The sequence below is a fragment of the Bacteroides celer genome (genome assembly GCF_002632415.2).
Classification (GTDB): Bacteria; Bacteroidota; Bacteroidia; order Bacteroidales; family Bacteroidaceae; genus Bacteroides.
This window is the reverse complement of record NZ_CP178209.1, coordinates 1,326,444-1,384,114: the sequence shown is the minus strand read 5'-3', so window position 1 is coordinate 1,384,114 and position 57,671 is coordinate 1,326,444. Positions and strand designations below refer to the sequence as shown.

Genomic DNA, 57,671 nt, shown 5'->3' with positions numbered 1-57,671 from the left:
GCTCCGTTTCCATCAGCCAGTCCGTTGCCAGATAATCGCTGATAGGAGCCAATTCGAACGCAGCATCCAAACGGTTGTAAAGCGTATCCGCAAACTCCAGCAAATCCGCATCCATCGGGTTCTCTACTCCATCAAAATCATCGCCAACCGGAGAATTGATGGCCCACAAAAGGAAAACAACATCTTCACGGTTAATTTCGTCCGGTAAATATTCCTCCGTCAGTTCGTAAAAAGGTAAATAACGTCCATAGTTTTTCCGGTGCCAATGAATAAACTGGCGCCAGTTTCCTCCGTCTGCTACGCAATCTTCCAAATACAAAGTCACCATCAAAGCAATTTGTTGCTGACTTTCCGCTGTTTCCCATTTATACAAATACGATTCAGCCACCAACGGCAATAGCTGATTAGCGAAATCCAGATACCATTCATCGGTATTCACCGCCTTTACACGACCGTGAGCGTCCAGCCATGCTTTCATATATATCTTCTGTTGCTTCATACTACAAACGTTTCAAAGCCAGTTTGATAACCTTTTCTACCGGAGCATCCGGCTCTTCCTTCAAGATAGCCAACACCACCTTCTGTGAAGGCGCAGCAGCAAAGCCTAGCATCGTCAATGCAGACACCGCCTCTTCCTGCACTTCCGCATTGGCAGGTTGTAACAACAAACCTGCGGAAACCCCTCCGGCAGCAGACATACCCATTGTTTTTATCTTATCTTTCAGGTCGACTATCACGCGTTGCGCAGTCTTCAGCCCGATGCCTTTCACCGTTTTCAACATGTTCGCATTTTCGGTACTGATTACGTTCACCAGTTCGGCAGGCGAGAGAGCCGAAAGAATCATACGAGCCGTGTTCCCCCCGATTCCGGAAACGGAAATCAATAATAGGAAAATCTCCCGTTCCTGTTTCTCGGCAAATCCGTAGAGCACATACGCATCTTCACGAATCGCCTCGTAAATATATAGCTTACAACTTTTCTTTCCCTGAATAGCCGAATAGGTATTCAAAGATATATTGGCGGCATATCCCACCCCGTTACAGTCGATCACCGCGGTTGCCGGACTTAGTTCGGCAAGTTCGCCTCTAATATATTCTATCATATCTAATTATATTCTATCATAACAGGGACAAAGATAAAACAATTTCACCACAGAGGACACAGAGGCCACAGAGTTTTTTCAATGTAGCACATCACACCCTGATTTGCTTTCATGCGGACCGATATCACCTGCTAGTGAAAAAAAATAAAATATTAAAGCAGATGAACCAAAGTTAGTAGTAATTTGTTTACTTTTGCAAGCAAAAGAAAGAAATTTGTTCATTAAAACCAAGAAAAGAATGAAAAAAGTAAGAGCTGCCATCGTTGGTTATGGCAACATTGGACATTATGTACTTGAAGCGCTTCAGGCGGCACCTGATTTCGAAATAGCCGGAGTCGTTCGTCGTGCAGGAGCAGAGAACAAACCGGAAGAGTTGGCAAACTACGCAGTAGTGAAGGACATAAAAGAGCTGGGAGAAGTAGACGTAGCTATTCTTTGCACGCCGACCCGCAGCGTAGAGAAATATGCAAAAGAATATCTGGCGATGGGAATTAACACGGTAGACAGTTTCGATATCCACACCGGTATCGTAGACCTGCGCCGTACCCTGAATGCTACCGCCAAAGAACATAAAGCCGTATCGATCATCTCTGCCGGATGGGATCCGGGAAGCGATTCCATCGTACGCACCATGCTGGAAGCAATTGCTCCGAAAGGCATCACCTACACCAACTTCGGTCCCGGTATGAGTATGGGACACACAGTAGCCGTAAAAGCGGTTGACGGAGTGAAAGCTGCCCTTTCCATGACCATTCCGACCGGCACGGGAATCCACCGCCGCATGGTATACATCGAACTGAAAGACGGATATAAATTCGAAGAAGTAGCCGCTGCCATCAAAGCAGATCCTTACTTCGTGAACGATGAAACACACGTAAAACTCGTTCCGAGTGTAGACGCCCTGCTGGACATGGGTCATGGTGTAAATCTGACTCGCAAAGGTGTATCAGGCAAAACACAGAACCAGTTGTTCGAATTTAATATGCGTATCAACAACCCCGCATTGACCGCACAAGTACTGGTATGCGTGGCACGCGCTTCCATGAAGCAACAACCGGGATGCTACACGATGGTAGAAGTTCCCGTTATCGACCTTCTCCCCGGCGACCGCGAAGAATGGATCGGACATTTGGTATAATATATTTTATACATAAAACAAAATTAAAATAGAGAAAGGTGTATCGCCTTTCTCTATTTTTTTTATCTTTGTGAGCATACTACAAAAACACAATTATGAAAAAACTATTTATTCTCTGCGCATTTCTTTTACAATTTCTGTCGCCTGTCCACTCGCAACAAGCCACAACAGCCACCATAGAGCCCAATCTAAAGTACGGAAAACCTTCCAAAGAAGAACTATCTCTCACCTCCTATGCCCCCGACACCACCGCCACGGCTATTTATCTTTTCCATCAGGGACAAAGTGACTTCGTCTACCACGACGGTTTTCAACTGACTACCGAGCATTGGGTACGCATCAAAATCCTGAAACCGCAAGGAGTGTCATACGCCGACGTATCCGTTCCCTACTACTCTCCCACCGATAGGGACGAAGGACAGGAAAGAGCCAGCGACATAGAAGGCTGCTCCTACAATATGGAAAACGGGAAATGTATAAAAACGTCCATGAAGCGGGAATCCATCTCTTTCGAGCGGATCAACAACCTGTATAAAATGCTAAAATTCTCTCTGCCTGCTGTCAAAGAAGGCACTGTCATCGAATATCACTACAAACTCTACTCCGACTATTTTTCACACATCGACAACTGGATGATGCAGGAAGAACTCCCGATGCTCTACAACCAGTATAAGATCACCATCCCGCATGTGTTTATCTATAACATCGAATTGCGGGGAAAGGACTACATACAAGTGAAGCAAAGAGACTCCTCCATCCATGCCACGGAACGTGAGGGGGGTAGTGCGGGAGTCAGCAAAGACTTCATTGTTTCGGCACAGGAAACCACCTTTACCTCACGCAACCTTCCCGCCATCCGTCAGGACGAGCCCTACTGCTGGTGTCCGGAAGACTACAAGGTGCAAGTGAGTTTCGACCTGCAAGGCACGCAATTCACCCCCAACGAATACAAGCCATACAGCCAGAAATGGGAAGATGTAGACAACCAACTGTTGAAACCGGAAAATACACAGTTCGGCAAATACCTTTCCTTCACCAACCCGTTTCGCCCGGAAACGAAACAGGCATACAACAGCGAAATGAGTTTCGAAGAGAAAATTATCTGCGCCTTCCAGATACTCAAAAAGAAAATGGCATGGAACGGACGCTATCAGCTCTACAGCAAGGAACTCGAAAAAGTGATTCCCAAAGGAAACGGTAGCAACGCCGACCTGAATTTCATCCTTATCAGCATCCTGAAAGACTTCAGGCTGGAAGCCTATCCGGTAGTTTTGAGCCGGCGTTCGTCGGGCATGCTGCCTTACAACTTCCCTTCCCTGCAAAAACTGAATACGTTCATTGTCGCCGTCTACGACATAAACAAACAGAAATACGTCTTTTTAGACGGCTCCATGGACGTGCCCGCTCTCAATATACTTCCACTCGAATTGTCTGTAAACAAAGCTCGTATCCTCTCCCCGAAAGAGAAAGAAGAAAAGAAATGGGTGAACGTAATGGCTCTTGCCGACAACAAAAGTTTTATGAAAATCGAAGCCCGCCTGGAAGGAAACCAAGTGAAAGGACATCGCAGCACCATTCTCTACGGACAGGAAGCCGTAGAATATCAGGCTAACGAGAAGCATAAACAGGACAGCATCGTTTCGAATCCCGAAAGCAATGGCAGCCTGAAAAACAAACTCACCGTCACCAACCTGAAAGTGAAAAAGCAAGAAAATGACCAAGCACTGATAGAAGAAGAATTCGACTTCGTCCTGCAAACCGACCGGACGGACGATCACCTTTATATAAATCCGATGCTCTTTCCGCACCTAAAGAGCAACCCGTTTATCCAGACGGAACGAGTGTTTCCTATCGAATTTCCCTATCCGTACAAGTTTACAATGCTGGCTACACTGACTCTCCCCGAAGGATACGAAGTGGAAGAAACGCCCCAACCACAAGTCATCCGGACACAAGGAGACGGCTTGCAGTGCAAATATATGATTCAGAGACAGGGAAATACAATCTCACTTAATTATATTTTCTACCTGAAAGAACCTATATTCCTCACCGAACAATACAAACAACTGCAGGAACTATGGACCAAAGTGATCGAGAAAAACAACGAGATTTTAGTACTCAAGAAAATATAAACTTTACCTATTTATAAAATGATTCGTTCCAGCCACCCCATCCTGAAACAAAGGATATGCCGGGCATTCGGTCTGTCCTGTGCCATTCTTTACCTAAGTCTGCACACGCAGCCGGCATGTGCACAGGATATTCTCAAGGATGCCAATTCCATCATCGTGGAAGCACACACAGAGGTTCTCTGCAAATCCATGACTCAATCCATAGAAAAAGAAAGCCTGACAATCACCATCCTCAATCGCAAAGGATTGGAGGCAGCATATTTCTTCTGCGGATGTGATATGTTCCGTTCTTTGCAGAAATTCTCCGGAGAAATCCTCAATGCCACCGGACAAAGTGTACGTAAGATAAAGAAATCCGAACTACAAAAAAGTGAATACAGCTCTTCGCTTACCACGGACGATTATTTTTATTATTACGAATGTAATTATCCTTCTTTCCCTTTCACAGTGAAATACGAATGGGAAATGAAATGCAACAACGGACTGATCGGTTATCTCCCTTTTGTCCCGCAGGCAGAATTTAACCAGGGAGTGGAGAAAGCGACTTACCGGATCGAGCTGCCCGCAGGACAAGGATGCAGATACCGCGAACTGAACACGCAGGGAAAAGGAATCGAAGTGAAGGAGTCCACCGGAGCCGACGGGCAGCAAGTGATCGAAGCCACCGCTTCCAAGCTCTCTCCCATCATCAAAGAACCTTTCGGTCCGGATTTCGCCGAGCTATTTCCACGTGTCTACTTTGCTCCCTCCGCTTTCAAGTACGACAAGTCGGAAGGCGATATGAGCAGCTGGCAAAAGTACGGAGAATGGCAATACCAACTGCTCGACGGACGCGACCTGCTCACCGAACCTTTCCGCACCAAGCTGCACGAACTGACAGCCAACTGCACTACCGACCGGGACAAGGTGAAAGCAATCTACGACTATCTGGCCAAAACCACCCGTTACGTGAGCATCCAACTAGGCATCGGAGGTTTACAACCCATTGCCGCCGCCGATGTTTGTCGCACGGGGTTCGGCGACTGTAAAGGATTGTCCAATTACACCCGCGCCATGCTGAAAGAGTTGGGAATTGCTTCCACTTATACAGTCATCAGCACCACCAACGAGCGTTTGCTACCGGACTTCTCCAGTGCCAACCAGATGAATCACGTCATCCTGCAAGTTCCGCTTCCCCAAGATACGCTTTGGCTGGAATGTACAAACCCATCGCTTCCCTTCGGCTATGTCCACCAAGACATTGCGGGACACGACGCCTTACTCATCGAACCGACCGGCGGCCAGATGTATCGCCTACCCACCTATCCCGACTCGCTGAACACGCGGCACATCGTTGCCAACATCACCCTCTCCCCCACAGCCGAGGCACGGATAGAGGTGAACGAAATCTCCCGGATTTTCCAATATGAGAATGAAGCAGGCATCGTCTATCTGGAGCCCAACAAACAGAAAGACCGCATCCGTTCAAGCATCAACTTATCCCAAGCCGATATTCAGAACCTGCAAATCAGCGAGTGCAAGGAGGCCAATCCGTCTATCACCTTCGACTACACTGCCACCAGCAATCAATACGGGCATAAAACGGGCAACCGTCTGTTTATCCCCACCAATGTGTTCCGAAAAGAATTCAGTGTTCCTCCTGTGACGAAGCGCACCTATCCCATTTACATCAACTACGGATACACAGATGCCGACAGCATCCGCCTCCAACTGCCGGAAGGATATGTAATCGAAGGACTTCCGAAACCGCTTGACGTGAAAAGCAAGTTCGGCAGTTTCCATTCCGATATTCAGGTGAAAGATAAGGAAATCTACATCACTCACCGATTGTTTATGTGCAAAGGGGTTTACAGTCCGGATGAATATGCGGCATTCATTGATTTCCGCAAGCAAGTGGCAGGACAATATGGAGGAAAAATCATTTTAAAAAAAGAATAAGGAGGGAAACGCTTTTCGGAAAATAAAGTATCTTTGCGACTCAATATTTTTTGCGACTTAACCATTCAATAAAAGGAACATTGAAGAACCAACGATACAATCATATAGAAGAATGGGCAAATACCCTTAGTCACGGAGCAGGTATCCTGCTTGGAATCGTGGCCGGATATTTTCTATTGGAAAAGGCTTCCGAGAATATGGAACCGCAGTGGGCAGTTGCCTGTGTATCCGTCTATCTGGCGGGAATGCTTTCCTCTTATATCAGTTCTACGTGGTATCACGGCAGCCGTCCGGGCAAACTGAAAGAGTTGCTCCGCAAATTCGATCATGGAGCTATCTACCTGCACATCGCGGGCACCTACACTCCTTTCACGCTACTTGTCCTGCGGCATGCCGGAGGATGGGGATGGGGAATTTTCGCTTTCGTCTGGCTGTCGGCTATCGCCGGTTTCGTTCTTAGCTTCAAAAAGCTGAAAGAACACAGCAACCTCGAAACGGCCTGTTATGTGGGTATGGGTGCGTGCATATTAGTGGCCATGAAGCCTTTGCTGGATCATCTGGGAGAAATGGGAGCCACTACCGCTTTCTGGTGGCTGATCGGCGGAGGAGTTTCGTACATCGTGGGAGCTGTCTTTTATTCATTGCGCAAACCGTATATGCATGCCACTTTCCATTTGTTTTGCCTGGGAGGCAGCATCGGACATATCATTGCAATCTGGCTGATTCTGTAAGGAATGGTAGGGACAAAAAAAAGGCTATCTATCCCAGACAGCCAATCTTTGTTAACCTTAAATCTAATACTATGAAAAACACAGTACAAAGATACGGACTTTTCGGTCATCTCCAAATTTTCAGGCCAAAGCAGCCGAACTTATAACACGGTTTAATAAAAAGCAGAGATTCGTTAACGTTTAACGCAACAAAGTTAAAAATTAACGAACCGTTTATTAACTATTTAAACAATCGAATCACCTGAAATTGAAACGAACAGACGAATGAACCAACAGACGAATGAACGAACCAACAGACGAACAAACAAACAGATTCACAAATTCGTTATATAGGAAAGAGGAACTTAAAACGAAAACGATTTAGAACGTAAACTTATGGATTGGGAAAATCACCTGATAAAACACCTGCAATGGTCGGACTCCATCATCAACCGGGAGGCAAAAGAACACGTAGCCCGCGAAATTGCCGCCACGGCAAAAGACGGAGATGTGATAGGAGCCGGCTCCGGCTCTACAGTCTACCTGACTCTGTTCGAACTCTCACGACGAATTCGTGAAGAGCACTTGCATATCGAAGTGATTCCCGCCTCACAAGAAATCTCGATGACCTGCATACAGCTAGGCATCCCCCAAACTACCCTCTGGAACAAACGCCCCGACTGGACATTCGACGGAGCGGACGAAGTAGATCCGCAACAGAACTTGATTAAGGGACGTGGCGGAGCGATGTTCAAAGAGAAACTGCTGATTAGAAGCAGCCGCAAAACGTTCATCATCATCGATCCCAGCAAGCGTGTCAATCAGTTGGGAAGCAAATTTCCCATTCCGGTAGAGGTCTTTCCGGACTCGCTGACTTATGTAGAGCACGAGTTGCAACGACTGGGTGCCTCGGAGATTGTCCTCCGCCCTGCTCATGGCAAAGACGGGCCTATCTTTACAGAAAACGGCAACTTTATCCTCGACACCCGTTTCAACTACATCGACTCTTCGCTCGAAGAACAACTGAAGGCAATCACCGGTGTTATAGAGAGTGGACTTTTCATAGGTTATGACATCGAAGTAATTGTGGCGGAATAAAATAACAGCAATTGAAAATCCCGTTTTTGTAGAAACGTAAATTTGTTTGTTCTAATGCAAATTAAATAGTATGGCTTTACACTTATTTTAGTTAGTAGAACTAGGTTGTCTGACACCCGGGTGTCAGACAACTTATACTTGCAGTGCTTCATATTCTCCTTTACTATCACTTATAATTTCAATCACTATCAGATTATAACGTTTAACTCATGCCTTCAAAACACGAACATTAAAAATGCTTAGATGAAGAAAAACACCGGGAAATTCATTCAAAATTTGGGTAGAATATTAATCCCATCTCAAAAATCAATGAGAAGCAAAGATTACTAAATAAATGAGAATTGATAAAGGAAGTTTCAATAAAAGAAACGGAAGAATAGGTTATTTTTTAAAATCCGAAACAAAAACATTGAAAAACAATAAGATAGGAGAAAAAAAGCACGAGGAAAGGGAGAAAAAAAGATCAATAAGTCTTAGCAGAACTTGGTACATTCGTGATTGTAAACTTACCGTCAATATCAGTGATAGTACCAAGGGTAGTGCCATTCACCAATATTGAAGCACCTACGACAGGTTGCCCATCTTCTTCAGAGGTAACCAAACCGGTAACTCTGGATGTTTGCGCTGTCACCAGACCTATACCTATAAAAAGGAAGGTCATTAAGAACATCAATTTTCTTTTCATAAATTCTCTCTTAAATTTAACCTATAAACAGATTTTTTGTCTCTAACAGGTTGCAAAGATAACACGAATTATGACAAATCGAAAAAAGTGTTACGTATTTAACTAAAAAATATCGTTTTGAAAGCAATAAGTTTCTAAAAACTGATAGGTTAAAACAACTTCTTTTAAATTTAGCATCTTTTAAAAGATAGTTTCTGTCATAAAGATAGCACTAAAATCAGGCTTTTCAAGAAAAAGAGAACATTATTACCTCCAAAACGGTATCTTTTTATCATTTTGCACCTTCAAAAGGGTTAAAGAACTATTAACAATGATAAAGGCAGAAACTTCTACATACCAAGTTCTGCTAAAACTTTGCGCGTTTCTTATGTAGGAATGATTTCGCAAGACGTTTCCATCAAACCGGGAGTGATAAAAGTTGTTTTGAAAAGCGACGCGAAGGCACTGGATGAGGTTGTGGTGACAGCCATGGGTATCTCACGCGAGAAAAAAGCACTGGGCTACGCCGTTCAGGACGTAAAATCAGATCAACTGACGCAAGCTGCCAACTCTAATCTGGCGGGAGCGTTGCAAGGTAAGGTGTCCGGTTTGGACGTGAAGCCTTCAAGTGGTATGCCGGGAGCTTCTTCACAGATCACCATCCGTGGTGCACGTTCTTTCTCGGGTGACAACACTCCGCTTTACGTTATCGACGGAATGCCGGTGACCAGTACTCCTGACGTTAGCACAGATATCCAGAACAATGGTAGTGTGAGCGGAGCGGACTTCGCCAACCGTGCAGTGGATATCGACCCTAATGATATTGAAAGTATCAACATTTTGAAAGGTCAGGCTGCTTCTGCGCTTTATGGTATCCGTGCTTCCAATGGTGTGATTATCATCACGACCAAAAGTGGTAAAGGATTGGAAAAAGGCAAACCGCAGGTTAGCTTCTCTTCTAATGTCAGCTTCGATGTAGTCGGCCGTCTGCCGGAGTTCCAGAAAACATACGCACAAGGTTCGGGTGGAAAATTCAGTCCCACTTCGGGAACCTCTTGGGGACCTAAAATTTCCGAACTTCCCAACGATGCAACGTATGGTGGTAACACGGACAACAAATACACTCAACAGTACGGTAAGCAACAGGGAAAATATTATGTACCCCAACGTGCGTCAGCCGGTCTTGACCCATGGGCCACTCCACAGGCATATGACAATGCCAAAGATTTCTTCGATACAGGAATTACCTGGAGCAACTCACTGAATGTCGCGCAGATGCTCGAAAAAAGTTCCTACTCTATCTCATTGGGAAATACGCACCAGGACGGTATTATCTCAAGCACCGGTATGGATAGATATAATGTAAAGGTTAGTGCCGACACCAAACTGACTAGTAACTGGAGTTCCGGATTTACAGCTAACTACATCACCACTTCCATCGATAAAGCGGTGACTTCCGGTAACGGTCTGTTGAGAACGGTTTACGCAGCCCCTCCCAGTTATGATCTGGCCGGGATTCCAAGCCATGTAGACGGCAACCTGTACGCACAAAATTCTTTCCGTGGCAGTTTTGACAACGCTTACTGGGCGATGGAGAACAACAAATTTACGGAAGATACCAACCGTTTCTTCGGAAACGTATATACAAGCTATCAGACTGATTTCGGCACAACGAACCACAAGTTGAACGCTAAATACATGGTTGGTGTAGATGCTTACACCACTCATTACGTAGATAGCTACGGATACGGTAGTAACACCGGTGGCGGTCGCGGACAGATCGAGAACTACGGCTGGACGAACGCTACATACAACTCTTTACTGACCATCAACTACGACTGGCACATCAATGAAGACTGGGGACTGAATGCGGTAGTGGGTAACGAAATTATCCAAAGCAACAGAAAGAAGTATTATGAATATGGTACGAACTACAACTTCCCGGGATGGAACCACATCAACAACGCCACTACTCAACAGACGGAGGAAGAGACATGGAAAAACCGTACAGTAGGATTCTTCGGTAACATATCGGCTTCTTACAGAAATATGCTTTATCTGACCCTCACCGGACGTCAGGACTACGTATCTAATATGCCACGCAACAACCGCTCGTTCTTCTATCCTTCTATTTCGGCCGGTTTTATCCTGACGGAATTGGATGCATTGAAAAACAATGTCGTTAATCACGCTAAATTGAGAGTATCTTATGCGGAAGTAGGACAGGCAGGAGATTTCCTCGAAAACTACTACTCGACTCCGACATACGGAGGTGGTTTCTATATGCTGACTCCAATCATGTACCCGATGAAAGGCACTACCGCCTATACTCCGTACTACACGATTTTCGACCCGAAACTGAAACCGCAGAACACACGTTCGTATGAAGTGGGTGCTGACGTGAACTTCCTCGATAACTTAATCACATTCAGTTATACGTACTCACGCCAGAATGTAAAAGACCAGATTTTCGAAGTGCCTTTGGCTTCTTCTACCGGTGCTAGCAAACTACTCACCAACGGTGGAAAGATTCATACCAACACGCATGAATTCACTCTCGGCTTCAACCCCATCCGAACGAAGAATATCAATTGGGATTTTGCATTCAACTGGACAAAGATCGACAACTACGTAGATGAACTGGCACCGGGTGTAGAAAATATCTCCCTGGGTGGTTACGTTACTCCACAGGTACGCGCTTCAGCAGGTGAAAAATTCCCTGTAATCTATGGTGTAGGTTTCAAGAGAGATGAAAACGGCAATCGTCTGGTAGACGAAAACGGTCTTCCTATTGCTGGTGAAGCACAGGTAATCGGCAAGGTTTCTCCGGACTTCCTGATGGGCTTCAACACCACATTACGCTTATGGAAGTGTACTATCAGCGCAGTACTCGACTGGAAACAGGGTGGGCAGATGTACAGTAGAACAACCGGACTGGCAGACTACTATGGTGTCAGCAAGAGAACGGAAAATCGTGAAGGTACTATCATCTTCGACGGATATAAAACTGATGGAACTAAAAATGATATCGCCATCACTGGTGCAAACGCACAACAGGTATATTACAGCCGTCTGAACGATATCAACGAATCTTCAGTGTATGACAACTCTTTCATCAAACTGCGTGAAGTAGCTGTCAACTACAAAATTCTTCAAAAACGTTCGATTGAACTTTCTGTGAATGCATTTGCCAGAAACATCTTGATCTGGGCACAATTGCCCGACCTCGATCCGGAAGCCAGTCAGGGTAACAACAACATGGCAGGAGCATTTGAAGATTATTCAATGCCGCAAACAGCTAGTTTCGGCCTTGGTTTCAACATTAAATTTTAATCTGCAAGACAATGAAAAAATATAAATCAATAGGAAAATTGCTAGCAGTTTCTTTCTTGACTGCTGCCATTGCTTCTGCTTGTACGGAAGACGCAATGGATAAAATCAATGAAAACCCTAACAATCCGTTGGATGCGCCCGCTAAGTTCTTAATTACGGACTTAGGCGTAAGTACTGCATTCAGCACTGTAGGAGGGGATTTCTCGCTCTATTCTTCTGTTTACATAGAACATGAAACGGGTATATCCAACCAGCTTTACCGCGCGGAAGTACGCAGCGGAGAGCCCACAACGGCTACTACCTACAACAATGCATGGATCAACGTGTACTCAAATATCAAGAATGCTAAAATCATTATCAAGAAGTGCGAAGAAGATCCTTCGGAAAAAGGAAACGTAGTGACGGAAGCGATTGCTAAAATCCTGCTCGCCTACAATGGAGCTGTGGCAGCCGATGTGTTTGGAAACACACCGTATAGCCAGACAGGTATCCTCAATCCGGACGGTACACCGATGTATATGCAACCTAAAATGGATACACAGGAAAGTATCTATCAGGAAGTAATGCAGAACCTGGATGATGCCATCACTCTACTGAATAACGGTACTGCCAAAGATACGGGCTTATCCGGTGCAGTCGGTTCTAAAGACTTGATCTATGGTTCAAACACCAGTACACAGGCAAGTATGTGGCTTAAAACGGCCTATGCGTTAAAAGCACGTTATACAATGCGTCTGCTCAATAAAAGTGCCAACAAGACTACAGATCTTCAGAATATTCTTACTTATGTGAGCAAATCATTTGCCAACGCAAGTGAAGAATGTAAGTTGGCCGTTTACGATGCTGATTCGCAATTGAATCCGCTTTGGTCCTTCAGCTACAGCCGCAACAGTTTAGCAGCTAGTGCAAGTTTGATTGAAAAGTTCGTTGAGCGCAATGACCCCAGAGCACCGCAAGCATTCCTGGAACCTGATCCTACCGGATATATCACTTATGGATACGGAGCTACGCAAGCTACGGACATCGCAGGCATCAAAGCGGCTCCTAACGGAACTCCGCAAGAGTTGCAGAATAATTATGGTATGTCGATGATATCATGGGCTATGTCGGCTCCTACTCTTTTAATCAGCTATCACGAAGTGAAATTCCTTGAAGCAGAAGCATTGTGCCGTTTGGGAGACAGACTGGACGAAGCTAAGACTGCTTTGAAAAATGCAATCACTGCCGGATTCGAGAATCTGGAAAATTCAATTATAGATGCCGCAGACACTTGGATATATGATGGTGACAGCGATTTGGGTGCAGATGTGGCAGAAGCCTATTTCACGGATAAAGTGGAACCTTTGTTCAATGCTAATCCTCTGCAAGAGACAATGATACAGAAGTATCTTGCTTTCTTCGGCGCATCCGGCGAATCACTGGAAGCCTATAATGACTACCGCCGTCTGAAAGGTGCAGGAGAAAACTTCATTGTACTGAAAAACCCGCAGAACAGCAGTAAATTCCCATTGCGCTTCGGTTATGGAGCAGACGATGTATTGGCAAATCCTGAAGTGAAAGCTGCTTTCGGTGATGGACAGTACGTATATAGCGAGGCCGTATGGTGGGCTGGCGGAAACAAATAATGAACTTAAAATCTCTCAAAGGAGAGACTTTACATAGAGTCGTTTCTGTACTCTAACAAATTAACAAAGACGAACAAAAATAGGCCAACCGTGAGGTTCGCCTATTTTATTTTATCCAAATGCATTAGATGAAGTTAGAGTAATACCATTTTCCTACCCAATCATACTTCTTTTCCATGCTTTTACGTCTTTAACGCTTAAGCACTTTTTTGGTAAATTAAAAAAATCTCGTAAGAATCAATCTTACCACTGCAAATCGGGTAAATATTTACTCAACGTAGTGCGGAGAATACCCAAGGTGATAGGTTTCACCAATACTTCAGTTACTCCTGCATTCATTGCATTTTCCTTATCCGAGCTAAAAGCATAAGCCGTCTGCATGATAATAGGAATTTCTGTGTTAGATTCACGAATTATCTTCGTTGCTTCCAATCCGTTCATCACCGGCATCTTAATATCCATCAGCATTGCTTTGGCTCTTTGCTGGTGTTGCTGAAACAACTCCACCATTTCCTGGCCATTTTTAGCCCACTCGATATCACACTTTTTGCCTATGATAGCCTTGATTAATTTAAAGCTGCTGTCATCGTCTTCAGCTACCAAAATTAAAGGTCTGAATTCATTCATTTGTTCGCTTTCCATATCGCTTATATATTGTTTTTTTATCTGTTTTTTTAGAGCTATCTTCCTTTTCAGCCCGCAAGGTATAAAAAATATTCATATATTTCGCTATCTTTGCGCCTCAATTTAAAAGAATAGTATGATTTCTGTTGACGGACTAGCCGTAGAGTTTGGCGGCACTGCTTTATTTAGTGATATTTCTTTCGTAATTAATGAAAAAGACCGCATCGCTCTGATGGGCAAAAACGGGGCTGGGAAAAGTACGCTGCTGAAGATTTTGGCAGGCGCACGGCAACCGACACGTGGAAAAGTTTCCGCACCCAAAGATTGCGTAGTAGCATACCTGCCTCAACATCTGATGACGGAAGACGGAAGAACAGTGTTTGACGAAACGGCACAGGCTTTTTCACATCTTCATGAGATGGAAGCGCAGATCGAAAAGTTGAACAAGGAGCTTGAAACACGGACGGACTACGAGAGCGACAGTTACATGGCGCTGATCGAGGAAGTGTCCAGTTTGAGCGAGAAGTTTTATTCAATCGATGCTACTAATTATGAAGAGGATGTGGAAAAGGCATTGCTTGGATTAGGATTCGCCCGAGGAGATTTCCAACGCCAGACGAGTGATTTCAGCGGTGGATGGCGAATGCGTATCGAACTCGCCAAATTGCTGTTGCAGAAACCGGATGTGCTCTTGCTCGATGAGCCGACGAATCATCTGGATATCGAATCTATTCAATGGCTGGAGGATTTTCTTATTAATAATGGAAAAGCGGTCATTGTAATTAGTCACGACCGTAAATTCGTGGATAATATTACAACACGCACCATCGAAGTGACGATGGGACGTATCTATGATTACAAGGTAAATTACTCGCAATATTTGCAGCTGCGCAAGGATCGCCGCGAACAGCAACAGAAGGCTTATGACGAGCAGCAGAAGTTTATTGCTGAAACGAAGGAGTTTATCGAACGGTTCAAGGGGACTTATTCAAAGACGTTGCAGGTGCAGAGCCGCGTCAAAATGCTGGAAAAGCTGGAATTGCTCGAAGTGGACGAGGAGGATACTTCTGCATTGCGACTGAAATTCCCGCCTTCGCCCCGTTCGGGCAGTTACCCGGTCATCATGGAGGGTGTTGGAAAGACATACGGAGACAAAGTGGTATTCCGCAATGCAAATCTGACGATTGAGCGTGGTGATAAGGTAGCTTTCGTTGGTAAGAACGGTGAAGGTAAGTCTACGCTCGTGAAGTGTATCATGAAGGAGATTGAGCATGACGGTACATTGACTCTCGGACATAATGTGCAAATCGGATATTTCGCTCAAAATCAGGCTTCGCTGATGGATGAAAACCTGACGGTTTTCCAAACGATTGACGATGTAGCCAAAGGGGATATCCGGAACAAGATTCGTGATTTGCTGGGGGCGTTTATGTTTGGCGGTCCCGAGGAATCGATGAAAAAGGTCAAAGTGCTTTCGGGTGGAGAGCGTACCCGTCTGGCTATGATTAAATTATTGCTGGAACCTGTCAACCTCCTGATTTTGGATGAGCCGACGAATCATCTGGACATGAAAACGAAAGATATTCTGAAACAGGCATTGCTGGATTTTGATGGTACGCTGATCGTCGTTTCACACGACCGTGACTTCCTCGACGGGCTGGTTACCAAGGTGTATGAGTTCGGTAATCAAAAGGTGACGGAACATCTTTGCGGTATCTATGAGTTCCTCGAAAAGAAGAAAATGGATTCGTTGCAAGAACTGGAAAAGAAATAATAAATAATAAAAAGAGGGTATCGGCTACAGGCGAAATAAAAGTATTTGTATATTTGCAACATCATTTAAAACAGGTATTTAGAAAAGAATGGATGAAACAAGGCAGTTGTACATTATAAGTGGATGTAACGGAGCTGGTAAAACTACGGCTTCCTACACTGTACTACCTGAAATTCTATTATGCAAAGAGTTTGTCAATGCGGATGAAATTGCCAAAGGCTTATCACCTTTCAATCCAGAAAGTATGTCTATAGAAGCCGGTCGTCTGATGTTGAAACGTATTGATGAACTATTAGCTTCTAAAGTAAGTTTCTCTATTGAAACGACATTAGCAACCCGTTCATATACCCGGCTCATTCAAAGAGCCCATAATACCGGATATAAAATCAGCTTGATTTATTTTTGGCTGAATTCTCCGGAACTTGCCGTCAACCGTGTATTACAACGGGTCAATGAAGGGGGACATAATGTACCGATGGGCGTCATCTACCGCCGCTATCAGGCAGGTATTAATAATCTGTTTCAGATATATATGCCGCGTGTAGACTACTGGCTGTTAGCCGATAACAGTATTTCTCCTCGAGTGATTGTAGCCGAAGGTTACCAAAACGGCGAGGACCGGATATATGAACTTGAACTTTTTAAATGCATCAAGAATTATGTCAAATAATGAAATGCAAGAATTGAGCGATAAATTACGGCGCGGCCTTCAATTAGCAGAAAAGCGGTTGCTGGAAAAAAATGCTCGCAACGGCACACTCCTTAGTCAGGGGACACCGGATGGAAAAGTTATCTATGTGTCAGCAACCGAATTGCTGGAACGTTTGCAGGAAAAAGAAAAAGAATCGCTAAAAAAATAAATTCTCTAAAAGAAAGGATGAAAGGGAAGAAACGAATTATAGTAACTCTGCTGTTTTTTATCAACATTATTATGTTGGTGGCAGCGGTTATTCCCCATCATCATCACCCCAACGGAATGATTTGCATGAAGCAGGACTTGCCTGTAGAACAGCAATGTCCCACGCATCATCATCACCCGGGAAACGACTCATGTTGCAGCAGCGAATGTATGACTCGTTTCTACTCTCCCACTCCATCCATACATACGGATAGCGGACCGGATTATGTATTCATCGCTACCTTATTCACGGATGTAATCATCGAACATTTATTACGACCGCAAGAGAAACGGATTAAAAACTATTACGTTTACCGAGACTCCCTGCATGGTACGGATACTCATCGTACCACTTCTCTTCGTGCCCCTCCCTACTCTGTTTTTGCGTAAAAGCGTAAATGCAAATTAGTTGCATCTGCGCTACCTTATCTTTGTAGCGTAAAAAGAAAACAGTAAAATTTAGTAGGAAAATATCATTATGAAAAAACTTATTTTCGTGGGAATCCTGGGCTTATTCGTGCTGGGATCCTGTAATAATAGTACCGTCACACACACACACGATGAACACGATCATGCCGCGGAAGGACATAATCACGAGGCAGAAGGACCCGATCATTCCCATGAAGGCGAATGTAACGGAGAACACAATCATGAAGCAGCCGATGAACACAACGAAACTGCCGAAGCCCACAGTGATGAAATCATTCTTCCGAAAGCGAAAGCTGAAGCAGCCGGTGTAAAGGTGAGCGTTATTGAACCTGCACCTTTCCAGCAAGTGATTAAAACCAGCGGACAGGTGCTGGCTGCTCAAGGGGATGAATCGGTTGCCGTAGCTACAGTAGCCGGCGTGGTATCTTTCCGTGGAAAAGTAACGGAAGGAATGAGCGTCGGCAGCGGCACTCCGCTAGTCACTATTTCTTCAAAGAATATCGCCGATGGTGATCCGGTGCAACGTGCCCGCATTGCCTACGAGGTATCCAAGAAGGAATACGAACGTATGAAGGAGCTTGTTAAAAACAAGATCGTATCCGACAAGGATTTTGCACAAGCGGAGCAAAGTTACGAAAACGCCCGTCTTAGTTACGAAGCTCTTTCCAAGAATCATTCGGCTATCGGACAAAGCATTACGGCTCCTATTGCCGGATATGTGAAAAGTATTCTCGTGAAAGAAGGTGACTATGTGACAATCGGACAACCGCTGGTAAGCGTGACGCAGAACCGTCGTCTTTTCCTCCGTGCCGAAGTGTCGGAAAAGTATTACCCGTATCTCCGCACCATCAGTTCCGCCAATTTCCAGACTCCTTATAATAATCAGGTGTACGAGTTGAAAGCATTGAACGGTAAACTTCTCTCTTTCGGAAAAGCTGCCGGAGACAATTCTTTTTATGTGCCTGTCACTTTTGAGTTCGACAATAAAGGGGAAGTGATTCCCGGCTCATTCGTAGAGGTATTCCTGCTTTCTTCAGCAATGGAAAACGTGATTTCTCTTCCGCGCACCGCGCTGACAGAGGAACAAGGCATATTCTTCATATATCTGCAACTGGACGAAGAGGATTATAAAAAACAGGAAGTAACGATAGGAGCCGACAACGGCAAAAGCGTTCAAATCCTGACTGGTGTAAAGGCTGGCGACCGTGTAGTGACCGAGGGTGCTTATCAGGTTCGACTGACAAGCGCAAGCAATGCAATCCCGGCACACAGCCACGAACACTAAAGAGACCAGGCGTTGCAACCGTTTTTTTGTGCGGCGCATCTATCAAGTTATTTATAACTCTCAATTAATGAAATATCATGCTTAATAAAATTATACATTACTCCCTACACAACCGGTTGGTTGTAGTTTGTGCGGCCATCCTCCTGCTTATTGCGGGAACGTACACCGCCATGCATACGGAAGTAGACGTATTCCCCGACCTAAATGCACCTACGGTAGTAATCATGACCGAGGCGAACGGTATGGCTGCGGAAGAAGTTGAACAGCTCGTTACTTTTCCTGTTGAAACTGCCGTAAACGGAGCTACGGGTGTGCGTCGTGTCCGCTCTTCCTCTACTAACGGATTTTCCGTTGTCTGGGTAGAATTTGATTGGGGAACGGATATTTATCTCGCCCGTCAGATTGTTAGTGAGAAATTAGCGGTGGTGAGCGAATCACTGCCGGTCAATGTCGGCAAACCGACTCTTGGACCGCAATCTTCTATCTTGGGCGAAATGCTCATCATCGGTCTGACTGCCGACTCCACCTCCATGCTCGATCTTCGCACGATTGCGGACTGGACCATCCGTCCACGCCTGCTGTCTACCGGAGGAGTGGCACAAGTGGCTGTGCTCGGAGGAGATATCAAAGAATATCAGATTCAGCTAGATCCCGAACGGATGCGTCATTACGGCATCTCGATGGGAGAAGTGATGGCTGTAACACAGGATATGAACCTAAATGCCAATGGAGGTGTGCTCTATGAATTCGGAAATGAATATATTGTACGTGGTGTACTCTCCACTTCGAAAACAGAGCAACTTGGCAAAGCGGTAGTAAAGACAGTGAATAACTTCCCTGTCACGCTGGAAGATATTGCAAACGTAACCATCGGCCCGAAGGCTCCGAAGCTGGGTACTGCTTCAGAACGCGGTAAATCTGCCGTCCTGATGACTGTTACCAAGCAACCGGCTACCAGCACACTGGAACTGACGGACAAACTGGAAGCATCTCTGAAAGACCTCCAGAAAAATCTGCCACCGGACGTAAAAGTTTCAACGGACATATTCCGCCAAAGCCGCTTCATCGAAAGCTCCATCGGCAATGTGAAGAAATCACTCTTTGAAGGAGGTATTTTCGTTGTCATCGTGCTTTTCCTGTTCCTGACAAATGTACGTACTACGCTGATCTCATTGGTGACACTACCACTTTCCCTGCTCGTTTCGATCCTGACTTTACACTACATGGGGCTGACAATCAACACCATGAGTCTTGGAGGTATGGCGATAGCTATCGGTTCATTGGTAGACGACGCCATTGTCGATGTGGAAAACGTATATAAACGACTGCGGGAGAACCGCCTGAAAGCGGAAGCAGAAAGACTAAGTACGCTCGAAGTGGTATTCAATGCGTCGAAAGAGGTGCGCATGCCTATCCTTAATTCAACGTTGATTATCGTAGTCAGCTTTGTTCCGTTATTTTTCTTGAGCGGCATGGAAGGCAGAATGTTGGTTCCACTAGGTGTTGCTTTTATCGTAGCCCTGTTTGCGTCTACGATAGTTGCCCTGACACTGACTCCGGTGCTCTGCTCTTATCTATTAGGAAGCAATAAGACGAACAAGAAACTGAAAGAAGCTCCTGTTGCCCGCTGGATGAAAGGGATTTATGAAAAAGCACTGACTTGGGTACTGGCACATAAACGTGTGACTCTCGGAAGTACAATCGGACTTTTTGTAGTTGCCCTCGGAGTGTTTTTCACACTTGGACGCAGCTTCCTTCCTTCGTTCAATGAAGGATCGTTTACTATCAATATCAGTTCTCTGCCGGGTATTTCGCTGGAAGAAAGCAACAAAATGGGACATCGTGCCGAAGAGTTATTAATGACGATTCCCGAAATACAAACGGTAGCCCGGAAAACGGGACGTGCTGAATTGGATGAACATGCGTTAGGAGTCAATGTTTCTGAAATAGAAGCTCCGTTCGAATTGAAAGACCGCTCGCGCAGTGAACTGGTAGCTGATGTACGTGAAAAATTAGGTACGATCACCGGAGCAAACATAGAAATCGGACAACCGATCAGCCACCGTATCGACGCAATGCTATCGGGTACGAAAGCGAATATCGCTATCAAGTTATTCGGTGACGATCTGAATAAGATGTTTTCACTCGGTAATCAAATCAAAGGAGCGATCAGTGACATTCCCGGTGTTGCCGACCTGAACGTGGAGCAACAGATTGAACGTCCGCAGCTGAAAATACAGCCTAAACGGGAAATGCTGGCTAAGTTCGGTATTACCCTGCCGGAATTTTCGGAATATGTGAATGTAGCTTTGGCTGGAAAAGTGATTTCACAAGTGTATGAACAGGGCAAGAGTTTTGACCTGATCGTAAAAGTGAAGGATGATGCCCGGGATGAGATGGAGAAAATCCGTAACCTGATGGTAGACACGAACGACGGCCGAAAAGTTCCTTTGAGCTATGTAGCGGAAGTGGTATCGGCCATGGGTCCGAATACGATCAACCGCGAGAATGTGAAACGTAAAATTGTCATTTCCGCCAATGTGGCCGATCGTGATTTGCGCAGTGTCGTGAATGATATTCAGAAACGCATCGACACATCGGTACAATTACCCGAAGGTTATCATATCGAGTATGGTGGACAGTTTGAAAGCGAGCAGGCTGCCAGCCGGACGTTGGCGTTGACTTCATTTATCAGTATCGTGGTTATCTTCCTGTTGCTGTACAATGAGTTCCGCAGTGTGAAAGAATCCGGGGTTATTTTGCTGAATCTTCCGCTGGCATTGATCGGTGGTGTCTTTGCCTTGGTGATTACAACAGGGGAAGTCAGCATTCCGGCTATCATCGGTTTCATCTCTTTATTCGGTATTGCAACCCGTAACGGTATGCTGTTAATCAGTCACTACAACCATTTGCAACAGGTAGAGGGTTTGAACGTGTACGACAGTGTAATTCAAGGCTCTCTCGACCGTCTGAATCCGATTTTGATGACAGCATTGTCTTCTGCACTGGCACTGATCCCATTGGCACTTGCCGGTGATTTGCCCGGTAACGAAATCCAGAGTCCGATGGCTAAAGTGATTTTAGGAGGATTATTAACGTCTACTTTCCTGAACGGTTTTATAGTTCCGATTGTTTATCTGATGATGCACCGGAAAAAGGTTCAGGAAAGCTTGTAACAAATAAAGAAAATCAGAATGAAACAAATCATAATCATAAGCACTGCACTTCTGTTCTTAGCCATAGGCAGAGTGCAAGCCCAAAACGGAATTGACCAGGTATTGAAGAATATCGAAACGAACAATAGGGAGCTGCAGGCAAACGAGCAACTGATTACTTCGCAGAAGCTGGAAGCCAAAACGGATAATAACTTGCCTGACCCTACTCTTTCTTACGCGCATCTATGGGGAGCGAAAGATAAAAACGAAACAATCGGTGAACTGGTTGTTTCACAAAGCTTTGATTTCCCCAGTCTATATGCTACACGTAACAAGTTGAACCGCCTGAAGGCAGGAGCTTTTGACAGCCAAGCGGATGTTTTTCGTCAGGAGAAGCTGTTACAGGCAAAAGAACTCTGCCTGGATATTATTATGCTCCGTCAGCAAAAGCATATTTTAGAGGAACGTCTCCGCAATGCGGAAGAGCTTGCTAGAATGTATGCCAAGCGTCTCCAAACAGGAGATGCAAATGCGCTCGAAACCAATAAAATCAACTTGGAACTACTGAATGTCAATACGGAAGCGTCTCTGAACGAGACGGCACTCCGCAATAAACAGCAGGAGTTGAATACACTGAATGGTAATATTCCGGTGGTCTTCGAAGAGAACCAATATCCGGCTATACCGCTCCCGAGCGATTACCAAATGTTGAAATCGGAAGTCATGGCAACGGACCGTACTCTAATGGCACTAGGCAACGAGAGTCTCGTTGCACGTAAACAAATCGCTGTCAATAAATCCCAGTGGCTGCCGAAGTTGGAACTCGGCTACCGTCGGAATACGGAAACAGGTGTGCCTTTCAACGGTGTAGTAGTAGGCTTCTCCTTCCCGCTTTTCGAAAATCGGAATAAGGTGAAAATTGCTAAAGTGCAGGCACTCAACATCGACTTGCAAAAGGATAATGCTACCCTGCAAGTGGAATCTGAATTGGCACAGCTTTACCGGGAAGCAAAAACGCTGCATGCTTCAATGGAAGAATATAGCAAGACTTTCCAGTCGCAACAAGATTTGGCATTGCTGAAACAAGCTTTGACAGGTGGACAAATTAGTATGATCGAGTACTTCGTTGAAGTGTCGGTGATCTATCAAAGTCATCAAAATTATCTGCAATTGGAAAATCAGTACCAAAAGGCAATGGCACGGATTTACAAAAGCAAGCTATAAATAGTACATAAAACCCTTTAGGCATGGATTACGCTGAACATACTAATTTCTATTTTTAAGTTATGTATTCAGTGTAATTCATGCCTAAATATATATTCCATAGATCTCCCCTCCTCTTCTCTCATTTTCTTCAAATTCCGACCGGATATTTCAAAACAATACATTACATTTGCAACGAACATAAAATCTGAATTATGAGACCTAAACATTTCTATTTATTCATGTTATGCGGGGCACTTGCAAAAACCTGTGTTTAGCCAAATATCTTTGAGAGTCTGAATAAGAAGAACTTTACATCTATAACCCCATGTAGTTGTGCTCGAAACTGCTTGATCTTTGAATTAAGAGATTCAGCAGACGCATTGGTAGACCGATTGATGAAGTAGTTGAGAATCTCTCCCTGCCGTTCATAGATGGTTGCTGCAACAGTGTTGAAGTTTTCGTCTCCGAACTCTCCGACTTTTGCATACCATTGGGCGAGGCTTTTCTTCCCGCTTTCCCTTGTGGCGTTTTTGTTATTGAAAATCATGCGCAAAGAGTGCGAGATTGAATATGCGGTCTTCATATCAGGATAGAGTTCAAACAGCAGCCTTGCACGGATTTTCTGAGTCGCTGTCCATTTATCTGCCGATGTCATCAGCAAATAGCGTGAGCGCGTCAGGAGTTCACAGACGGTATCTCCGTTTGACAGCCTCACAGGCTCGTACTTCTCATTCTTGCGGTTAGGCTTCCGTCCTTGTTTTCCTTTCCGTTTGCCTCCATTCTTCTCAAGACGTCTCTTTCGTGCCTCGGCATTCTTCTTGTTACGGAGCTTGTGCTGCTCGCGCGCTTCCACTTCGGTACGTTGGGCCTCGCGCCTGTGCCTGATACGCACTTGCTGCATGGCATCGTAGCAGTCCTTCTGGACATGGAAGCGGTCGATGGTTATCGTGGCATACGGGAAGCACTGCTTTACTATGGAATGCATGCTCTCGGAGAAGTCCATCGTTACCTCCAGCACCTTAGCCCTCTCGTACCAAAGGATGCGCATCAACGCCTTTACGACATCCTCGACCTTTGTCCCCTTGATAATGGCCACGATAGCTCCCTTGCCGCCATGGGCAGCCTTGTTGGAGATTATTGTATAAAGTTCACCGTCAGAGAGCGCTGTCTCGTCAATGCTCAGTTGTGGCCCTATGTTCTTATAGAAGACAAGCCAGTCCTCCGCATGTGACAATTCTTTCCAGGTGCGGTAACCGCTGAGGAAATCCTTGTAGGCACGTTCGAACTCGTCAGCCTTGATGTGATACGGTTTCTGGAGTGATCTGGCTGTAATCGGGGATGTATCCAAGGAATTCTTTTAAAAAAGCGGCAAACTCCTTAGTGTGCCGTGTTCCTTTTGCTGTCAACTCCCAATCTCTGCTATACGTCCTGCCCAAACCGTCCTTCCAACGGCGACGGCATACGTGCAGAACGGTACGGTGCTCGTTGAGAGGAAAGTGGTTGATGCATGATTCCGGGTAGAAACCGTTGGGAGACAGCTCTGTGTGACCATCCGGCTGAAGGTTCTTCTCGTGAAGATACAGATGGAGAATCTTCTCCACGCCACGTTCTTCTTCCTTAACATCGGTAAGGTCAAAATATTCGTTGAACTCCGAAGGGAGTATGTAGCTTAATAGCTTTACTAATGGATTCTCTGACATTGCTATATGATTGCAAAACAAAGGTACTACAAAGATTTTTTATAGCAAAAAATAACAAACGAAAACACAGGTTTTTACACGTGCCCCCAAGTAGCTGCGGAGAAAATATAAAGTTGCTCCGCAGCTACTTGTCTAACTTACCCAACGGAGATGCGAATCTTCTACCCGGTATTTCCGACATTTTTCTGATTAACAACCACGCACGGGATGCTTATTTTTTCAAACAGGGAGAACAGACCGCCTTTTCATCCGGACTTGAATTAATAACCCAAGGAAGTTACAAACTGGAAAAAGAAGAAAGAGACGATGAGAAAGTGACACTAACCCTCACTTTTTCGGAAGATATGGCAACACCTGTTTCCAATCATAAATTCATTATATGGGGAAACTCATACTTATTTCACCGGTTGGATAAAAGCCTAAATCTGAACTGGAACACTCCGCCCATTGGAGAAACGCGGACATCACCTGCACCTCCTCCTTCCTACACGCTGGAAGAAATAGCTGAAGGCACAGAAATCGGAAAAGGCAGACAGCTTAGCTTTAGTCTTTCCCAACAGGAAATGCCTGCGGGAATACTGCCTTAATCAGTAACGTCTTCTGACAAGATGCGTATATTTTCCGGTAAGTATCCACTACGGATGCGCCATTCTTGCGGATAAAGATTATTGGCACGATTACCGATATTCTTCACAAATCCGAGAGGGATATGCCGATAAGTGAGCAAAACATACCCACGAGGGGCTGTTGCCGGTAAGGTAATGGCCTCTTTTCGTAAATAAGTGATAGCCTGTTCATAACTTATTTCTTCCATAGCGAATGCTTCCCGACACAAAAGGGAGGTACACATTGCCAATGCATGGTTAGGGATCAAATCCTTTCCTTTCACCTCGCCTATCTCAATCCCTGCCGACACGATTTTCAGGCTTTGCTTCATCATCGTCAATTCATTAGTGTAGTACTGCGAAAAAGCCCGGATATTTGTTCCTTCCGCCAATAAAAGATACTTGTCCGAATTTTCATCATTCAACCAGCTTTTAGCCATATTCAGATGTTCTTTCGATACAGGAGAAGATGCTGCTGTTCCTTTCTTATCCTTCTTCTTGAAAACTTTCTCTTTCGCGAAAGAAGATACCGGGATCTCTTCTTCCGTCTCCGGCTTACGAAAAGCCACCAGAAAAAAGCCTTCACCTTTCGTCTTATGAGGAAAAAAATGATAGACGGGAATAAAAGATTTAGAATGATCCCCTTTATCTGACAAAAGATCTCCTGTTATATTCCAATTCTCCTGCACCTGTACAGTTAACGGTTCGCCTCCATACTCTTGTTGAATCCAACGTGCATTCTCTTCATCCTCTTTTGTATTAAATGTACACGTACTATATATAAGAATACCTCCGGGCTTCAACGCATCCCAGATATCCGCAATAATCCGTCGCTGGCGCTGCCAACAGATTTCCACATTCTCGGGGCTCCACTCTTCCACAGCTACCGGGTCTTTACGGAACATACCTTCACCGGAACAGGGAACATCTGTAAGAATCACATCAAAGAAAGAGGGTAAAGCCAAAAAATCTGCCGGATCATTATTGGTCACTACCACATCCGGATGTCCCCACTTCGTCAGGTTTTCAGCAAGAATCTGCGAACGATTCCGGATTACCTCATTGGCTACCAACAGACTCCCTTCGGGAAGTATACTACGGGCATGAGTCGATTTTCCACCGGGAGCCGCACAAAGATCCAACATCTTCACCGGTCCGGTGATATATTGCCGGAGTACCTGCTCCACAAACATGGAAGAAGCTTCCTGAACATAATAACAGCCTGCATGGAATAAGGGATCGAACGTGAAAGTGAGACGCTCCTCCAAATAGAATCCTTCGGAAGACCAAGGTACTTTATCCGATAAAGAATGATTGATTTTCAATTGATTCAACCGGATGCTAACCGATGGTTCCTGTTGGAGGGCAACGGCCAGTTTGTCGTATTCTTCATCGCCCAATAGAGCGCGGGTGTAGTCTATAAAAGAAGCAGGTAATTTCATCTTTCGGTTATTAATTTCCGCAAATATCAAAAATATTTCGTCTCTTTGCAACTTTCTATGATATTAACTACGTCTAACAGATAAAGAAATAAATTAAAAAACTATTGATATGAAAAATTTTCTATTAGCATTGATGGTTGTACTGACCACTTGCACACTGGCTGTTGCCCAGACTACCGTTGTTCGTGATTCCATCGGAAAAGTAAAAGTAATTGTAGCTAAAGACAATAAAGCAAATACGAACAATACTGCTGTCACAGTGATTGGCGTAGATACAGTGAACGCTGATTCTACAGAAGTAGATACAGGCTCAAGTAATGTAAATACCACTCATGGCAAAGCCAGCTTCACATTCGAGTCGGATGACAGTGATTTCCCCTTCAATAATGTTAGTGCCGGCGGAGGTATTCTGGTAGCAATCATAGCAATCGTTGCCGTATTCGGATTTCCGGTATTCATTCTATTTGTAATTTTCTTCTTCCGTTACAAAAACCGTAAAGCACGTTATCGCCTTGCCGAACAGGCACTTGCTGCCGGCCAACCGCTTCCGGCAGAGTTTATCCGCGAAACCAAAACAGTCGATTCGCGTTCACAAGGCATCAAGAACACCTTTACTGGTATCGGTCTTTTTATCTTCCTCTGGGCAATCACCGGTGAATTTGGAATTGGAGCTATCGGCTTACTCGTTACATTCATGGGCATCGGACAATGGATTATCGGTAGTAAACAACAGACTCAAGACGCAAATGCTACCAGGATATATACAGGCAATAAGGATGAAAAAAAGAACCCGAATAACGTTAAAACCGATAGTTTTGAAATCATCCCTTCCGAATCCGAAGAGAAAGACAATGGAGTAAACGAAGAAAAGAACGACGAGAATAAATGAGCCAACTCAATGATATATCGTTAGTCGCACAGGTCGTGGTGTTCAAAAACACCAGGGCCTTCGACCAGTTGGTGAAGGAGTATCAGGCGCCCATCCGGCGATTCTTCCTGAACCTGACTTGCGGCGACAGCGAATTGAGTGACGACCTTGCGCAAGATACATTTATCAAAGCGTATACGAACATTGCCTCTTTCCGGAACTTGTCAAGTTTCTCTACGTGGCTATATCGTATTGCTTATAATGTTTTTTATGATTATATTCGCAGCCGGAAAGAGACAGCCGACTTGGATACAAGAGAAATAGACGCCATCAACAGCACCGAACAGGAGAATATCGGGCAAAAAATGGATGTCTACCAGTCACTCAAAATGCTTAAAGAAGTGGAAAGGACCTGCATCACGTTGTTCTACATGGAGGACATTAGTATCGACAAAATTGCAGGGATTGTAGGAGTACCGTCAGGGACAGTGAAAAGCCATCTGTCACGCGGGAAAGAAAAATTAGCAACGTATTTAAAACAAAACGGTTATGACAGAAATAGACAATGATAAGCTCTTGCGCGATTTCTTCGCAGAAAACAAGCAGGAAATAGCAGATAACGGATTCAGTCGCCGTGTCATGCACCACTTACCCGATCGTAGTAATCGCCTGGCTCGTATCTGGAGCGCTTTCGTGATGACTGTGGCGGCCGCACTTTTTGTATGGTTAGGCGGATTGGAAGCAGCTTGGGGAACCATAAGAGAAGTATTTATCGGTATGATTAATCATGACACTTCCAGCCTTGATCCGAAGTCAATTATTATCGCAGCTGTTGTACTATTATTCATGGCTACACGAAAGGTTGCTTCGATGGCATAATTAACTCCTGGAAAGAAGTAACTACTCAGGTATAAAGTCATATTGATACTTCTCACTGTTCAAGAACAGCAAGAATAGCCTTGTATTTAGAATTTCCGTTTTTCTTAGCGGTTTCAGCAACGGAGTGGACGTTCATAAAAGTGTTAGCCCCTTTTTCTGTACGAAAACATCCGCTGACTTTTTGCTTTACCTTTATTTTTCGAATACCTCTTTCGCTGGCATTATTATCATAAGGAACATCTGGGTTTTGCAGGAAGGTAAAAAGATAATCCTTACATTTGAAGAGACCATTTTTGAACTTCTGGAAATCCTCATGCAGATGTGCTACGCTTTCATTTAGCAATCGGTCCAATCTGTCTTTTATAGTGGTTATTGGTATTACTTCAAAGCTTGTAGTCTTACGGATGTGTATCGCCTCTCTAAGAAGTGTACTCACTTTTTTAGACCAGTTCTGCTTAGGGTCAAGTTCAGTAAGGTATTGAATGTTCCTTAACAGATGTGCAATGCATACCTGATGATTCTTTACTTCCATATTGAAATAGCTACCATGTCGATCTGTGACTAATACAGCATTGGGCAATCCATCAGGAAAATGGTTGTTTATAGCCTTCATTCCTCTGGACTTGTCTTGGTATACATAGGTTAACTGATCCGTTTGGAATATCCATGCCCAATTAAGTGCACTATTGACATATAGTCCCGTTTCATCAGCGCCAACAACTGTGGATTCGGCTATGCGCCTGCGAATTTGGTCACAAACAGTTTTTGATTTAGTCCCTATTTTAGTAAGCATGTTCCGCACTGTACCTTGACTAATAGACAAAGAGAAAATTTCTTTGAGTATTTCACAGATACGTTCAAATGAAACACATTGAACATGGCTAAGAAAAGACACCAGAGACTGAATAGTCTTGCCGTATGAAATCCGTTTACTACATTCTTTGGGGAGCGGGCATTTATTAATGTGGCCGCAAGAACAAGTCACATCAAAAGAGCGATGTTCTTTTACTTGGGGACGGGGTAAAGGTATATCAACCACTTGGGAGACTCCGCTACAAATAGACTCAGCCCCAGTCAAAGAACTGCCGCAACATTCACAATAGTCAGATTTATGTTCTTCGATAAAATCAGGAGAAGTGCTCGTTTCTAAAGTAGAGCCGGGATGACCAAATTGACCACCGTTCTTACGGTCTGACTTCTTGCGCAAAGACTGTGTCCGACGGAGGACTTTGGCAGGAAGCGATTCTTGGGAAGGAGGAATACTACTATTATGACTATCCTTATCAGGTCCTTCATATTTGGATAAACGTTTCTTTAATACATGAATCTCTTTATCCTTCTGATCAATAATACGATAAAGACGGCTAATATCAGCACCTTGCTCAGATATAGTTTGCTCCATCGAAGAGAATTTCTCGTTCATCTCCGATAAGAACTTAGATATGTCTGTTACCTGCTCAATCATTGAATGCAAAAGTAATATCTAGGGGATAATAGAGAAAGGGGATTGGCATAAAGTTATCAGATACATTTCAACAGGTAAGAGAGTTTGGATTACTTTTTCAATTTTCAGGAAAAGATACCTGAGTAGTTACGGAAAGAAGTTATTTCGTTAAAGAATGATAAATTTGCCCTTGTTAGCAAAGGAGCCCAAACTTAGATATCGTATCTTTGTTCTTCTGTAAACTAAAAGAGTGAGAAGAGTTTTGAAATTACGTATATTTATTTTATTTCTGTTCCTGCCTATATTGAGTGTTCAGGCAGGTATCATCGACAGTCTGATGATACATCCCAGGGACTCAATCGGATTAACCAGCGATTCCCTTGTGCTACGCTATTTACAAGAATCGGGAATCCCTATATCTGATAATAATAAGGTAAAACTGCTAAAAAGCGGACGGGAGAAGTTTATCGATTTGTTTGAAGCCATCCGGGAAGCTAAACACCACGTCCATCTGGAATATTTCAACTTCCGAAATGACTCCATCGCCAATGCTTTATTTGCCCTGCTGGCCGAAAAAGTGAAAGAAGGGGTCGAAGTACGAGCTATGTTCGATGCATTCGGAAACTGGTCGAACAACAAACCACTTAAAAAGAAACATCTCAAGAAAATACGTGAACAAGGAATCGAGATTGTCAAGTTCGATCCGTTCACTTTCCCTTATATCAATCACGCTGCCCATCGCGATCACCGGAAAATAGCTGTCATCGATGGAAAAGTGGCTTATACCGGTGGTATGAATATCGCTGACTACTACATTAACGGACTACCCAAAATCGGAACCTGGCGTGATATGCACACACGCATTGAAGGGGATGCCGTCAATGATCTGCAGGAGATATTCCTAACGATCTGGAATAAGGAAACCAAGCAGAATGTAGGTGGAGCCGCTTATTTCCCCCAACATGAGGAACAAACGGACAGTACGAATATTGTGGTAGCAATCGTAGACCGTACCCCGAAAAAGAATAGCCGTATGTTAAGCCACGCTTATGCCATGAGCATCTATTCGGCCCAAAAGAATGTTCATATCGTCAATCCTTATTTTGTACCGACTTCTTCTATCAAAAAGGCGTTGAACCGGACAATCGACCGAGGCGTAAATGTTACAATCATGGTTTCTTCTGCCTCCGATATCCCGTTTACTCCGGATGCCGCACTTTATAAGTTGCACAAACTGATGAAAAGAGGAGCTACTGTCTATATGTATAACGGTGGATTTCATCACTCTAAAATAATGATGGTGGATGATTTGTTCTGTACAGTTGGCACTGCCAACCTGAACAGCCGCAGCTTGCGCTATGATTACGAAACAAATGCCTTTATCTTTGATACCAAAATAACGGGTGAATTAAATACAATGTTCCGGAACGATATCGAGCATTGCACTCAACTAACGCCTGAATTCTGGAAAAAGCGCTCCCCGTGGAAGAAGTTCGTCGGCTGGTTTGCTAATTTATTCACTCCATTTTTGTAATTTTGTGCGGAGAATCATTTTCACCACAACTTATTCATTATGAAACAATACCTGGATTTACTCAATCGTGTACTAACCGAAGGTACAGAAAAAAGTGACCGTACCGGAACCGGAACCATCAGCGTTTTCGGTCACCAAATGCGTTTTAATCTTGATGACGGTTTCCCGTGCCTGACAACCAAGAAACTACATCTGAAATCAATCATATACGAATTGCTTTGGTTTCTGCAAGGTGATACTAATGTGAAATATCTTCAGGAACATGGAGTGCGCATCTGGAACGAATGGGCGGATGAGAACGGCGACTTAGGACATGTTTATGGTTATCAATGGCGTTCATGGCCTGACTATAACGGTGGATTTATCGACCAGATCAGTGAAGTGGTGGAAACAATCAAACATAATCCGGATTCACGCCGTATCATTGTAAGCGCCTGGAACGTAGCAGATTTGAATAATATGAATTTGCCTCCCTGCCATGCTTTCTTTCAGTTTTATGTAGCAGACGGACGGTTGAGCCTGCAACTGTATCAACGCAGTGCAGATATTTTTCTGGGTGTTCCTTTTAATATTGCATCATACGCATTATTGCTGCAAATGATGGCACAAGTGACGGGACTGAAAGCCGGAGATTTTGTTCATACCTTCGGTGATGCACATATCTACCTGAACCACTTGGAACAAGTGAAGCTCCAATTATCACGTGAACCTCGTCCATTGCCACAAATGAAGATCAATCCGGATGTGAAGAGTATCTTCGACTTCAAATTTGAGGACTTTGAATTAGTGAACTATGACCCGCATCCGCATATTGCAGGAGCAGTAGCCGTGTAACTTTATGAGTAAAATATCTATCATTGCTGCCGTAGACCGCCGTATGGCTATCGGCTTCGAGAACAAACTTCTTTTCTGGTTACCCAATGATTTGAAACGTTTCAAAGCATTAACTACCGGAAACACCATACTGATGGGACGCAAAACTTTCGAGTCACTACCGAAAGGCGCATTACCCAATCGCAGAAACATCGTTTTATCTTCCAACCCGGCTACAGAATGTCCCGGTGCGGAAGTTTTCCCTTCACTCGAAGCAGCTTTGCAAAGTTGTAAAGAGGAGGAACACATTTATATTATAGGAGGAGCAAGTATTTATCAGCAGGCCCTTTCTTTCGCTGACGAACTTTGCCTGACAGAAATAGATGATATGGCTCCCGAAGCCGACGCCTATTTTCCGGAAGTATCGCCAGAGATGTGGCAAGAAAAAAGCAGAGAAGCTCATCCTGCGGATGAGAAACATCTCTGCTCCTATGCTTTTGTTGATTACGTGAGAAAATAACGATTAATCTTCATCTTCTATGTCGACCATGATTGGCATCTGCCGCTTAATGGCTTCATGGAAGGAGATTAATGTTTCGGTACGTGCCAACCCCAATGGTTGCAGCTTATCGTGAATAATACTCAATAAATGATGGTTATTCTTTGCGTAAATTTTGATAAACATATCATATTTTCCGGTAGTGAAATGACATTCCACCACTTCGGGGATAGCTTCTAAAGCTTTCGTTACCGAATCAAAGGATTCGGGATCTTTCAGATATATACCAATATAAGCGCAAGTCTCATATCCGATTTTCTCGGGGTCGATGACATATTCCGAACCTTTTAATATACCTAAATTAGTAAGCTTCTGAATACGCTGATGGATTGCAGCGCCGGAAACATTACATGCTCGTGCTACTTCCAAAAAAGGAATACGCGCATTCCCTGCAATCAGTTTCAGAATTTGCTCATCTAAAGCATCTAATTGATGATGTCCCATTTTTGAATCAAATTGTTTTTATCAATGAATCTTTTATGCAAAGTTAGCGATTTTTCGACAACAAATACTATAATCTATTACTTTTATTTGCAGAAAGCGGATAAGTCAACAATAGTTCGTACCTTTGCGAAAAACATAAATATACCATTAATATGAAACATATTTGCTGTATTATTCTGTGTTTCTGTACTTCTATAGGAAGTTATGCACAGAATTTTGCTGATTATTTTCAGAACAAAACATTGCGAGTGGATTATATCTTTACCGGGGATGCTACACAACAGGCTATTTATCTGGATGAGCTATCACAACTTCCTACCTGGGCAGGACGTCAACATCATCTTTCGGAACTTCCATTGGAAGGCAACGGACAAATTATAGTGAAAGACCTTGCCAGCAAACAGTGTATCTACAAAACGTCATTCTCTTCTTTGTTTCAAGAGTGGCTGTCCACAGACGAAGCTAAAGAAACAGCCAAAGGATTTGAGAATACTTTCCTTCTTCCTTATCCTAAACAGCCTGTGGAGGTAGAAGTCACTTTATATTCTCCGCGAAAGAAAATAATGGCTACCTACAAACATATCGTGCGTCCGGATGATATATTGGTTCATAAACGGGGAGGATCACATGTCACTCCGCATCGGTATATGCTTCAAAGTGGTAATGAAAAAGACTGCATAGATGTTGCCATCCTTGCAGAAGGATACACAGAAAAAGAAATGGATATTTTCTACCAAGATGCCCAACGTACCTGCGAAAGTTTGTTTTCGTATGAGCCGTTCCGCTCCATGAAGGGTAAATTTAATATTGTTGCCGTAGCCAGTCCTTCTACGGACAGTGGTGTCAGTGTTCCCCGCGAAAATCAGTGGAAACAAACGGCGGTTCACTCCCATTTCGATACTTTTTACTCGGACCGTTATCTGACTACCAGCCGGGTAAAGTCTATCCATAATGCATTGGCAGGCATCCCCTACGAACATATCATTATCCTGGCTAACACGGATGTATATGGTGGTGGTGGAATATACAATTCGTATACGCTGACCACGGCCCATCACCCGATGTTCAAGCCGGTAGTCGTACACGAATTCGGACACAGTTTCGGTGGATTAGCTGACGAATATTTCTATGATGATGATGTGATGACAGATACTTATCCGCTGGATGTCGAACCATGGGAACAGAATATTTCAACACGTGTGAACTTCGCTTCCAAATGGAAAGATATGCTTCCGTCAGGTACCCCGATCCCGACCCCTATTGCTGAAAAAAAGAAATATCCCGTAGGAATATATGAAGGAGGTGGCTACTCTGCCAAAGGCATTTATCGTCCGGCTTATGACTGTCGCATGAAAACAAACGAATATCCGGAGTTTTGTCCGGTTTGTCAACGTGCCATCCGTCGAATGATTGAATTTTATGTTCCTTAATGGAATACAATTATATTATTGTCAAACTTAAAACCCAAACCTCATGATTAGACTTCAACCAATTAGTACGTCGGATCTGCAACATTACAAATTCATGGAAGAGCTTCTAATTGATTCGTTTCCACCGGAAGAGTACCGTCAGTTGGAACAACTGCGCGAGTACACTGATCGTACGGGCAACTTTCATAATAACATCATCTTTGATGATGACCTGCCAGTCGGCTTCATTACCTATTGGGATTTTGACAGTTTCTACTATGTAGAACACTTTGCAACCAATCCCGCCCTGCGAAATGGAGGCTATGGAAAACGCACGCTGGAATACTTGTGCAATTATTTGAAACGCCCGATCGTATTGGAAGTAGAACGTCCGGTAGAGGAAATGGCAAAACGACGTATCAGCTTTTATCAACGTCAAGGCTTTACGCTATGGGAAAAAGACTATAGCCAACCTCCTTACAAGCCCGGAGATGATTTTCTGCCCATGTATTTAATGGTACACGGAGAATTGGATTGTGAAAAGGATTTTGAAACAATCAAGAATAAAATTCATACGGAAGTATACGGAGTAAAAAAATAACTAAAAAAAGAATCCCGATAGTTCAACAACTACCGGGATTCTTTTTATATCTCACTACACAGTGCTGTTATTAAGTCCAGCCATTACTGTATCTGAAACGATAGCGAATATCAAAGACTTTTCCACTCATCTGATAATATCTCTCCAACTCTTCTTTCTTAGAATCTCCTAAAATCTCCCCTAAATTTGCAGTTTTTAAAGAGAGAACAAAGAATTTCCCGTTGGCCAATCCGACTCCCAGCTGGTTACCTTGTGAGGTTTCCGCATTCAAAGCTGTTACATCTTCATCAAATGTTTTCAACAGTTTCAAAGGATCTTTATCTATCGTTGTCCGATCGACATAATAAAGATCATGTCCTTTACCTACCAATAAATAGGTTCTATTATTAATATAAGGTGCTGTATAAATAACAGCTCCCTCCAATTGACTGCTAAAGTTTATTGACTTGTTCACTAATGGGATAGCTGTTACTTGATTACTTGTTGAAGCCTTATTCACAGAATATTCCTGATATAAATACTCACTTCCTCTCTTCAAAATCAAGGTCATAACATATGTACCATCCGTCAGCCCTGTAGTCTTCGGCCGGGCATAACCTAGATACACAACCTCATAATCTAACAAATCGTCCAACTTCGGTGCATCATAAAAACCATTCTTATCATAGTCTTCTTGCTTTACTGTAAATTGAAGCACTTTACCTGCAGACTGCTTGTCATAATCCATTAGAGCCAAAATACGTTGATGCTGTCCCTTTTCACCTTCTACAAACGCCATATCCAAAGCACGCATTTCCGGTATAATCAGAAATCTATCCACTTTTACCTCTTTATTTTCGAAAGTCAATGGTGTTGACAGGAATTTGCCTGTATGAAAAGCTTTCTCCAATAACTTTTTACGCGTGTATGCTTTTCCATTCTGATCTACTACGACAGTCAACCACTTTAATTCCGCAATCTGTTTTACTGTCAGATTACTTGTAAAACTGGGTTCCAGAAAAGCATCCGGCAGAACAAGGTCTTTAGTAAAAGCAGCACCTTCCAAATCCACACACTTATCAGCTTTCGGATTCACAATCCAGACAGAAGAAGGATTGCTGCCTGAACCTCCCGAGCGGAAATGTTCCAGCAACCCCACTGTTTCTTTAGGAAGAGTTTCTCTATTTTGTTCTTGATAAACTTTTAGATGTTCCTCATAAACCTGCGCGTCAGTACCCGTTGCAGTCATAAAGTTCAGATAAGAGGCTTGTTCATCTTTCGATAACACCAACCAACCATATAAGTTGTATTTCTGCGTAAAGTCCATCGCTGTACGACCGATGTATGTAAGACCGGTCTTCGGGTTAGTTACACGCAACTGACATTCCACCTGGCTTGCTATTTTCTCTACGGTAAACTCCAATACCCGTTTGTCAGAGATAAACTCACCATTCAATGTCCAGTTATATTCTAATTCTGATTCTGCAATTTCGCGTGTAGCAAAAGTAAGAGTCGGTTCCAATTTGGCTACATTTCCTACAACATAGGTATATTTAGCCCCTCCTAAATCAACTGTTATCTCATTTACATCCTCATAATCATAGTTTCCTTTGTCGCTATAGCAGCTTCCCAAAACCATTATCAGAGACAATAACAGCAGAACATAAATATTCTTTCTCATATTCAAATTCATTTTACTCATTAATAAACCGGAATATCAATATCCAATCCGTTTTCTTCAATATATTCCTTGAAGTCTAATGCATATTTTCTAATCAAGGTTTCATCTACACCTGTCAGGTCGTTGACTCCCGTACATTTGATAAACTCATCAAGTTTATAAGCATCATACGCACCCAAGTAACTTTCAACAGTACTATCCCACCACAAAGGTTTGCTAGCTATATCATTAAAGTTTATTGTGATACTTCGCTGGCCAACAAAGCCCGGCTGGAAGTTCTCATTTTCCTTAATGCCAAACACTAAGGTTACTTCTTTATCCTTCAATATATCATTCGGATTCTTTAAAGTCACTGTTATCTGATCCGTAGCAGTTCCCTGATGAAAAACCGGATGAAGATTCAATTCATACATATCCGGAGTAGCAGTTGTCTTTTCCGTATCAATATATAATTCAAAAGTTTTATCCTCTGTCAACAAGTCTCCCATCAGATTCACCTCAAATTCCAATGAATGAGTGGTAAGTCCGGGATAGTAAGAAAAAGAAAAGCTCTGTGATGCGGTTTCTTTCTGTGTAAAATAGACATACGATCCCAAATCGTATCTGCCTATCTGGTCTTTCTCACATGCAGTCAGCACCAAGACCATTGCAGTCAAAAATAAATATATCTTTTTCATCTTCTATTTATCTATAAAATTAGTAAACCATCTCATTATCCGGCAATGGGAATATAAAATTGGTCTTTGAGTTAGGAAGTATATTGTATCTCTTATAAAAATAGTACAACTGACCTTCACCAAGAAATTCTTTACGGGCATCTTTCAGAACCGCTATCTTATATTCCGCCAAAGTAGAAATATAAGAGAAAATTCCGGCTGTGCATCCACGCGCCTGTGCTACCGTTTCCAGTTCTGCCGTTCCGGCTACCGGATCTGTTTCTGCTAAATATTCACCACGTATATAGTGCATTTCGCTCAAACGGATGACAGGAATAATACGTTTATCAAGATCTGTGTAAGATGCATCATCCATATATTTCTTAGAGATCACACAATACCAGTCATAGTCGCTATGAATTTCCATCATACCACCAGTCTCATTCCAGCGTCTGTCATTAGCATTTTCATCGAGAATCTCTGTATAATCGTCATAGTCAATAGAAACCATTCCACCATCTTCATCCCTATTATCCCATGCTTTGAAGAGTTCTACTTCCTTTGAATTTGAAAGAGCAAAAATTAAATCGTCCTTCATTTTAGGATTCGTATTAAAGCTGGCATTGGCAGTAAAGGTGAACATCTTTTCTCCATTATCATCTGTGTAATTTATCACTTCCGATGCTGCATCATAAGCTTTCTTCGACTCTCCTGCATAAGAGAATACGCGAGCCTGCAAAGCAGTGATAGCAATATAACTCATACGAAAACCACGACTGGCATAAAACATGTCAGTTACCAAATCACCGCCTTCAAAGCGATAGGCTTTGGTCATCAACAACTTATAACCTTCCTGGTTGTCATAGGTCTGCACTAAATCACGTGCCTCTTCCAAATCTTTTTCTATTTTAGCCAGTACTTCTTTCACTGTCAGGTAGGGCTCTGACACAGAAGGGAAAGTCGCATAATAAGGAACATATTTCTTTCCATCATCTGCTGCGACACTGGGAGCAAACAAACGAAGAACCTCAAAGTGTAACATCGCTCTTAACGCCAATGCTTCTCCGTGAATCAGATCTTGTTCGAGCGTTTTACCCTGAAAAATAGCAGGATCGGCAGCTTCGATGTTTTTAATCAACTCATTACAGTTGGCTATCGCATTGTAAGCGGTAGACCAGATGCTCTGAATAACCGGTTCCAGTGTTTTATCCGTATACTTATACTGGCAGGCCTGCCAATACTTGGAGTCCGTGCTTCCCAAATTAGATTTGGTATATTGCTGTCCCAATACGTCAGCCATTCCCCATGTCAGTTCTTCTCCCCAAAGATTCTGGCTGGACATCTGCTTGTAAATACCATTCAAAGCAATGCGGTAGCCACTTCCAGAGTTAAACAGATCTTCTCCATCAACCTGATTATTAGGACTTACATCCAACCAATCGGAACAGGAACAAAACGTCAATGACGTACATAAAACTAATATAATATTCTTAATTTTCATATACTTCCTTTTATTTAATAATTGTCACGACCCACTTAGAAACTTGCATTCACTGTAAAATTGACACTTCGAGAGTAAGGATAACTCAAGCCGCGTTCTTGTTTCACTGTACAGAAACGGGCAAGGTCATTAGCACCTATTTCCAGACGAAGCATACTCAATCCCAATTTCTTGATTTGTTCTGCCCCGAAAGTATAACCTAATGTGATTGAATTCAATGACAACAAGTTGTAGTCTTCAATGAAACGAGTCGATGATTTAGTTATCTCAATACTGTTCTTGCCATTATATAATGCTTTAAAACGAGCATTGTCTCCCGGCTCTTTCCAACGGTCGGAAAGGACACGTTTATCTACGTTAGAGTTGTAGATATCAGCATTTTCAACCTTGGATACCAATGTTGAATTATATCGTTGACCGCCATATTCGTACATGAATGTAGTGTACAAGCTGAATTTCTTCCAAGAGAAGTTGAAACCAAATGTTCCCTGAATATCCGGCTCGGTATCACCACAACTAATCATATCAGCTGAATCCCACTTAGTAGTCAATGTTCCGTCGCGCTTCTCAAAGATTTCCTTTCCTGTAGCCGGATCAATACCATGAGATTTCACAGCGGAGATAGCCGTAGTAGAAACACCTTCTTCGTATTTACGGAAAGGTTTCGCTGCATCAGCATCGTAGTTACCGAGTTCTGCATATTTCTGATCGACCAGATCGTTATAAGCTTTCAGACTATTAGAAATCTTCACTAATTTATTCTCATTATGGCCCAAGTTGGCAAATAATGAAAGTTGCATATCACGTCTACGAATGATATTACTGCGTACATTAAATTCATATCCACGGTTCTGCATCTCTCCGACATTGTCTTTGTAGGAAGTGAAACCGGTAGAACTGGGAATAGTCACATCATTCACCAAGTCTACAGTGCGTTTGTTATAGTAAGCAAACGAAATATAGAACAAGCGTTTTAACAGACCCAACTCAAATCCAAAATCTGTCTGGTAAGTAGTTTCCCAACCCAGATTCACATTACCCATCGCTATCATATTGGCACCCATTCCGGTTTCATACCATTCATCACCATTAATCTCATAAACGGTTTTTGCCGCAAAAGGCTCAAAGTTTACTTTACCGGAAGAACCATAAGTTCCACGAATTTTAAATTCATCAATGAAGCTCAACTTCTTTATAAACTCATAGTTATGCAAAGCAAGTCCCAGACCAAACGACCAGAACAAGGCTGTTTTATTATCTGAACCAAATTCTGAAGAGCCATCGCTACGAACCGAAGCATCAAGCAAATAAATATTCTGATAGCTATAGTTTAAAGTAGCCAACGCACCGAACAGTCGTGATTTGGTATCGCTCCAATCCGGTTTTTCGTAGATCTTTTGTGCATAGTTAGGAGAATCGAAGTCGCCGGAGGGAAAACCCATATAACGTGCCGAAGTACTTGTGCCACTCGAAGAGGTGGCATTAATACCTACCGACAGATTGATATTGTGTTCCTTAATAGTCCGGTTATACGCAAGGAAAGCATTCATATCCCAAGACAAGGAGTTACCACTACTGGTAGTCAATTCACCGGATATTTTATTCGTACTGCTCAATGCATCTGTATTCTTTGCAGACAACGGATCCAGGAAACGACGAGATTCTGAATAACTTTTAGTTAATGCAAACTGTCCTTTAATTTGCCAGTGATCATTAATATACCAGTTGGCAGACAAGTTATCAATGAATTCGTCCGCATTAGAACGATCATAACTTTTCAATGTAGCCTCATACAAAGGATTGGCCAGATTGTCCATACCCAAATTGTGCCATTCGGTTGTTTTTGTCACATAATCACCATCATCATCACGGAAAGTATCATACGGCAGTTTAGTTGTATAATCCGAGAAACTTCCATAAGGTGATTCTTTAGAACGTGTTGACGAATAAGAAACATAGTTACGCACCTGCAAACGACCGATACGGTAATCTAAAGCCAAACCTCCACCTGTACGGTCACGGTAAGAGCCTCTCATCACACCATCAGATTTGTTATAACTCAAATCCACAGAGAAACGCAGATTTTCCGTACCTCCGGTCAAAGACAAACTATGCTTATGATTGAATACAGAATGAACCGGTTGCGAAATCCAGTCCGTATCGACACCTCGTTTCACATTTTGCAATTTACCGTAGTATTCTCTGTCGAGCGTATATTGCTCACCGGCATCCTTGCCAATATAGAAACCGGCTAACCGTTCAGTTTCCAGTTTTTCAGAAGCATTCATCAGATTATAATCAGATAAGTCCGGCATTTGCAAAGTTCCGGTCATGCTATAATCGATCTGCAACTTGCCCGGTTTGGGAGGAACGGTAGTGATAACGACGATACCGTTTGCTGCACGTGAACCATACATGGCTGTTGCAGCCGCATCTTTCAAAATTGTGATATTCTCGATACGGTTAGGGTCAAGGTCATACAATTTAGTAGCTGAAACTTCAAAACCATCCATGATGAACAACGGGAGGTTCGGATTATTCTGCAAGTTGGATTTAGAAACAGTTTCCGAGTCCAACTCTTTGATGCCTATACCTGAACGACCACGGATATAAAGTTCCGGAATAGCATTCGGGTCTGATCCCCACTGACTATTTTCCTGAATACGGAAAGATGGATCAAATGCCTGCAAAGCAGAGAATACATTCGTCTTAGAAACTTTCAACAAATCTTCTTTCTTGATCTGTACACTGTTACCTGTGAAACTCTTCTTATTAATGTTAGAGTAACCGGTAATTACCACCTCATCAGTCATCACAGCATCTTCCTTCAACTTAATAACACGCGCCTTATCTTTAGACGCATCGTCTCCCAAACTGATTTCCTCTGTCACCATTCCTATATAGGAAACAATAATCACCGGATGCTTACGAACGGGATAAAAAAGTTTAAACTCTCCGTTAACATCCGTAGTAGTACCAAAATCGGTACCCTTCAAGCGAATAGTCACTCCAATCAGTTGGAGTCCTTCCTGATCGACCACTTTTCCAAAAACCGCGCGGTACCCTGATGGCACTTCACTGTTTTCAACCTTTGTTTTTTGTACTTGCTGCTTGTTATCTTTCTGTTGAGCTACCACCGTAACTACCGACAAAAGATATAACAAGGAAAAAAGAAATACTTTTTTCATAATTCGTGTTGTATATTCTATTTATGCAAAATAATATATGTGATTTATTTAAGTTTTAGGAGTATCTTTCCAAGAACGCGTCATCAAGAACAACAGATATTTATAGTGGGCACGCGTCTGTTCATCCCCAGTCATTTGTTGTTTCTTGACTAACTCCGCCAATTTCTGATAAGTGCCATACCATAAATGATTCTGATTATCCGTTGCTATATTATACATGACAGCACGAGAGCCGTAACCCTGCTCCTCTATTGCGCTTTCAGCATCTCCATCTTCCTCTTCGTCCAAAGCTCCTACTTTGTCTGTGTTATCATCCGACAAATAGTATTGTCCGAACCATCTCTTCTGACCATTTATATCTACACTGTTGCGCACATTCGATAAGAATTCAGCCTGCATAATACGTTCAGGTTCCGTCAACGAACGTCCCTCCATTGTCGGACGCCATACTAATTCATATAAATCGTCGATATATTCTTTCGGGCTATAAGAAGACGGATCACGATAGTACGTCAACGAAACACGCTTAGTCTGATATAAGTCTGTAATCACATTCTTTTCCTTTACTACATAATTCTTCAGAATCTTACGGGCCTGTGAACCGGAGAATGAAAGTTTCTTGATGACGTCTTCATCATCAATCCATTCCAAATCCTTCAGTTGAGTAAACAGAAAATCTAAAGAAGCTCTTTGCAAATCCTTGGGTACTGCGGTAAGAGTTGCGTTAGCGTCACCAACAAAGTGCTCATTCAAATAGAATGAACCGATATTGCGATATACATTAAACAAGTATCCTCTCAATTGCTGTACGATAAACGGAAATACCATATTACGATAATCATAGTTCTTATCTTCCGCATCCATCCATTCATGCATATGAGCTACAATGTAACGCAAATTATTAATACCGTATGTACTGGCTTTAATCGCATCGTTTCCTAAATCAAAAGAAAGAGCCGATGGGTCGAATGTAGTCAGCAAATACTGTTTGGTTCCAAAACGATACATCGGATCACCGCTTTTCTCACTAATCCACTGGCGTACCACCTTATTCTCTTCCTGTGCAGTTTGTGCTTCTAAAATAGGTTTGTAGGCTACTTTAATAGCATAATAGTCATACACTCCCAATTTAGGAGAAAGCATCACTCCTTTATCACCCGGTTGAGCCACATAGTTGGAACCTACTTCATCCATCACAGAGGCAGTTATTCCATATTTCTGCGTATAAGAAGCCGACCGTAAAGAATCTGTCGGTATAGCAAAAGAACCTGCCATATTCTCTATCAATCCTAAAGCAAAACCCACTTCCCGGCGAACGGCACAACGAAGCGTTTCACTCATCAAATCATCCGGCAAACGAAGATGACGTGCATCCGGATCCACTTGAGAAGTCTGTACAAAACGCTGAATATTATTCCACTTCAGCAAATCATGATAAAGGTATAGGGAAGCATTCATGATTTCCCCCGTACGAGGATCAGCAAACGATGCATCTTTCATAGTCGTTACCACTCCGGTAGGAACATAACGAATCGTACTGTACTTTAAATTGTCAGGATCAAAATCCGGATCATCTTTCGGGAAATCCTTCACCTGAATAGCATCTTTGAAACCGATAGCCTCAAAAGCCTTATTCCAGTCATTTACTCCTGCTTTTACAGCTGCTCTCCAACTTACCGGGAAGTTAGGATCCATATAAAAAACAATCGGCTTTTTCGGTTCTGTCAGTTCACCACGTTTGTACTTATCAACGTCCGAAACCTCCAGATTCCAACGCTTCATCCGGTGTTCCATTCTGGAGCCATCAACCTCCGTACCCATATTTTCCATTTCCACAGTACCTATTCCAATTCGGGGGTCGGCTAAGCGCGGACGCATCTGCGGTTTTTCAGGCAGCAACAATAAGGTACGGTTTACTGTCATGCTGACAGGTTCATCCACACTGGCAAGTTGTCCGCCTACGCTCAGATTCATTAAGTAAGTCAATTTAGAGAGAATAGAAACATTGTCTCCAAAAGCCTTCACTCCTGTCAGGTACGATAAATCATCCCTGAATTTTACAGCTTGTCTACCCGAACCATATTCCATGGTACGTTTACCGCTCGAAAAAGGATTCATATCTTCCGTGTGAGATACAAAATAGGAAGTCATATCTACCACCACGGCCGAAGAGTCTTTATTAAAGGCAGCAATAGTGAAAGCATCCACAATGGTTGACAATGAATTCTTCTTCAGTCCTTCCTGCATATTCTGATTTGCCGAACTGGAGAATATCATGTTCTGTCCTGTTCTGCTGACTTCTTTCATATACAGCGTACTATCTACCACTGAAAATTTGATATGACGGGGAGTATACGACATCGTTCCTGCCGGTCCATTTCCCATATCAGAGGTTTCTACTACTTTAGAACCTAAAAGAAATTCTCGTCCCATGAGTGAAACGGGGAACTCTACGAGCAGCTTTTTCTTGTCTACAAAGTGTAAAGTGAGCAGACCTTTAGAAGTTTCTACCTTCTTGTCTTTAAACAGCTTTTCGTACTTGCTGAGTTTTTTCTCTTTCTTTTCCGTTTTGTCTTTTTTCTTTTTCCAGAAAATCGTATTTGCGTCTGCAGCAGGCAACGTAAATACCGCAGCCAGACAAATTATCAAAAATCGTCTCATATCGTGTTTTCTTATTATTTTACCAATTACGTATATCTTCTATCTTCTCAAGCAACTGTCCATAGTGCATCCTTGTTTCATAAGAACCGGAATTCAAACGCGATTCCATTAACTTCTGAACACGGATCAACAGCCCATGATACAAATGCAGCTGATTATCATTAGATAAATTGGTGATATATCCCAAAGGTCCGAATCCTCCAACTGTATTTACTTCGGGCTGAGTAGACTGTAGCAGCGTTTCAACCTTCTTCTTCTTTTCACGACCTGTAGTTTCCATGTGATTAGGCAACTGCAACTTTCTCAAAATAGCGGCAACCACTTCATATTGAAGTAGCATTTCTGCACGGTTCAATGATTTTCCTTTCAAGGTCGATGCCCATATACCATTATAAACGTCATTCAGATATTCTTCAGGAGAATAGCTGTTCTTATCTTTGTAATAAGCTAATGACACTCGTTTGGTAGACACCAAAACACTTGCAAAATCCTTCATCATCTTTTGATAAACCGGAGTCTGCACCGGCATGTTACGAAGTATGGAAGAATCATCCAACCAAGTCATATTGCACAACTCGTTCATTACAAAACGAGCCGCTTCACGCTGCTGAATTTTAGATACAACAGATAGAGCCTGATTACGGTCGCCCACTATATGCTCGGACAGATAGAATCCTCCTACATTTTGAAAAGCATACATCAAATATTGGTTATACTGATTAACTATCTCCGGATAAATATGAATGCGGAAACGATAATCCGAATCCTGTTGTTCCACCCATTGATCGATGTTTCCCAAGATATATTTCAGATTACTGATTCCATATTTTCCCGCTTTAACAGCATCGTTACCCAAATCACCTCCCAATGCGCTCGGATCATATTCTGCCTCCTGATATTGAGCTTTGCCGTAACGATAAACTGGATCTCCCGACTTCATGGATACCCATCTCATTATCTTTTCACGGATTTCTTCGGGTGTCTTTGTATCCGGAATGAGCATATATCCCATCTGGATCGCATATAAGTCATAAGCTCCCAACTTATTCTGAACGAACTGAACCTTGTCATCCTGTGGTTGAGCAATATAATTGTAAGGAAGTTCATCCATCACTGAAGAAGCAATACCGTTTTGTTCGGTAAATGCAGCTGATCTCAATGATTCTACAGAAAATGCAGCTGAAGCCGAAGCGTTATCAGCCAAACCTAAACAATGACCTACTTCACGAGCTACATAAAGCCGGATACTCTCTAATAAAATCTCTTCCGACAACTGTAAACCACGCATACGTTTATCAGCTTGAGCTGTTTGGATAAAACGTTGATTAGCTATCGTCTTTGCTATATCATGTCCAACAAAAATAGTTCCATTAATAATTTCTCCACTGCGAGGATCCACCCAAACTTTGCTTTGAGTCTTTGAGAGATTTACAGGCACATAACGGATGCAAGAATACTTCAAATTTCCGGCATAGAATGTTGTATCATTTGCAGGAAAATCCGCAGTTTGTACAGCCTCCTTAAATCCAGCCATCTTGAACGCTTCATTCCACCAGTTGACACCTTCTTTTATTGCTTTTTTCCAAGCCTCCGGAAAATCGTTGTCGATATAGAACACCACCGGTTTCCGTGGAGCAACCAAATCTCCCCGACGATATACTTCCTCGTCAGCTGGCAGTAGATTCCATTTATGTTGCAAATATGAAAAGGCCGTACCGTCTTTCTCTGTTGATATCTTCTGCTTTTTGGTAAATGTATACCCTAACCGGGGATCGCCCAATCGCCAGGCCATTGTCTCTTCCGGCAATAAAAGCATTGAATAAACAGCCTTCACCCGCACATTTCCTCCTCTGACTTCCTTTTTATTGGCAAGCAGAGATTGATAAAAGCTCATATCCAGATTGATCTCCAGATTATCATCAAAGACATAAAAGTTTCTGATGGAAGAAAGATTCTTTTTCAACACCGCTTTCAACTCCAATTGGCCATATTTCTCATCCTCCAAAGAGGGGCTATTCTGGTCAAACAGAGGAAGACGTTTATTGTCAGCAAGAAAGAACTTAGTCACCTCGAACACCACTGCTGTGCTATCCATATTATAAGCCGCAATCTTGAATGACTCCATGTCCGGCGTTATATTACTTTTCGCTACTGCCTTACTGATATCAGACTGATTACTATATACATCCATCCGGGAAACGGGAGTTACATTCTGCATATACACCTGATCCTCTTGTATGGCAAAACGGATATGCAACGGAGTAGTCATAGTCTGTCCGACAAGACCACTGGTATTATCACTAGTTGCCGAGATCGAAGAACCCATCAAAAAATCACGTCCTAACAAACTTTTAGGAAACTCAAAATAAAGTTTATCATCAATCTTATGGATCGTTATAAGCCCTTTCTTCGTCACCACTCTTTTGTTCTTAAACAAACGTGGGTATTGAGTATTCCTCTTTTTAGAAGCAGTCTGAACCGTATCCGATTTTGCTTCCGTTTGCACTTTCTCCTTTTTCTTGGCAAAAACATCAGAAGTTCCGGTAGCTAACATAAAAGCCCCGGTCAATAACACTATAAATAACTTCATCACTCAACAATTTTTATTTTGCCTTTTCAAAGTCATTAATGATAGACAATAAATATTCATAGTGAGAGCGGGTTGCATAGGAACCTGAATTCTTACGCTTTTCCACTATATTCTTTATACGCGTCAATAAATCAAAATACAGATGATTCTGATTATTATTGGAAGTATTAAGCACATAATAGATATAGTCAAAGCCTGCATATTCATTTATCTTTTTCATTGCGTTAGCAGTCTGGTAATAATGTCCTGCATCTACACAACAATCTGCATCTCCCTGCTCTGTCAAATGTTTATATACTTCAAACAGCTGGAACAGAGGTAAATCCGTATTAGCCGGCAACTGTAAAGCACCTGTCTGGGCAGCTTGTTTCAAATCCGCAAACAAGACTTCATCAATCTCGTCTTTCTTTGTCAGCGGATCAGCATTACGAATAATACCCATCAATACTTCTGTCTGCAAAATACGTTCGGATTCGGTTGGTTCCACATTTTTAATAGTCGATTCCCATAAAATGGTATAAATATCATCCAAATATTCCTGTGGAGAATATGCGGAAGAATCACGGTAAGCAGCCAATGAAACACGTTTTGTATTCAGAATTTTCTTACTCATCGATTTCAGGATGGAACGGGACATTGAACCGTCAAAAGTCAGATTCTTTACTACATCAGGATTATCTATCCAGTCAATGTTCTTTAATTCATTCAAAACAAACTGAACAGCACGCTTCTGCATATCGTGAGGAATCACTTCTGATGTATTATACGGATCGCCGACATAATGTTCATTGATAAAGAAACCACCCACATTTGCCCAGGCATTATTCAGATAACGCACATACTGCGAAACCAATGCATCATAAAGATGATCTCGATAGGTAAAATCAGGATCCTTATCATTCAGCCATGTATTGAAATTGCCTAATATATATTTCAGGTTCTTAATGCCATAAGCACCTGCCTTCATAGCATCATTACTGATATCTTCCGATAAAGAAGTCGGGTCAAAAACACCATAACCTAACTGTTGTTTCCCATATCTATATTCCAAATCCCCGATTTTACTCTTAATAATACTTTCTAAATAAGGAACCTCTTCTTCAGTAGTTTTTGCTTCCGGAAATACTGTATATCCCCACTTAATGGCATAATAATCATAAGTACCTAATACCGGAGGAGTAAGACATACATCTTTATCTTCGGGTTGTGCAATATAATTAAAACGGGCATAGTCCATAATAGATGGAGTAGTGCCATGCTCTTTCATAAACACAGGATCACGATACGATTCTGTTGCATAAGCAAAAGAAGATCCCATATTGTGCATCAATCCCAGACAGTGCCCTTACCTCATGAGATATGATATAGCGCAAACTCTCGTCCAATACATCCTGAGGAAGTTTGGGAGTCCGCACTCTTGGATCAACTTGTGCCGTTTGCACAAATCGCATATCATTCACCAACTGAATAACATCATGATATACAAATACAGAAGCATTAATAATCTGACTGTTTCTGGGATCAATCCATGATGGTCCCATCGCATTCACGATTCCGATCGGAGCATAATTAATGCAGTTATACTTAATATTAGCCGGATCAAATTCAGGATCATCTTTCGGGAAGTCTTTCACCTGCATTACATTCTTAAAGCCAATACGTTCAAAAGCTTTATTCCATACCAACACCCCTTCATGAATACCCTTTTTCCATTCTTCAGGGAAAGCATCGTCAATATAAAAAAGAATAGGTTGCGTAGGTTCAACAAGTTCTCCTCGCTTGTAAGCTTCTACATCTTTAGGATATACATTCCACTTATTAGCATAAGTATTCATTTTCACTCCGTCATAATCATCAGCAATCTCTTCCTTATTTGAAGTAAAATAGCCAATGCGCGGATCAGCCATACGCGGCATCATTTCGGGAGTCTCCGGCAGCAAAACAAATGACCGGTTTACTTTTACCGTAACAGGTTCCTGATAGGCAATTGCAACAATGCCCATATAAAGTAAATCCTGCAAATAGCTTAAACTGGATGTTACCGATATGTTATCATCAAATGATTTTATCTGATCGACATAAGAGAGCTCTTTTTTGAAAGTTGCCCGGCGCACACAAGCACCAAACATTGTCTTCTTACCATAAGGGTCAAAAATAGCCATGCGCTTATTATCGCTCACCAGAAAATCCGTCATGTCGAATACTACAGCTGTACTATCTGCATTATACGCCATCACTTTGAATCCTTCCATTACAGGCTCTCCGATTCCTTTCTTCATTGCCTGTTTTATGGACTCATCCTTACTCGTAGAAAAGATCGGGCGACGTGCAAAGTTACTCACTTCGCGCATCTCCATCACACTATCGCGTAATGCGAACTTAATGTGCAGGGGCTTTTTAATTTTTTGCCCAACCAATGCATTTCCATTGTCACTAATCTCTGAAACTGTCGATCCTAGAAGCATCTCGCGATTCTGAAGGGTAAGAGGGAACTCAAATAAGATTTTTCCTTCAATCTTATGAAGAGTTATCACTCCTTTTTTCACTTCATCTTTTTTCCCTTTAAAAATTTTCTCGTAGGGAGACTCTTTCTTCGTAGTTTTCGTGTTTTTTTTCTTCTTTGCGTAAATCGGTTCTACCGTCACTAACATTGCGCACGCTAGTACCAGCAAAAGAAACGCCTTCTTTGCAACTAACTTATTCACAATCAAAATTATTTTAATTATATTATAAATAATAAAAACAGCTACAAAATTATATATAATTCCTATTGAAAGTGAATTTTATCATACCTAATTACGATTATTTTATTCTTTTTTATCTTAAAGGCTTCTATTTAAGAACATATAAAGTGGCTATATTCCAATACAGTGCAACATTTGCATATAAAAAGAAAGGGTATCCAAACAGATTGGACACCCTTTCTTTTTATATATTAAATTAACTAATTACTTCTCACCACGTTTCGTAGCCGAATAGTTAATCTTCAAAGCATAAGATTTTCTAAGAGCATTTTTTACGTCAGTAATAATACCCATCTTTGTCTTTTGATCTACTTTCAGAGACACAGTCATTTTAGCTGCATCACCTTCATTCATACTTGCACGTTCCTGGAAAATGAAGTCTTGTACTTCACCAACTTCAGCATAGCTGTCGTTGAGCTGAATACGACTTTCAGTACCCATTTTCGCGCGATATTCTTGTGTAGGTTCCCCTACATAGATGAATGTTACCAGCGATTTCTTCTCCAGTTTTTCGAGTTCAGTACCTTGCGGAAGTGTAAACTGCACCTTTAATGTTACCTCACGCATCGTTGTTACAATCATAAAGAAGAACAACAAAGTAAAGATAAGATCAGGCAACGAAGAAGTATTCAATGCCGGCATTTCACGTTTACCAGTCTTATTAAATTTTCCCATTACTTACTTCTTTTTATCTCCGTACTTTTTAGGTTCTGCCTCAGAAATTCTCTGCGGATAAATTTCACGAATCGCCTTTTGTTGATCGTCATTCAATTCCGCATATGTCTTTTGCCATTTTTCCTGAGCCAACTCGTCTCTCAATTCATTGTATGCAGCCACCAATTCGTTCTGCACACTGATATATGCCTGATAAGAAGATCCACGGTCATTCTGCAAAGAAATTACGTGCTTGTCATTAACCAGATATGTGCCGAAGAATTCTACATTCTTCTGTGTTTTTTCAGGCATGTGTTCTGCATTAGCAACATTAGCAATAAATTCTTTAGCTCTTTCTCTTAGCTCATCAACACCGATATAATCATTTCCGCACATCAAGGCATCATCCTTATTCAGGTATACCTGTAAGACGTTACGTTCTTTGATCTTATCTGTGTTCTGTTGGTCTTGATCTTCGGGTGGTGGAGGCAAAAGTCTTGCCAAACCACGGTCCGTATCCATTGATGTTGTAATCAAGAAGAAGATCAGCAACAAGAAAGCAATATCCGCCGTAGAACTTGAGTTAATATCAGGAACTTTTCTTTTTCCTCTTGCCATTGTAATTACTTATTTAATTGAGTATTCTCAATTGGTTATGATAATTTTTTCTTTATACCACTCACGATGATTGCAACAACTGTCACAAACAACAAGATGTAAATAGCATAAAGGAACATATCAGTTACTTTTAGCCAGAAAGGAACGTTGTCTGTACCATCATAGCCCTGTATCTGCATCGGTGTTCCATCACCCATAGCCCAAGCTACAATTAAAACAACAACTAAAAGAACCAAACCAAGTAAAGACTTGATAGCGCTTGCCGGATTATCTTTCAAAGCTGCACCAAATTGGAATACAGCAGCAATAACTGTGGCTGCAATGGCTATACCAAACAAAACGTACATCAGATAGAGTAAGGCGTCTGTTTGAGCCGGTTGCCACATCTCGGGATCTACCCCCGGAATCAAGGCATCGCCAGTGGCATCTCCCCCTAAGAAGAACACGCCCATAACGATTAGAATGATGGCAAACATCGCATACAGTACGTAATACGATATTCTATATGTTAACTTACTCATTTCAGATTATTTTTTGTATTTCAAGTTATATTTGATTACCATATCAAGCAAAGAGATAGAAGAATCTTCCATTTCACTTGTAAGAGCCTCAATTTTAGAAAGTACGTAGTTATAGAATACCTGAAGGATCAATGCTACGATCAAACCGAAGATAGTTGTAATCAAGGCAACTTTCATACCACCTGCAACAACCGTCGGAGAGATATCACCTACCTGCTGGATTTTATCAAATGCCTGCACCATACCGATTACAGTACCCAAGAATCCGAGTGACGGAGCCATTGCGATAAACAGTGTGATCCAAGAACATCCTTTTTCAAGGTAACCTGCCTGTACACCACCATAAGATACAACTGACTTCTCAACTACGTCGATACCTTGATCGATTCTCATCAAACCTTGGTAGTAGATAGAAGCAACCGGGCCTCTGGTGTTACGAGCAATGTCTTTAGCAGCTTCAACATCACCTTTTTCCAAAGCAGCTTCGATAGATGCCATGAATTTTTTTGTGTTGATTTCAGCCAAACTCAAATAAATGATACGTTCAATACAGAAAGCCAAACCGATCACCAAAGCGATAGCTACCAAACTCATGAAAGATGCAGTACCTTCGATGAATTTAACTTTGATTTCCTTGTGAATACCACCCTCTTCTGCAGCAGGAGCAGCAGCTGTAGTAGCTTCAGCGGCAGGAGCAGCTTGTTGTTCAGTTTGTTCTGCTGCAGGAGCGTCTTGAGCCTGAGCAAGTTGAATTGAGCCAAAAGTGAAGGCCCCAATCACAGCAACAATTGCAAATAACTTTTTCATTGTGTGTCTAATTTTTAAGATTAATTAATTGATTATTATTATTGTATTTACTTCTCATCTCTCTTTCATTTCTGCGGAGAGACGGGGATTCGAACCCCGGATACGCTTTTGGCGTATACACGCTTTCCAGGCGTGCCTCTTCAACCACTCGAGCATCTCTCCCTCTGAGTTTTCAGCATTTTCAGCTACAAATGTATTCTTTTTTTTCTTTTCAAGAAGCATTCTCCCTCTTTTATCTCGAATAAATACGGCAAATTAATATAATTTAAAACCTTTCGAACCTTATTTGCGGATTCCGAACACTTTTAGCGCATTCACAGAAGTGACCTGTGCCACGTACTCCGGATCCCTCTGATAAATATCAGCCACCTTCATGAGTGTGTCTCTCACATTGGCACTTTCATTTCTCTTTCCCCGGTTCGGCACGGGAGCCAAATAGGGAGAATCGGTTTCGAGCACAATGCGCTCTAAAGGAACAGTCGTCAATGCCTCCGGCAAAGTCGATTTCTTGAAAGTTACAACTCCATTGATACCTAACATAAATCCTTCAAATTCCAACAATTTCGCCGCTTCTTCCGATGTCCCGGTAAAACTATGAAAAATGCCGGTCAAAGAGGTATTTTTATAGGGTTCCATTACCTTATATATATATTCAAACGCTTCTCTTGAATGGATTACAATGGGAAGACCATATTCCAGCGCCCACTCTATTTGCTTTTCAAAAACCAAGATTTGCTCTTTCAGAAAAGTCTTGTCCCAATAAAGATCAAGACCTATTTCTCCGATAGCCACAAACTCACGGGAAGTCGACAAGTATTTGTGAACAATCGCTAATTCCTGTTCATACGATTCATTGACAGAAGTAGGGTGCAGTCCGATCATCGGATAGCAAAATCCCGGATAATCCCTACAAACCGACAACATAGCATCAATGGTCGTACTGTCTATATTGGGCATAAAAATATAGGAAACTCCCGCTTTCTGCGCACGTTCCATCACCAAAGGCAGGTCTTCGGTAAATTCTTCAACAAAAAGATGAGAATGAGTATCGATCAACATGATATTTCTTTTTCTTCTTTTATTTTTTCGCTGGAGCGATAATAATATATCAGTCCATAGTCGCGGCATTTTTCTAATCGGGTATCATTGGGAGTGACATCCTGGTATTTGGCTTCTACCTGATTCCAGATATCCAAAATCAATTCATCGGCACGGTCACGCATAGACGCCAGTTCATCAAGACTACGATTGGTTAATGCCTGATAGTTCTTCTGCCGTTCATAGCTTTCCAGAAAAATATCATAATGCACTTTTACGCGTGCAATAGTCGGATTATAAATAGGTATGCCACCTTGAGTGGTCCTTAATTGTTCGCCTTCGATTATTTTCTTCCCCCACTCTACCAGAGAGGCTTCACTCAACAGGTCCGGTACGGTATTGGAAGCAGGCAAGCCATATAACTCTTTATGTGCCACCTTGATTTCATCACGAAGCACTGCCAAATTGAGCACCTGAATAAAATGAGAGATATACAGCCGGGCAGTCTTCACATTCATCTGGTGTTTACGGCTGGCACGCGACTGATTATCGTAGCACTGGGTATAATAAATTTGCGCTGCCTCAAACCGATGCAAAAAGTTACGCGCTTCAAATAATGTCTTCAATGTAATAGCCAAGTCACGCACATTATACATCTCTCCCTTTTCGACAGCCGCTTTCAGCGCCCGAACTCTTGCTTGATCAGTATTTGGTAGTCGTCTATAAGGCATATCTCCGATACTTAACTACATTTCACGATACATTAATAATTTCACCAGATTCTTCAGTTCTTTTTTTCTGTCTTCCGCAACAGCTACCGCCGCCAGACTTTCCATAGCGAACGTATAATATTCACGCATTTTGCTTTCACAAATATTGCGGATATTCAACTGATTATAGATTTCAGTTACCGCTTCGATTTTTTCAGAAGGTTGAAAAGCCTCCGCATTCAACCAACGATTCAATTCAGCATGCTGCTTTTCATCCGCACGGTTCAGTGCTTTGATAAGCATATATGTTTTTTTATTGCAGAGGATGTCTCCACCTATCTTCTTCCCGAACACTTCCGGATCACCATATACATCCAACAAATCATCCTGTAACTGGAATGCTACTCCAATATGCATTCCAAAATTATATAGATTTTCTGCATCTTCAGCAGTCGCTCCTGCCAGAATTGCACCTATTTTAAGACTACCCGCAAGCAACACGGCTGTTTTCAAACGAATCATTTCAATGTATTCGTCTTCTGTAACGTCACAGCGAGATTCAAATTCCATATCCAGTTGCTGTCCTTCACAGATTTCGAGTGTAGTCAAACTGAATAAATCCATCACTTCTTTCAGGTGTTCCGGTGGACAACCCGTCATATACCGAAATGCCAGAATCAACATAGCATCTCCCGAAAGTACAGCAGTATTATCATTCCAGACCTTGTGCACGGTAGGTTTCCCTCTGCGCACATCCGAACGATCCATCAAATCATCATGCAACAAGGTGTGATTGTGGTAAACTTCAATCGCAGTGGCAGGATCGTATATAGACGCAACATCCTCCCGATACAAGTTATATCCCATCAACATTAATACAGGACGTATCCGCTTCCCACCCAGAGAAAGGATATATTCAATCGGTTCATAAAGTCCTTTCGGCGTCCGGGTAAACTGGATTTCAGAAATATGATTATTTATCTTATCGAGTAATTGAGAAGCTGTAAACATGATGAATAAAAAAATTAATGAATAAAAAGAGGCTGCCGAAAGCAGCCTCTCCATTTATAGTGTTACAAATTACTGCAATCTAAACATCACAGGAACTGTAAATTTAACACGTACCGGTTTTCCGCGCTGCATACCTGGTTTCCACTTCGGCATGGTATTAATCACACGGAGGGCTTCTTTATCCAGATACGGGTCGACGCTACGTACAACCTTCGCATCTACGATACTACCGTCTCTGTTAACAACGAACTGTACGATAACACGTCCTTGAGTTCCGTTTTCCTGTGCGATAGTCGGATATTTAATATTTTTTGCCAGATACTGCATCAAAGCTGCTTGTCCGCCCGGGAAGTCCGGCATATTTTCTACAACCTCGAAAATAGTCTGTTCTTCCGGTTCTTCTTCAACCACTTGTACAGGCACATATTTTACTTCTACACGAGCTTGATTATCTTCATTGATAATAGTTGTTGTTTCCTCAATATCAGCTTTATCATCCACAATCTCCAGCAATTCTGCTACTTTTGGAGCTTCAGGTGGTGGTGGAGCTGCTTGTTCAGGGGTTTCGGTAATAGGAATAATTTCCTCTTCAAACACGACATCAGCTACTGCCTGGCTTGTATCAATCTTCACGTCACGTTGGGTCCATTCGAACGCCACGAACATGAAAGCTAGAACTACCACGTAACCAATGAGCAACCATGTAGACTTCTTGCCTTCCAGGTCTGCTTTGGGTGATTTTTTAACTTCCATAAATTTATTAATATAATGATTAAAAAAAAGTGTCCTTCCATGTGTCTCCGGGCAAATATAGTACATTTTCATGTATTCGTTCCCCTCTTTACCTCTTTTTATCCGGCTTTTTAACTTTTTTAATTCTTTCGTACTTGTCTTGCTCCTTTTAACGGCAAACTTATGGTTGATTTTCAAATTTACCGTATCTTTGGCGGACAAATCAGATGAACTGAATATGAAAAAGATAACAATTGCAATCGATGGTTTTTCCTCTTGCGGAAAAAGCACAATGGCTAAAGATCTGGCTCGTGAAGTGGGCTACATTTACATTGACAGCGGAGCCATGTATCGTGCGGTCACCTTATATAGTATAGAAAACGGAATTTTCGACGGAGACGTTATTGATACGGAGAGGCTAAAAAAAGAAATTAAGGACATTCATATATCGTTCCGGCTGAATAAGGAAACCGGACGTCCCGACACTTATCTTAACGGTGTGAATGTAGAGAATAAAATCCGTTCGATGGAGGTTTCTTCCAAAGTGAGCCCTATTAGTACGCTCGACTTCGTACGTGAAGCAATGGTAGCTCAGCAACAGGCTATGGGAAAGGAAAAGGGCATTGTTATGGATGGCCGGGATATAGGAACTACCGTTTTCCCGGATGCGGAACTGAAAATATTTGTAACCGCTACTCCCGAAATCCGTGCTCAACGCCGTTATGACGAACTGAAAGCAAAAGGACAGGAAGCCAGCTTCGATGAAATTCTGGCAAACGTGAAACAACGGGATTATATCGACCAGAACCGGGAAGTAAGTCCGCTTCGCAAAGCTGAAGATGCTCTGCTTCTGGATAATACCCACTTATCGATTGAAGAGCAAAAGGAATGGCTTTTCGGACAATTTAATAAGGTAAGTAAATAGTTTGCTTTATGATCAAGGTAGAGATAGACGAAGGTTCCGGCTTCTGCTTTGGTGTGGTGACAGCCATTCATAAGGCAGAAGAGGAGTTGGCAAAGGGAGAGACCCTCTATTGTCTCGGAGATATTGTACACAATAGCCGGGAAGTGGAAAGGCTTAAAACGATGGGATTAATCACAATCAACCGGGAAGAATTCAAGCAACTAAAGAATGCCAAAGTATTGCTTCGCGCACATGGAGAGCCACCG

49 protein-coding genes, 1 tRNA gene and 1 pseudogene (2 of these 51 cut by a window edge) are annotated in these 57,671 nt (G+C 42.5%); 25 read left to right on the top strand and 26 right to left on the bottom strand.

Annotated features, from left to right (window positions below):
* Nucleotides 1-499: the 5' portion of a DUF3843 family protein gene (locus CJF29_RS05145; protein WP_074558788.1), read on the bottom strand. 491 nt of this gene lie to the left of the window's left edge; the window shows 499 of its 990 coding nt (coding positions 1-499); the start codon lies at nucleotides 497-499; its stop codon lies beyond the left edge, outside the window.
* Between the two features lies 1 nt (nucleotide 500).
* Entirely contained in the window at nucleotides 501-1,103 is a 603-nt protein-coding gene (gene ruvA / locus CJF29_RS05140) for a Holliday junction branch migration protein RuvA (RefSeq protein WP_004297984.1), read from the bottom strand.
* 238 nt (nucleotides 1,104-1,341) lie between these two features.
* On the opposite strand from ruvA, the gene CJF29_RS05135 reads away from it, so the two are divergent.
* The 5 genes from CJF29_RS05135 (at nucleotide 1,342) to rpiA (ending at nucleotide 8,119) form a co-directional block, all read left to right on the top strand.
* Nucleotides 1,342-2,241 carry a diaminopimelate dehydrogenase gene (locus tag CJF29_RS05135; protein ID WP_074558786.1) on the top strand — a complete coding sequence of 300 codons (900 nt, stop codon included), beginning with the start codon at nucleotides 1,342-1,344 and terminating at the stop codon, nucleotides 2,239-2,241.
* A 95-nt stretch (nucleotides 2,242-2,336) separates the two neighbouring features.
* Nucleotides 2,337-4,373, top strand: a complete 2,037-nt coding sequence (locus CJF29_RS05130) for a DUF3857 domain-containing protein (RefSeq protein ID WP_099147102.1) — start codon at nucleotides 2,337-2,339, stop codon at nucleotides 4,371-4,373.
* A gap of 18 nt (nucleotides 4,374-4,391) precedes the next feature.
* Nucleotides 4,392-6,311 carry a transglutaminase domain-containing protein gene (locus CJF29_RS05125; protein WP_099147103.1) on the top strand — a complete coding sequence of 640 codons (1,920 nt, stop codon included), beginning with the start codon at nucleotides 4,392-4,394 and terminating at the stop codon, nucleotides 6,309-6,311.
* A gap of 80 nt (nucleotides 6,312-6,391) precedes the next feature.
* On the top strand, nucleotides 6,392-7,042 hold the full coding sequence (gene trhA / locus CJF29_RS05120) for a PAQR family membrane homeostasis protein TrhA (RefSeq protein ID WP_099147104.1): 651 nt from the start codon (nucleotides 6,392-6,394) through the stop codon (nucleotides 7,040-7,042).
* A gap of 375 nt (nucleotides 7,043-7,417) precedes the next feature.
* On the top strand, nucleotides 7,418-8,119 hold the full coding sequence (gene rpiA / locus CJF29_RS05115; protein WP_099147106.1) for a ribose 5-phosphate isomerase A: 702 nt from the start codon (nucleotides 7,418-7,420) through the stop codon (nucleotides 8,117-8,119).
* A gap of 463 nt (nucleotides 8,120-8,582) precedes the next feature.
* On the opposite strand, the gene CJF29_RS05110 is transcribed toward rpiA, so the two are convergent.
* Nucleotides 8,583-8,804: a carboxypeptidase-like regulatory domain-containing protein gene (locus tag CJF29_RS05110; protein WP_004297975.1), complete on the bottom strand. Its 222-nt coding sequence runs from the start codon at nucleotides 8,802-8,804 to the stop codon at nucleotides 8,583-8,585.
* A gap of 354 nt (nucleotides 8,805-9,158) precedes the next feature.
* Between CJF29_RS05110 and CJF29_RS05105 the strand changes: the two genes are divergently transcribed.
* Nucleotides 9,159-12,116 (top strand): SusC/RagA family TonB-linked outer membrane protein, encoded by a 2,958-nt coding sequence (locus tag CJF29_RS05105; RefSeq protein WP_099147107.1) that lies wholly within the window; start codon nucleotides 9,159-9,161, stop codon nucleotides 12,114-12,116.
* Nucleotides 12,117-12,127: 11 nt separating this feature from the next.
* Complete coding sequence (locus CJF29_RS05100; RefSeq protein WP_099147108.1) at nucleotides 12,128-13,741, top strand: SusD/RagB family nutrient-binding outer membrane lipoprotein; 1,614 nt, start codon at nucleotides 12,128-12,130, stop codon at nucleotides 13,739-13,741.
* Between the two features lie 243 nt (nucleotides 13,742-13,984).
* Here the strand turns inward: CJF29_RS05100 and CJF29_RS05095 are convergent, their stop codons facing one another.
* Nucleotides 13,985-14,383 carry a response regulator gene (locus tag CJF29_RS05095; protein WP_099147109.1) on the bottom strand — a complete coding sequence of 133 codons (399 nt, stop codon included), beginning with the start codon at nucleotides 14,381-14,383 and terminating at the stop codon, nucleotides 13,985-13,987.
* Nucleotides 14,384-14,501: 118 nt separating this feature from the next.
* Between CJF29_RS05095 and CJF29_RS05090 the strand changes: the two genes are divergently transcribed.
* From CJF29_RS05090 to CJF29_RS05060, 7 genes are all read left to right on the top strand, one after another.
* On the top strand, nucleotides 14,502-16,139 hold the full coding sequence (locus CJF29_RS05090; RefSeq protein WP_099147110.1) for an ABC-F family ATP-binding cassette domain-containing protein: 1,638 nt from the start codon (nucleotides 14,502-14,504) through the stop codon (nucleotides 16,137-16,139).
* A gap of 88 nt (nucleotides 16,140-16,227) precedes the next feature.
* On the top strand, nucleotides 16,228-16,809 hold the full coding sequence (locus tag CJF29_RS05085) for a zeta toxin family protein (RefSeq protein ID WP_099147111.1): 582 nt from the start codon (nucleotides 16,228-16,230) through the stop codon (nucleotides 16,807-16,809).
* A complete protein-coding gene (locus CJF29_RS05080) occupies nucleotides 16,799-16,999 on the top strand; it encodes a hypothetical protein (protein ID WP_099147112.1) in 201 nt (66 codons plus the stop codon). Before CJF29_RS05085 ends, CJF29_RS05080 begins: the two co-directional genes overlap by 11 nt.
* 17 nt (nucleotides 17,000-17,016) lie before the next feature.
* A complete protein-coding gene (locus CJF29_RS05075; protein ID WP_004306814.1) occupies nucleotides 17,017-17,427 on the top strand; it encodes a DUF6769 family protein in 411 nt (136 codons plus the stop codon).
* 88 nt (nucleotides 17,428-17,515) lie between these two features.
* Nucleotides 17,516-18,751 (top strand): efflux RND transporter periplasmic adaptor subunit, encoded by a 1,236-nt coding sequence (locus tag CJF29_RS05070; RefSeq protein WP_099147113.1) that lies wholly within the window; start codon nucleotides 17,516-17,518, stop codon nucleotides 18,749-18,751.
* A 77-nt stretch (nucleotides 18,752-18,828) separates the two neighbouring features.
* Nucleotides 18,829-21,927 carry an efflux RND transporter permease subunit gene (locus CJF29_RS05065; RefSeq protein ID WP_099147114.1) on the top strand — a complete coding sequence of 1,033 codons (3,099 nt, stop codon included), beginning with the start codon at nucleotides 18,829-18,831 and terminating at the stop codon, nucleotides 21,925-21,927.
* 18 nt (nucleotides 21,928-21,945) lie between these two features.
* Nucleotides 21,946-23,130 carry a TolC family protein gene (locus tag CJF29_RS05060; RefSeq protein ID WP_099147115.1) on the top strand — a complete coding sequence of 395 codons (1,185 nt, stop codon included), beginning with the start codon at nucleotides 21,946-21,948 and terminating at the stop codon, nucleotides 23,128-23,130.
* A gap of 253 nt (nucleotides 23,131-23,383) precedes the next feature.
* Here the strand turns inward: CJF29_RS05060 and CJF29_RS05055 are convergent, their stop codons facing one another.
* Nucleotides 23,384-24,460, bottom strand: a complete 1,077-nt coding sequence (locus tag CJF29_RS05055; RefSeq protein ID WP_002558306.1) for a transposase — start codon at nucleotides 24,458-24,460, stop codon at nucleotides 23,384-23,386.
* Entirely contained in the window at nucleotides 24,402-24,812 is a 411-nt protein-coding gene (locus CJF29_RS05050; protein ID WP_002558307.1) for a hypothetical protein, read from the bottom strand. Before CJF29_RS05050 ends, CJF29_RS05055 begins: the two co-directional genes overlap by 59 nt.
* Nucleotides 24,813-24,913: 101 nt before the next feature.
* On the opposite strand from CJF29_RS05050, the pseudogene CJF29_RS05045 reads away from it, so the two are divergent.
* Nucleotides 24,914-25,399, top strand: a pseudogene (locus CJF29_RS05045) (hypothetical protein); the annotation flags it as partial.
* On the opposite strand, the gene CJF29_RS05040 reads toward CJF29_RS05045, so the two are convergent.
* The gene (locus CJF29_RS05040; RefSeq protein WP_074560206.1) at nucleotides 25,396-26,859 is read right to left on the bottom strand and encodes a methyltransferase RsmF C-terminal domain-like protein; all 1,464 of its coding nucleotides are present in this window, start codon (nucleotides 26,857-26,859) and stop codon (nucleotides 25,396-25,398) included. The pseudogene CJF29_RS05045 and the gene CJF29_RS05040 sit on opposite strands and share 4 nt — an antisense overlap.
* 109 nt (nucleotides 26,860-26,968) lie before the next feature.
* On the opposite strand from CJF29_RS05040, the gene CJF29_RS05035 reads away from it, so the two are divergent.
* The 3 genes from CJF29_RS05035 to CJF29_RS05025 are packed head-to-tail and all read left to right on the top strand — an operon-like array spanning nucleotide 26,969 to nucleotide 28,606.
* Nucleotides 26,969-27,748: a DUF6249 domain-containing protein gene (locus CJF29_RS05035; RefSeq protein WP_074560198.1), complete on the top strand. Its 780-nt coding sequence runs from the start codon at nucleotides 26,969-26,971 to the stop codon at nucleotides 27,746-27,748.
* Complete coding sequence (locus CJF29_RS05030) at nucleotides 27,745-28,296, top strand: RNA polymerase sigma factor (protein WP_099147645.1); 552 nt, start codon at nucleotides 27,745-27,747, stop codon at nucleotides 28,294-28,296. The genes CJF29_RS05035 and CJF29_RS05030 overlap by 4 nt, the downstream gene beginning before the upstream one ends.
* Nucleotides 28,277-28,606 (top strand): DUF5056 domain-containing protein, encoded by a 330-nt coding sequence (locus CJF29_RS05025; protein WP_099147644.1) that lies wholly within the window; start codon nucleotides 28,277-28,279, stop codon nucleotides 28,604-28,606. Before CJF29_RS05030 ends, CJF29_RS05025 begins: the two co-directional genes overlap by 20 nt.
* A 52-nt stretch (nucleotides 28,607-28,658) precedes the next feature.
* Here the strand turns inward: CJF29_RS05025 and tnpC are convergent, their stop codons facing one another.
* Nucleotides 28,659-30,071, bottom strand: a complete 1,413-nt coding sequence (gene tnpC / locus CJF29_RS05020; RefSeq protein ID WP_229112578.1) for an IS66 family transposase — start codon at nucleotides 30,069-30,071, stop codon at nucleotides 28,659-28,661.
* A gap of 241 nt (nucleotides 30,072-30,312) precedes the next feature.
* Between tnpC and cls the strand changes: the two genes are divergently transcribed.
* Genes cls through CJF29_RS05005 form a run of 3 tightly spaced genes read left to right on the top strand, consistent with a single transcriptional unit; the run spans nucleotide 30,313 to nucleotide 32,917 of the window.
* Nucleotides 30,313-31,584 (top strand): cardiolipin synthase, encoded by a 1,272-nt coding sequence (gene cls, locus CJF29_RS05015; protein ID WP_004311690.1) that lies wholly within the window; start codon nucleotides 30,313-30,315, stop codon nucleotides 31,582-31,584.
* Between the two features lie 39 nt (nucleotides 31,585-31,623).
* Entirely contained in the window at nucleotides 31,624-32,418 is a 795-nt protein-coding gene (locus CJF29_RS05010; RefSeq protein WP_004311691.1) for a thymidylate synthase, read from the top strand.
* A 4-nt stretch (nucleotides 32,419-32,422) separates the two neighbouring features.
* Nucleotides 32,423-32,917, top strand: coding sequence for a dihydrofolate reductase (locus tag CJF29_RS05005; RefSeq protein WP_008998801.1), 495 nt, complete (start codon nucleotides 32,423-32,425; stop codon nucleotides 32,915-32,917).
* A 3-nt stretch (nucleotides 32,918-32,920) separates the two neighbouring features.
* Here the strand turns inward: CJF29_RS05005 and CJF29_RS05000 are convergent, their stop codons facing one another.
* On the bottom strand, nucleotides 32,921-33,400 hold the full coding sequence (locus CJF29_RS05000; RefSeq protein WP_004297952.1) for an Lrp/AsnC family transcriptional regulator: 480 nt from the start codon (nucleotides 33,398-33,400) through the stop codon (nucleotides 32,921-32,923).
* 152 nt (nucleotides 33,401-33,552) lie between these two features.
* Here CJF29_RS05000 and CJF29_RS04995 point away from each other — a divergent pair, with 152 nt between their 5' ends.
* Nucleotides 33,553-34,830, top strand: coding sequence for an IgA Peptidase M64 (locus CJF29_RS04995; protein ID WP_099146815.1), 1,278 nt, complete (start codon nucleotides 33,553-33,555; stop codon nucleotides 34,828-34,830).
* Nucleotides 34,831-34,873: 43 nt separating this feature from the next.
* Complete coding sequence (locus CJF29_RS04990; protein ID WP_099146816.1) at nucleotides 34,874-35,410, top strand: GNAT family N-acetyltransferase; 537 nt, start codon at nucleotides 34,874-34,876, stop codon at nucleotides 35,408-35,410.
* 70 nt (nucleotides 35,411-35,480) lie between these two features.
* Here CJF29_RS04990 and CJF29_RS04985 read toward each other — a convergent pair whose 3' ends face one another.
* From CJF29_RS04985 to CJF29_RS04905, 17 genes are all read right to left on the bottom strand, one after another.
* On the bottom strand, nucleotides 35,481-37,070 hold the full coding sequence (locus CJF29_RS04985) for a PKD-like family lipoprotein (RefSeq protein ID WP_099146828.1): 1,590 nt from the start codon (nucleotides 37,068-37,070) through the stop codon (nucleotides 35,481-35,483).
* A 20-nt stretch (nucleotides 37,071-37,090) separates the two neighbouring features.
* Nucleotides 37,091-37,747 carry a DUF4843 domain-containing protein gene (locus CJF29_RS04980; protein WP_004306801.1) on the bottom strand — a complete coding sequence of 219 codons (657 nt, stop codon included), beginning with the start codon at nucleotides 37,745-37,747 and terminating at the stop codon, nucleotides 37,091-37,093.
* Nucleotides 37,748-37,766: 19 nt separating this feature from the next.
* A complete protein-coding gene (locus CJF29_RS04975) occupies nucleotides 37,767-39,227 on the bottom strand; it encodes a RagB/SusD family nutrient uptake outer membrane protein (RefSeq protein ID WP_008998805.1) in 1,461 nt (486 codons plus the stop codon).
* A gap of 35 nt (nucleotides 39,228-39,262) precedes the next feature.
* The gene (locus tag CJF29_RS04970) at nucleotides 39,263-42,415 is read right to left on the bottom strand and encodes a SusC/RagA family TonB-linked outer membrane protein (RefSeq protein WP_008998806.1); all 3,153 of its coding nucleotides are present in this window, start codon (nucleotides 42,413-42,415) and stop codon (nucleotides 39,263-39,265) included.
* A 48-nt stretch (nucleotides 42,416-42,463) separates the two neighbouring features.
* Entirely contained in the window at nucleotides 42,464-45,076 is a 2,613-nt protein-coding gene (locus tag CJF29_RS04965) for a zinc-dependent metalloprotease (RefSeq protein ID WP_099146817.1), read from the bottom strand.
* A gap of 19 nt (nucleotides 45,077-45,095) precedes the next feature.
* Nucleotides 45,096-47,666, bottom strand: coding sequence for a zinc-dependent metalloprotease (locus CJF29_RS04960; protein ID WP_099146818.1), 2,571 nt, complete (start codon nucleotides 47,664-47,666; stop codon nucleotides 45,096-45,098).
* Nucleotides 47,667-47,679: 13 nt separating this feature from the next.
* Nucleotides 47,680-48,984: a zinc-dependent metalloprotease gene (locus tag CJF29_RS04955; protein WP_255299384.1), complete on the bottom strand. Its 1,305-nt coding sequence runs from the start codon at nucleotides 48,982-48,984 to the stop codon at nucleotides 47,680-47,682.
* On the bottom strand, nucleotides 48,944-50,371 hold the full coding sequence (locus CJF29_RS04950) for a DUF5117 domain-containing protein (protein ID WP_255299385.1): 1,428 nt from the start codon (nucleotides 50,369-50,371) through the stop codon (nucleotides 48,944-48,946). Before CJF29_RS04950 ends, CJF29_RS04955 begins: the two co-directional genes overlap by 41 nt.
* Nucleotides 50,372-50,614: 243 nt before the next feature.
* The gene (locus CJF29_RS04945) at nucleotides 50,615-51,085 is read right to left on the bottom strand and encodes an ExbD/TolR family protein (RefSeq protein ID WP_004315772.1); all 471 of its coding nucleotides are present in this window, start codon (nucleotides 51,083-51,085) and stop codon (nucleotides 50,615-50,617) included.
* A 3-nt stretch (nucleotides 51,086-51,088) separates the two neighbouring features.
* Complete coding sequence (locus tag CJF29_RS04940; RefSeq protein WP_008998810.1) at nucleotides 51,089-51,682, bottom strand: ExbD/TolR family protein; 594 nt, start codon at nucleotides 51,680-51,682, stop codon at nucleotides 51,089-51,091.
* Between the two features lie 35 nt (nucleotides 51,683-51,717).
* Complete coding sequence (locus CJF29_RS04935) at nucleotides 51,718-52,203, bottom strand: hypothetical protein (RefSeq protein WP_008998811.1); 486 nt, start codon at nucleotides 52,201-52,203, stop codon at nucleotides 51,718-51,720.
* A gap of 6 nt (nucleotides 52,204-52,209) precedes the next feature.
* Nucleotides 52,210-53,010, bottom strand: a complete 801-nt coding sequence (locus CJF29_RS04930; protein WP_004312432.1) for a MotA/TolQ/ExbB proton channel family protein — start codon at nucleotides 53,008-53,010, stop codon at nucleotides 52,210-52,212.
* A gap of 74 nt (nucleotides 53,011-53,084) precedes the next feature.
* A tRNA-Ser gene (locus CJF29_RS04925) sits at nucleotides 53,085-53,172 on the bottom strand.
* A 120-nt stretch (nucleotides 53,173-53,292) separates the two neighbouring features.
* Nucleotides 53,293-54,069, bottom strand: coding sequence for a TatD family hydrolase (locus tag CJF29_RS04920; RefSeq protein ID WP_004327306.1), 777 nt, complete (start codon nucleotides 54,067-54,069; stop codon nucleotides 53,293-53,295).
* Nucleotides 54,063-54,779 (bottom strand): hypothetical protein, encoded by a 717-nt coding sequence (locus CJF29_RS04915; protein WP_004297925.1) that lies wholly within the window; start codon nucleotides 54,777-54,779, stop codon nucleotides 54,063-54,065. The genes CJF29_RS04920 and CJF29_RS04915 overlap by 7 nt, the downstream gene beginning before the upstream one ends.
* Before the next feature lie 15 nt (nucleotides 54,780-54,794).
* Nucleotides 54,795-55,769, bottom strand: a complete 975-nt coding sequence (locus CJF29_RS04910; RefSeq protein WP_004306794.1) for a polyprenyl synthetase family protein — start codon at nucleotides 55,767-55,769, stop codon at nucleotides 54,795-54,797.
* A 69-nt stretch (nucleotides 55,770-55,838) separates the two neighbouring features.
* Nucleotides 55,839-56,522: an energy transducer TonB gene (locus CJF29_RS04905; RefSeq protein WP_099146830.1), complete on the bottom strand. Its 684-nt coding sequence runs from the start codon at nucleotides 56,520-56,522 to the stop codon at nucleotides 55,839-55,841.
* Between the two features lie 70 nt (nucleotides 56,523-56,592).
* Between CJF29_RS04905 and cmk the strand changes: the two genes are divergently transcribed.
* Together cmk and CJF29_RS04895 are read left to right on the top strand one after the other, a co-directional pair.
* The gene (gene cmk / locus CJF29_RS04900; RefSeq protein ID WP_176553145.1) at nucleotides 56,593-57,426 is read left to right on the top strand and encodes a (d)CMP kinase; all 834 of its coding nucleotides are present in this window, start codon (nucleotides 56,593-56,595) and stop codon (nucleotides 57,424-57,426) included.
* A gap of 8 nt (nucleotides 57,427-57,434) precedes the next feature.
* On the top strand, nucleotides 57,435-57,671 hold the 5' portion of the coding sequence (locus CJF29_RS04895; protein WP_008998817.1) for a 4-hydroxy-3-methylbut-2-enyl diphosphate reductase. 633 nt of this gene lie beyond the right edge of the window; the window shows 237 of its 870 coding nt (coding positions 1-237); it begins with the start codon at nucleotides 57,435-57,437; its stop codon lies off the right edge, out of view.

What these genes read in the sequence shown, in the direction of transcription:
- ruvA (WP_004297984.1), bottom strand. Translation starts at nt 1,103, where the DNA reads ATGATAGAATATATTAGAGGCGAACTTGCCGAACTAAGTCCGGCAACC.
- CJF29_RS05135 (WP_074558786.1), top strand. Translation starts at nt 1,342, where the DNA reads ATGAAAAAAGTAAGAGCTGCCATCGTTGGTTATGGCAACATTGGACAT.
- CJF29_RS05130 (WP_099147102.1), top strand. Translation starts at nt 2,337, where the DNA reads ATGAAAAAACTATTTATTCTCTGCGCATTTCTTTTACAATTTCTGTCG.
- CJF29_RS05125 (WP_099147103.1), top strand. Translation starts at nt 4,392, where the DNA reads ATGATTCGTTCCAGCCACCCCATCCTGAAACAAAGGATATGCCGGGCA.
- rpiA (WP_099147106.1), top strand. Translation starts at nt 7,418, where the DNA reads ATGGATTGGGAAAATCACCTGATAAAACACCTGCAATGGTCGGACTCC.
- CJF29_RS05110 (WP_004297975.1), bottom strand. Translation starts at nt 8,804, where the DNA reads ATGAAAAGAAAATTGATGTTCTTAATGACCTTCCTTTTTATAGGTATA.
- CJF29_RS05100 (WP_099147108.1), top strand. Translation starts at nt 12,128, where the DNA reads ATGAAAAAATATAAATCAATAGGAAAATTGCTAGCAGTTTCTTTCTTG.
- CJF29_RS05095 (WP_099147109.1), bottom strand. Translation starts at nt 14,383, where the DNA reads ATGGAAAGCGAACAAATGAATGAATTCAGACCTTTAATTTTGGTAGCT.
- CJF29_RS05090 (WP_099147110.1), top strand. Translation starts at nt 14,502, where the DNA reads ATGATTTCTGTTGACGGACTAGCCGTAGAGTTTGGCGGCACTGCTTTA.
- CJF29_RS05085 (WP_099147111.1), top strand. Translation starts at nt 16,228, where the DNA reads ATGGATGAAACAAGGCAGTTGTACATTATAAGTGGATGTAACGGAGCT.
- CJF29_RS05080 (WP_099147112.1), top strand. Translation starts at nt 16,799, where the DNA reads ATGTCAAATAATGAAATGCAAGAATTGAGCGATAAATTACGGCGCGGC.
- CJF29_RS05075 (WP_004306814.1), top strand. Translation starts at nt 17,017, where the DNA reads ATGAAAGGGAAGAAACGAATTATAGTAACTCTGCTGTTTTTTATCAAC.
- CJF29_RS05070 (WP_099147113.1), top strand. Translation starts at nt 17,516, where the DNA reads ATGAAAAAACTTATTTTCGTGGGAATCCTGGGCTTATTCGTGCTGGGA.
- CJF29_RS05065 (WP_099147114.1), top strand. Translation starts at nt 18,829, where the DNA reads ATGCTTAATAAAATTATACATTACTCCCTACACAACCGGTTGGTTGTA.
- CJF29_RS05060 (WP_099147115.1), top strand. Translation starts at nt 21,946, where the DNA reads ATGAAACAAATCATAATCATAAGCACTGCACTTCTGTTCTTAGCCATA.
- CJF29_RS05050 (WP_002558307.1), bottom strand. Translation starts at nt 24,812, where the DNA reads ATGTCAGAGAATCCATTAGTAAAGCTATTAAGCTACATACTCCCTTCG.
- CJF29_RS05040 (WP_074560206.1), bottom strand. Translation starts at nt 26,859, where the DNA reads ATGAAATTACCTGCTTCTTTTATAGACTACACCCGCGCTCTATTGGGC.
- CJF29_RS05035 (WP_074560198.1), top strand. Translation starts at nt 26,969, where the DNA reads ATGAAAAATTTTCTATTAGCATTGATGGTTGTACTGACCACTTGCACA.
- CJF29_RS05030 (WP_099147645.1), top strand. Translation starts at nt 27,745, where the DNA reads ATGAGCCAACTCAATGATATATCGTTAGTCGCACAGGTCGTGGTGTTC.
- CJF29_RS05025 (WP_099147644.1), top strand. Translation starts at nt 28,277, where the DNA reads ATGACAGAAATAGACAATGATAAGCTCTTGCGCGATTTCTTCGCAGAA.
- tnpC (WP_229112578.1), bottom strand. Translation starts at nt 30,071, where the DNA reads ATGATTGAGCAGGTAACAGACATATCTAAGTTCTTATCGGAGATGAAC.
- CJF29_RS05010 (WP_004311691.1), top strand. Translation starts at nt 31,624, where the DNA reads ATGAAACAATACCTGGATTTACTCAATCGTGTACTAACCGAAGGTACA.
- CJF29_RS05005 (WP_008998801.1), top strand. Translation starts at nt 32,423, where the DNA reads ATGAGTAAAATATCTATCATTGCTGCCGTAGACCGCCGTATGGCTATC.
- CJF29_RS05000 (WP_004297952.1), bottom strand. Translation starts at nt 33,400, where the DNA reads ATGGGACATCATCAATTAGATGCTTTAGATGAGCAAATTCTGAAACTG.
- CJF29_RS04995 (WP_099146815.1), top strand. Translation starts at nt 33,553, where the DNA reads ATGAAACATATTTGCTGTATTATTCTGTGTTTCTGTACTTCTATAGGA.
- CJF29_RS04990 (WP_099146816.1), top strand. Translation starts at nt 34,874, where the DNA reads ATGATTAGACTTCAACCAATTAGTACGTCGGATCTGCAACATTACAAA.
- CJF29_RS04985 (WP_099146828.1), bottom strand. Translation starts at nt 37,070, where the DNA reads ATGAGAAAGAATATTTATGTTCTGCTGTTATTGTCTCTGATAATGGTT.
- CJF29_RS04980 (WP_004306801.1), bottom strand. Translation starts at nt 37,747, where the DNA reads ATGAAAAAGATATATTTATTTTTGACTGCAATGGTCTTGGTGCTGACT.
- CJF29_RS04975 (WP_008998805.1), bottom strand. Translation starts at nt 39,227, where the DNA reads ATGAAAATTAAGAATATTATATTAGTTTTATGTACGTCATTGACGTTT.
- CJF29_RS04970 (WP_008998806.1), bottom strand. Translation starts at nt 42,415, where the DNA reads ATGAAAAAAGTATTTCTTTTTTCCTTGTTATATCTTTTGTCGGTAGTT.
- CJF29_RS04965 (WP_099146817.1), bottom strand. Translation starts at nt 45,076, where the DNA reads ATGAGACGATTTTTGATAATTTGTCTGGCTGCGGTATTTACGTTGCCT.
- CJF29_RS04960 (WP_099146818.1), bottom strand. Translation starts at nt 47,666, where the DNA reads ATGAAGTTATTTATAGTGTTATTGACCGGGGCTTTTATGTTAGCTACC.
- CJF29_RS04955 (WP_255299384.1), bottom strand. Translation starts at nt 48,984, where the DNA reads ATGGGATCTTCTTTTGCTTATGCAACAGAATCGTATCGTGATCCTGTG.
- CJF29_RS04945 (WP_004315772.1), bottom strand. Translation starts at nt 51,085, where the DNA reads ATGGGAAAATTTAATAAGACTGGTAAACGTGAAATGCCGGCATTGAAT.
- CJF29_RS04940 (WP_008998810.1), bottom strand. Translation starts at nt 51,682, where the DNA reads ATGGCAAGAGGAAAAAGAAAAGTTCCTGATATTAACTCAAGTTCTACG.
- CJF29_RS04935 (WP_008998811.1), bottom strand. Translation starts at nt 52,203, where the DNA reads ATGAGTAAGTTAACATATAGAATATCGTATTACGTACTGTATGCGATG.
- CJF29_RS04930 (WP_004312432.1), bottom strand. Translation starts at nt 53,010, where the DNA reads ATGAAAAAGTTATTTGCAATTGTTGCTGTGATTGGGGCCTTCACTTTT.
- CJF29_RS04920 (WP_004327306.1), bottom strand. Translation starts at nt 54,069, where the DNA reads ATGTTGATCGATACTCATTCTCATCTTTTTGTTGAAGAATTTACCGAA.
- CJF29_RS04915 (WP_004297925.1), bottom strand. Translation starts at nt 54,779, where the DNA reads ATGCCTTATAGACGACTACCAAATACTGATCAAGCAAGAGTTCGGGCG.
- CJF29_RS04910 (WP_004306794.1), bottom strand. Translation starts at nt 55,769, where the DNA reads ATGTTTACAGCTTCTCAATTACTCGATAAGATAAATAATCATATTTCT.
- CJF29_RS04905 (WP_099146830.1), bottom strand. Translation starts at nt 56,522, where the DNA reads ATGGAAGTTAAAAAATCACCCAAAGCAGACCTGGAAGGCAAGAAGTCT.
- cmk (WP_176553145.1), top strand. Translation starts at nt 56,593, where the DNA reads ATGTATTCGTTCCCCTCTTTACCTCTTTTTATCCGGCTTTTTAACTTT.